Source organism: Pseudomonas sp. FBF18, from assembly GCF_024261405.1.
Classification (GTDB): Bacteria; Pseudomonadota; Gammaproteobacteria; order Pseudomonadales; family Pseudomonadaceae; genus Aquipseudomonas; species Aquipseudomonas palmensis.
The window spans coordinates 284,971-342,641 of sequence record NZ_QKRS01000004.1; the positions used below are offsets into that span (position 1 = coordinate 284,971).

Below are 57,671 nucleotides of genomic sequence, written 5' to 3' on the forward strand. Positions count from 1 at the left end.
CGTATGTCGGTACCTGAAGCAGAAGCCTCCACGCCGCCAACCGCAGACAAGGTAGAGAAGCAACCGCTGCGCACCCTGCTGCGCGATTATCCGCGCGAGACCCTGCGGATCGTGGGCTTTTCGATCCTGAGCACCTTTGCCTTCTACCTGTTCGTCATCTACATCCCGACCTATGCCATCCGTGCGCTGCACGTGGAGTCCTCGACAGCGTTCGCTGCAAACACGGTTGCAATGGTCGCGTTCATGCTCGTGCACCCACTCTTCGGCATGCTCTCTGACAAGTTCGGGCGCAAGCCGCAACTGATCGTGTTCGCCCTGGGCTACCTGGTGTTCTTCTACCCGATCATCACCAGCATGCAGCCGACGTTCTCGTCGATCCTGATGGTGGAGCTGTTCGGCCTTATGCTCTACGCGCTCTATACCTCCATCGCCCCGGCAATCATGTCCGAACAGTTCCCCAGCCGCGTTCGCGCCGTCGGCATTGGTGCTCCCTACAACCTGATGGTGGCGCTGCTGGGCGGTACCACGCCGTATCTGCTGACCTGGCTGCAGAGCAACGGTCAGGAGAGCTGGTTCTTCTACTACGTGCTCGCAGGCGCCGCGCTCACGCTTGTGACCTTCATCAAAATGCCGGAAACAGCCGGAAAGCCACTGAAATAGTCACTGGCTCGAACAACGCCATGCAATCCCCGTCAACGAGTATCGGATACGGGGATTACCGACCCACACCGCTTAGAACCTAGAACCCATGCTCGAACGATCCGAAGCCCTATGTTTCCAGTCTGCCCTGCAGATTGCCCATCTGATCGCTACCCGGCAGATCACCTCGCGTGCCGTCACGCACTACTTTCTGGACCGCATTGCTCGCGGCAGCGAGCTCAATGCCTTTACCGCAGTGTTCGCAGAGCAAGCCCTGGCGGCAGCCGATGCCGCCGACAGTGCGCTCGAGGCAGGCCACCCATTGAGCGCTTTGCATGGCGTACCGGTCGCCATCAAGGACAACATCGAAATCGCCCATACCCCGGCATCGGCAGGTTCGTTGAGCCGCCTGGGCAGTGTCAGTGCCGTGACCAGCACCGTCGCGCAACGATTGCAGGCGGCCGGAATGGTTATCCTGGGCAAGACCCAGATGACCGAATTTGCGTTCGGCCTGTCCGGGCAGAACCCGACCCGAGGCACGCCCTGGAACCCGTGGGACACAACGCTACATCGCGCCCCGGGCGGTTCCTCTTCAGGTGCGGCGGTTGCTGTTGCCGCAGGGCTTGTACCTGTTGCAGTGGGGGGCGATACCGGCGGATCGATCCGAGCCCCCGCATCGCTCAATCATCTGGTCGGCTTCAAACCGTCCAGCGGGGTCATCAGCGTGCACGGTGTGGTTCCGCTTGCGCCCAGCCTCGACGTGCTGGGCCCGATCGCCCGTGATGTCGGCGACGCCCATGCACTCACGGCCATCCTTGCCAGCCCGTCTACCGGCAGTGGGTCGAGCGTTCAGGCCGACCTTGCAGGTGAGCTGGTACCAGCCAAGCCGGGCACGGTGTTCGTACTGGACCAGAGCGCGTTCCCAAGTGCGCTGTCCGTGGGCGCTCGCCAGGTATGGGATCAGGCCCTGCGCACCCTGGAAAAGGCCGGCTGGACGCTCCAGAGCTGGGTTCCAGAGGATGAGTTGAACATCGGTCGGCTGTCCGAGTGCAACTCGATGATCATTGCCTATGAGGGGTATCGCGAGTTCGGCCACCTTGCACATGACCCTGCGCAGCCGCTCTGGGAGGTGGTGCGCAATCGCATCCTGGCCGGCGCGGCCATCAGCCGTGACGACTACGAACACGCCGTTGCACAGCGTGCCCACGCCGCCGAGGCCTTCAGACGAGCGATCGGCTCATCCGGTGTTCTGCTGATGCCGGTCAGCGGTCACGGGGCCCTGCCTCTTGATGACCAGGACGCTGCTCACGTGAGCATCGGCACGTTCAGCCGCGCCAGTAACTACCTCGGCACCCCGGCAATCGCCCTACCCGCCGGATTCGATGAAGCACAGATGCCGATTGGCGTGCAGCTGCTGTCACCGGTATCTACCGACATGCACTTGCTGAACATGGCGAGCGCCATGGCGCCTGCACTGCTGCTTGACGAGCGCAAGCCCGAGCTGGGGCGGTGGGGGCTTTAAGCCCGGAACAACACTCGCGTAGCACCTGGCGCAACGTCTTCAGTGATGTTGCGCAGGTGTCATCCAGGCAGACCATCGCCGTGCGCTGCGATGGTCAGGCCGTTGCAATGCGAAGACTTTTCTACCCATCTCCGGTACTGGCGAGTGCGAAAGGCCATGGCGGCCTGTTGCAGGATCAGCGCGAGCAACGGTGAAACACTCGGGTCGGGATTTTTACTGCGACTGAGTTTACGCAGTTGAAACTTCACTACAGCCATGTTCGCCAAGGCCGCCATGGCTTTGTTTTTCCAGGTGATCGGCGGCAATTGCGGGGCATTGTCGTTGCCCGCCAGCCACTGGCGAGGCAGGTGCGGGTCGATAGCAAGAGCGGTTCCGATGCCCACCATGTCCACACCGCTCTGCACGACGCTGTCGGCCACCGGGCGGCGGCGTATACCGCCAGTGACCATCACCGGCATGTTGGCGACGGTTTGGATATCACGGGCGAACTCGACGAAATAGGCTTCGCGAGCCAGGGTGCGACCATCGCGCGCGTCACCCTGCATGGCGGGTACTTCGTAGCTGCCTCCCGATAACTCCACCATGTCCACGCCCAGGTCGTTGAGCAACTCAACCACCTTTTTCGCGTCATCGGCGGTGAATCCTCCGCGCTGAAAATCGGCGGAGTTCAGCTTGACCGCCACTGCAAAATCCGCAGAAACCACAGCCCTGACCGCCTTGACGATTTCTAGCAACAGGCGCGCCCGGTTTTCCAGAGGGCCACCCCACTCGTCCGTGCGCTGGTTGGTCAACGGCGAAAGGAACTGGCTCAACAAATAGCCATGGGCAGCATGAATTTCCACACCAGTGAATCCGGCCTGCTCGCCGAGGCGTGCGGTATTCGCGAAGCGCTGAACAACCTCTTCGATCACGCCTGGGGTCATCGCATGAGGTGTGGCAAATCGCCTGGACATTTTGCCGAGGTCCAGCGGCACGGCTGACGGGGCCCAGGTCTTTTGCCCAAGATTGGACTGCATCTGGCGACCGGGATGATTGATCTGCAACCAGAACTGCGCACCGCCAGACCGACCTGTACGCGCCCAGTGCTTGAACTTGTGCAGTTGCTGATCGTCTTGCAACACCACGCCACCCGGTCCGGTCATGGCGCGGCCGTCGACCATAACGTTGCCGGTAATGATCAGGCCGGCACCACCGTCGGCCCATGCTTGATAGAGACGCAGCAAGTCCTTGGAAGGCGCCTGATCGGCATCCGCCATGTTCTCCTCCATGGCAGCTTTGGCGATTCGGTTCTTGATGGTTGAACCGTTGGGAAGCATCAGGGTGTCGAACACATTCATGGAGCAGCCCTCAACTGAAGAGGAGGCCACCTTAAGATTAAAGTCAACTTTAAGGTCAATACCCTTTTGCGCAGTGCAGCAATGGAGTTTGACCTTAACGCACCGCACGCTTGCCCGGCGCTTTGCCAATGCCTTCTTCACGCAGGCGATTGATCAGCATTTGCGCATTTTCCGCGCACGCCATGCTTTCGGGCTTATCCTCGATGCCCTTGATGACGAGCAGAAGCTGCGCTTTGTTGTGGGCTAGCCGTTGCTGTAGAACAGCGATTTCCTCAACCTTTTGCTTAAGCCCGCTGAGCAATTCATCGTGCTGCCAACCGCTGGCATTCATCGGCATCAACTGCCGAATTTCTTCCAATGAAAAACCCGCCGCCTGCGCTGCGGTGATGACCTCCAACACCCACTTGGTATCAGGCGCGTAGTCCCTGTAACCATTTGCTTTGCGCTCGACAGATTTGATCAAGCCGCTCGACTCGTAGAACCGGATGCGTGAGGGCGCCAAACCACTGATTTTCGCCAGTTCGCCTATTCGCATAACCCACCCTGAACACTCTGTTGACCTTGAAGTTGACTTTAAACCTAAAGTCATCGGGGCAGCCAACCATCACGCATTGAATTCAGGCTCGATCACTGTCGCTACGCCACTGGCATCAGCGTTTCGTCACGCCACTGTTGATGCAACAGTTCTGGAACGCCAGCCATACGCCAACACCATCAGCAGCCCCAGAGCACCCATCGACGCTCCGGCCAGGGAAATGGCCGGATAACCCAACCCGGCGTTGATCACCGCTCCGCCCAGCGCTGCGCCAATCGCGTTGCCAAAATTGAAGGCGCCAATGTTCACCGCAGAGGCAAGATTGGGCGCGTCCTTCGCTGCTTCCATCACACGCATCTGTAGTGGCGGCACCAGGGCGAAACTGGCGATACCCCATATCAGGATGGCCAGAGCGGCCGGCACCGCCCAACGCATCAGCAGAATGAACGCCAGCAAGACGAGAATCAGAACGCTTAGCGAGACGATCAAGGTGCGATCTATCGAGCGATCGGCGGCCTTGCCGCCCCACAGGTTGCCCAGCGTCAACCCCACCCCGAAAAGAACCAGCATGCCAGTGATATAGGCGGTGGAACCATTGGTTTCGCTGCTGAGGATCGGCGCGATGTAAGTGAAGACAGTAAACATCGCGCTCGACCCGACTACGGTCAGGGCCAACGCGCCCAGCACCGGACCGCGCCCCAGTACTCGAATTTCGGCCATTACACCGACGCTTTGCGACGTCTTCAGGTTAGGCAGGGCGAACCATAATGCGGCCATGGTCACCACGCCGAGGCCGGTAATTCCCCAGAAAGCGGTGCGCCAACCGAACAGTTCACCAAACCAGGTGGCCAGCGGCACACCGCCGATGGTCGCCAAGGTCAGGCCCATGAACATCGCCGCCACCGCCCCGGCACGTTTTTCCGGGGCGACCACGCTGGCGGCGACGATGGAGCCAACGCCAAAAAATGCACCATGGTTCAGTGAGGTCACCACCCTGGCGACCATGAGGCTGTAGTAATCGGTGGCCAGGGCTGACATCAGATTACCCAAGGTGAAAATCCCCATGAGCCCGATCAGCAGATAGCGTCGGGGAATCCTGCCAGTGGTCAGGGTCATCAGCGGTGCGCCGAGCAATACGCCCAGCGCGTAGGCACTGACCAGCAAACCGGCAGCGGGAATCGAAACGCCCAGATCCTGAGCGATACCCGGCAACATGCCCATGGGGGCGAATTCTGTTACGCCGATGCCAAAGGCACCGATGGCAAGTGCGACAAGTGGTGGATTGATACGCATGGAAGGCTCCTTATCTATGCCGCCAATGCTACGATGCAGTTTTTTAACGCGGTAGATAGCATTTTTGGCAATCACCTTTGCGCAGGAGGCACAAGTGGACTTCAACGGCAGGTCAGGTGAAATGAGCGTGTTCACCACCGTGGCGCACGAAGGCAGCCTGTCGGCCGCGGCGCGTGCACTGGGCGTGACACCCTCGGCAGTCAGTCGGGTCATCGCGCGTACCGAGCAACGCCTTGGCACCCGCCTGCTGTTGCGCACCACCCGAGCGATCGCCTTCACTGCCGAGGGCGAAGCGTTCCTGCGCGGCGCCCGGCGTATCCTGGCCGATATGGACGAGGTCGAAGCAGCGATCGCAGACCAGGGCGTGCCCAGGGGGCGATTGCGGGTCAGTGCCGCCCTTGGCCACGGGCGGCTGGCCATCGTCCCGCTGGTGGCAGCATTCAGCGCCCGTTACCCGAACATCGTCGTCGACCTTACCCTCGGCGACGAAGTGGTCGACATTCTCGGCGGGCAGGCCGATGTCGCGATCCGCTTTGGCCATCTGCCCGACAGCCCGCTGACCGCGCGCAGGATCGGCGACACCGGCCAGGTAGTGGTGGCATCGCCCGATTATCTGCAGCGCGAGGGCATCCCCAAGGAGCCGGAAGACTTGTTTCAGCACAATTGCCTGCGCTTCAACTTCCGGCGTGCCGAACCCAACTGGCCGTTCATCCGCGATGGAAAAGAGTTTTCCCTGAAGGTCAGCGGCAACATCGAATGCAGCAGTGGTGAAGCGCTGGCACAACTTGCGCGAGTAGGTGCCGGCATTGCACGTATCGGTGAGTTCAGCGTGCGCGAGGATCTGCAGCGCGGCGCCCTGATTCCGCTGCTGGAAGCCTGGAACCCTGGGGACCAGGAACCGATCCATGCTGTGTTCGTCGGCGGGGCGGCAATGCCGGCGCGGGTGCGATTGTTCGTGGACTTCTTGCTGGAACATCACCGGATGTAAGCGCTTGATCTGAAATTCCGGGTGCTTGTGGTGTTGAAGTCTCCAAAATGTCGTTACCTCACCAGCATCAATGCTGAAACGGTAACCCCTCCAGCTTCCCCACAAGCCAGAACCTTGAATACCCACCCCCACCCCGTTAACCTTCGCCTATCGCTTTTTGTGTCTGCTGTTTCGTGTCATGGCAGCTGTGAATCGCCTCTGATTTCATAGACGGGTTCGAATGTCTGGCTTTTGCCAATTAGCCAGTTCTGAATGACGGTAGCGGGTCGGAAGCTGCCTGACACGACCGGTGGCTTTTGGCCGTTAGCTGCCCATCCTGAAGGGCAGCTATGGGTCGGGAGCGGTCGTCCATAGATATCCGCTTCAGGCCGAAAGCAGCCTTCACCAAAAACCAGGTATCGATCGATAGACCCATAGACAGCCTCAATCAACCCGCCTTGAACATTCCCCAATCCCCGCTAACCTTCGCCTCGCCGCTGTCATTTCAGCGGCCGGGTCTTCTAGACCGCCAAGTAAAAAGCGCACAGCGCCAGCTGAAAGTCATTGGCGCTTTTTTGTGCCCGTGGTTTCGATTTATGGTGGCTAGGTGTGGGAGACCTTCGGGTCTGCCGGGTTCCTTTAGCCCCGGTCTTGCAGACCCGCACGTAGCCGCCACCCTATCAACTGCAAGTGATAGCTGGCGGTTCCACTGCAAAAGGGAGCTGCACAATGACAAAAATCGTCCCCGATCCCCCGCGTGTTAATCACCGCAAAACCACCTACACCGCCTTCGGCTGTAGCAACGGAAACCACCCTCCCCTGTTTTCCGTCTGCGAAGGCATCGAGCTCGAAGATGCGTTGGTCCATCTGTCGCTACAGATCCAATGCGCCAAGGACACCACCGCACAAGCTTGCGAACGCGCCGACGCGCAGTTCAAGCACCTGCTGGTGGCAGCGCAGCAGTCGCTGGAGATGAGCACCGTGTTGATCGAAACGGTGCTGGACGGCATGGAGGCGCAAGCGGTAGACGCGTAACGACGTGACACCCGGGCCGCAGACGCGGCCCACTGATAGGGGTGCCTATGCGCCATGTAGGAGCCGGCTTTGCCGGCGAAGCGACGCGAAGGCAGCGCGCGGCCTAGAGCGCGCCATCAGATTCAAGGCATGCCCCCCAAACCCAGATGCAATTTCAAGACAGGTGACTGGGGATGTCTTCAGAAAGGCAACCAAAGGATCGCGGTGAGGTTATCAGGTGCCAGTCAATGCTGTTGTGCCGGTCACAAGATCGAGCGCCGCGAGCGCGGCGCTTCGCCGGCGAAGCCGGCTCCTACATGGACTGCCACGGGCCAACGCCTGTGAGATTCGAGTTGCCAGCCACCACAACTACACCACCAGAATCGCCTCATGCACATCAATCGTCGGAATCGGCATCACCCCGCGCCGCATGTCGAGCCACTGGCGCATCTTGCAGGCGTCGAAAATCTGGCCCTCGTCCATCATCGTCAGGATGAGCTTTTGAGACATGTGGTAACACCCACATTTCAGGCAACGCCGCCCTTCCCACCCGGCTGGGCAGTCGATGGCCTCGGCGTGGCCGGCGCAGATCAGACAGCTCATGCAACCCCCTGATTGTTTTTCTGGGCGGGAAGGAACGTGCTGGTTACACCACAAAAAACAGCGTTCGAAAAAGGCATGAAAATTCCGTGCCAAGGCACGTATCTCGACAGATGGCAGCTGTTTCGGGCACCCGCCTCACTGGCCCTTGCGAAGGTCGTCGATCAGGGTCTTGTACCCGGCCACCTGCTGCTTGACGTAGGTGCGCAATTGATCACCTGTCAGGGCGAACGGCAGCAGCCTGAAGCCGCTGCGAAGCTGGGCGAACTGTTCCGAGGCCAGTAGCTGGTCGAAGGTGTGCTTCCACCAGGCATAGTCCTCGTCGCTGACCCCGGGCCCCAGATAGAAACCCCTGACCACCGGGCAGACGATGTCGTAGCCCTGTTCCCTGGCGGTGGGTACGTCCTTGAGCTCACCGCCCAGGCGTTCTTCCGAGAGTACGGCCAGCAGGCGCATTTCTCCGCGCTGCAGGTGCGTGATGACCTCGAACGCATCGGTACTGCTGACTTCGATGTAACCGCCCAGCAACGCCGTGGCGCTTTCGCCGCCGCTTTCCAGGGCGATGTAGCGCAATTCGCCAATATCGATACCCGCGGCCTTGGCGAGCAATGCGGCCTGCACCCAGTCCTGCCCGCCGGCAGTGCCGCCGGAGCCGAACAGCACCTTGCGCGGCTGCTGCTTCAGCGCCTTGACCAGGTCGTCGAGGTTCTTGTACGGGGAGTCGCTTCTTACCGCGATGGCGCCATAGCTTTTGCCCAGGGCGGCGACCCAGCGTACCGCGCCCTCGTCGAAGCGCCCGAACTTGCCCTGGGCAAGGTTGAGCAGCGACCCGCTGGACCATGCGATCAGGGTGCCCGGCTCTGCCGGCCGTTGCGCGATGATGGTGTTGTAGGTCACCGCCCCGACCCCACCGGGCATGTAGGTGATCTGCATGGGCTGGTCGAACACCTTGTTCTGGGCCAGGGCTGTCTTTATCAACTGGCACATCAGGTCCCCACCGCCACCCGATGAACCGGGCACGATGCATTCGGGCGACGACGGCGGCGCCGCCAGCAACGAAGTGGCGAACAGGGAGCAAGCAATCGAGCAGATACTGCGCAGGAAAAACGTCATGGCGGTCGCCTGTTATTGTTTTTGGTATGACTTGGCAGTTGCGCACCGGGCGGGTTGTCGCCAGTGCACAACTGCACGTACCAAATCTTAGGCTGTGTAGCTTTCTCCAACCTTGCAGCAAGGCAGCGTACGCTGCCCGCGCCATGACTGCAAAGCCGGCACCACGGCAGTTACGCAGCGCCCGCCTGGCGGCCGACGCTCAGTTGCAACTGGGCAACGCGCCCGATCTGCTCCCAGTCGATCTGCAGGCCCAGGCCCGGTTGCTGCGACACCGTCACCTGCCCTTGCGCGTTGGTGCGGATCGGGTTGGCGGTGGCGAACTCGAACAGCTCCACCTCGCACGCCTGTTCGAAGTAGCTGCACACCGGCTGCCCCAGCATCAGGTGCAGGTTGGCCGCCTGCGCCAGCGAATGCCCCCAGCTCTGCAATTCGACCTTGAGCCCGCTGGCCGCAGCGTGGTGGATGATCTTCAGCGCGGGGGTGATGCCGCCGCAGGTCATCACATCCACCCGCACACGGCTCCAGCACTGCTGGCTGGCGGCAAACGCCACCAGTTGGCTGTCGGTGATGGCGTTGCCGGCGGCCAGCACCGGCACCTGCAGCCGCGTGCTCAAGTGTCGGTACCCGGCCAGGTCGTAGTCGTCCAGCGGCGCCTCGAACCAGGCGTAGCCCAGCTCGCCCAGCACCCGCCCGACCTTGAGCGCGGCGTCCAGGTCGTAGCGCTGCTCCACGTCCAGCATCAGCGCCAGGCCCTTGTCGCCGTGGGCCCGCTGAACCTGCTCGAGCAGTTGCAGGTCGCGCGCCGGGTCGCACCAGCAATGGAACTTGATGGCCGCAAAGCCCGCCTCGACCAGTTGCTGCACGGCGTCCACATAGGCCTGCGGCGTGGCCAGCACCGGCGTGCTGGCGTAGGCGTCGATGCGCTCGCGGTAGCCGCCCAGCAGCCTGAACAGGGGCAGGCCCGCCGCCTGCGCCGCGATGTCCCACAGCGCCACGTCGATCAGCGCCTGGGCCTGGGCCGAGCGCGCATAGGCCCTGGGCTTGAAGTGCATCCACAGCCCTTCGCGCTGCAGTGCCGAGCGCCCGAGCAGGTCGGGGATCATGTCGCGCAGCGTCTCGGCCAGTACCGCGTCGGGGTGGTGCGTGGTGTACGAATCGGTAGCCGCCACGCCGACGATGCCGTCGCAGGTGCTGATGCGGATGAAGGTGTGCGTGGTGCACGGCGCCGGTTGCTCCGGGGTCCAGGTGGAGCCGCGCAGCGGCGGCGCGCACACGAACACCTCGACCCGGTCGATGATCTGGTTGTGCATTGGGGGCCTCCCGCCTCTAGGTGCGAACGCGATAACGCTCGATCATCGCCTCGTCCAGTATCACGCCAAGGCCTGGGCTGTCGGGCACGCGCACATGGCCGTCCTCCAGCGCCAGCAGGTTGCTCACCAGGCCACGGAACAACGGGCTGTCGCTTTGCGAGTATTCGATCAACTCGCCAAACTCGCTGGCCGCCAGAAAGTGCACGGTGGCTGCCAGCAGGATGCCGGTGCTGAAGCCGTGGGGCACCAGTTGCGCGCCGTGCAGTTGCGCCAGTTCATAGATGTGGCGCATCTCGCTGATGCCGCCGCAGCGGGTGATGTCGGGCTGGATGATCGCCGGGCGCGAAGCCTCCAGAAAGTGACGGAACTCGTGCCGCGTGGCCAGCCCCTCGCCGCCGGATACGCGCAGCCCGGAGCGCTCGGCCAGGTACGCCAGGCCGCGGGTGTCGTCCGAAGGCAAGGGTTCCTCGATCCAGTTGAGGTTGAACTGGCGCAGTGCATCGCATTGCACCAGCGCGTGGGAGTAGTTGCGCCAGCGCCCCACCAGGTCGATCTGCAGTTGCACGTCGTCGCCGATCTCCTCGCGCACCAGTTGCAGCAATGCCTTGTCCCTGGGCAGGTCTTCGCCAAAACCTGCGCCGCCGAGCTTGATGCTGCGCAGGCCCTGGGCCAGCAGGCCGCGTACCCGCTCGCGGTTGCCGGCCTCGTCGGGCCGCGGGATGAAGGTGCCGTAGGCGGCGATGCGCTCACGGTACTTGCCGCCGAGCAGGGTGTGCACCGGCACGCCGTAGTGCTGGCCGGCGATGTCCCACAGGGCGATGTCGAGCGCGCTGATGGCATGGATGGCCACGCCACGCCGGCCCATGTATTCGCAGTGGCGGTACATCTTCTTCCACAGCCGGTCGATTTCCAGCGGGTTCTCGCCGACCAGGATGTCGCGCAGCCCCTGGCAGGTTTCATGGGATGCCGGGGTTTCGATCAGGGCCTTGACCACGGCCGGCGAGCTGTCGGTTTCACCGATGCCCAGCAGGCCGCTGTCGGTGTAGATGCGCACGATCAACGCATCCTCACCCCACTCGCAGGGCTGGTCGAGCGCAGGCACGCGCAACCAGATCGCTTCTACATCGACTATTTTCATTGCAGGTTTTCCAGAGTTTTCGGGGCGCCCTGGCAAGCTTGGCGAGGGGCCTGTTCGGCGTCGCACGCAGTGCCCTGGGCCAGGCGGGCGGACTGCGCTTCGATCAGGTGTGCGGGCATTGCCGCGTAGTCTTCGCGCAGCCACTTCAGCAGCCCCCAGATCTTCACCATGAGGATGAAGATGAACGGGATGGCGGTGAGGATCACGGCAGTCTTGAGGGTGTTGAGCGAGGCATTGATGTACAGCATCGCCAGCGGCAGCACGGCCAGCATCAGGCACCAGAACAGGCGCAGGCTCGGCGACGGGTCCTGGCCTTCACGCAGGTTGCGGGTGCTGGTCGCGGCCACGGTGTAGGCCACGGCGTCCAGGTGCGAGGCCAGGAACACCAGCATGAGCAGGAAGTACACCACCGACAGCAGTTTGCCGAACGGCAGGCTGGCGAGCAGCATCGACACCGCCGCTTCGCCGCCGGCACCGCTGAGCATGGCCGGGGCATTGACCACATCGGTGACGAACTGGTGAATGGCAAAGCTCTGCAGGCTGCCGAAGAAGAACCAGCAACCGCCGCAGCCGCCCAGGATCATCGCCAGTACCACCTCGCGAATCGTGCGGCCCTTGGAGACGCGGGTGACGAAAATTGCCACGCCCGGCGTGTAGGTGATCCAGTACAGCCAGTAGAACACGGTCCAGTCACGGGAGAAGCCGCCGTCCCCGGTAGGGTCGGTGAACAGGCTCATGTGGATGAAGTTCTGCAGGGTCAGGCCGATGGCGTTGGCGATGTTGCTGACGCTGAACTGGGTGGGCCCCAGCAGCAGCACGACCAGGGCGAACAGCATGGTCATGCCGCAGGCCAGCTTTGCCAGGCGCTGCATGCCGGAGCTGATGCCGATGTAGGAGCTGAGCGAGAACACCAGTGTCACCAGGATCACCAGCGACGCCTTGAGCATGAAGCCGTCGGCAAGCCCGGTGAGGTCCGACAGCCCCTTGGCCACGGTGGAGGTGGTCAGGGTGGTGGTCAGCACCAGCCCGCCGAAGGTGGCGAACAGGAAGATCAGGTCGATGACCCGCCCGACCGGGCCGTGGGCCTTGTAGCCGGTGATCGACTCGATGATGCCCGCCAGGCTCAAGCCTTTGTTCTTGCGCACATGGAAGTGATACGCCATCGCCAGCGAGGCGATGCCGTAGATGGCCCACGGGGTCACGCCCCAGTGGAAGAACGAGTAGGCGATGCTCATCTCCAGCGCCTGCTTGCTGGCGGCGGTGATGTTCAGGCCCGGGGTGAGGTAGTAGTAGGCCCATTCCATGAACGCCCAGTACATGGTCGCCGAGCCGAGGCCGGCGCAGATGAACATGAAGATCCAGCTGGTGTTCCTGTACTCGGGCTTGCCCTCGCCCAGGCGGATGTTGCCGTACTTGCTCATGCCCAGGCCTATCACCAGCACCACGCAGGCAAAGCCCAGTACCTGGACCAGCACGCCGAAGGTGGTGGTGGCACGGGTGAAGAGCTGATCGGCCAGTACCTTGGCCTGATCGGGGAACATCATCAAACCGATGACCGTCAGCGATATCACCACGATGCTGGTGAAAATCAGCGTCAGGTCTTTCTGGGTGTTCTGCTGCATAGTGAGTCCCAACTGTTGTAATTATTGGTCAGCCCCCCGTATTGGCGGGCTCGGCGGCTAATGTAAGCTGGTGCCCAGCGCCGAGAGAATCGCGATTTGGTAATGGACTAATAACGAAGTCTTATGAATAAATTCGCCCTGACCCGCCTGCCGCACATGACCCTGCTGCTGGCCTTCAAGACCGTTGCCGAGCACGGCAGCTTCACCCGTGCCGCCACCGCGCTGCACCTGTCGCAGTCGGCCATCAGCCAGCAGGTGGTCAAGCTAGAGGAGGCATTGGGGGTGACGCTGTTCGTGCGTTCGACCCGTACCGTGGCCCTGACCAGGGCAGGCGCCGCGCTGCTGGACGATGTTCGCGCCCCCTTCGACCAGCTGGTGGCCGCCTTCGAGAAATGCGCGCGCAAGGCCGCACCGTCGGTGCTGCACATCGAGGCCGAGCCGGTGATGAGCGCGTTCTGGCTGACCCCGCGCCTGAAGCATTTCACCCAGCGCTTCCCCGCGCTGCGCATCCAGCAACTGCTGAGCACCCAGCGCGTCGAGTTTCCCGACGAGGTGGAGCTGGCGATCAAGTGGGGCACGGCCGACTGGCCGGGTTTCGAGACGCAGTTTCTGATGGGCCTGAACTACGTGCCGATCTGCTCGCCCGCATTGCTCGAAGGGCCCGACGCGCTGCGGGTGCCGGCCGACCTGGCGCGTCACCCGCTGCTGCATGACCGGCATCATCACGACTGGGAAGCCTGGCAGGCGCTGTACCCCACGCCAGGGCTGGAGGTGCGCAGCGGGCACGTGGTCACCGACTCCAATGTGCTCGCGCAGCTGGCGATCGAGGGGCATGGTGTCGCCCTGTGTGCGATCGAGCTGACCGAACGGGCGGTGCGCAGCGGCGAACTGGTGATGCCCTTCCCCGAGCTGGTGATGCCGCATCAGCTGGCGTATTACCTGCTGACCAAGCCGCACAAGCAGATCAGCGACATGGCCCGGCAGTTCATTGCGTGGCTGAAGGAAGAGGCAGGCAACGGGGCGTAGTGCGTGACTGGGTGCCCGATCAGCCCATCAGCTCGACATCCGGAATCGCCGCCACCGTGGTTTCGCGCAGCAGCGCCAGGAACTCGACGACATAGGGTTTCTGGCTGTCTGCCGGCAAGGTGGCAGCCCAGATATCCGAGATAAGCCCCTCGCGGGTGATGGGCCTGGCCGTCACGTACTGACGCTGGAGGTAGGTCTGCACGGCCCAGCGTGGTAGCACCGCAATGCCGCGCCGCGCTGCCACCAGCATCAGGATCGCGACAGTCAGCTCGGCGGTGCGGCGCACAGGCTTGATCCCCGCGGGCCGCAACAATGAGCGGACAATGTCCAGCGCGTCTTCCTCGATCGGATAGGTCACCAGGGTTTCGTCGATAAAGTCCTCGGCCGTCAAGAACTCGCGCAGGGCCAAGGGGTGGTCGTTGGCAACCAGTGCCACCAGCGGATAGCGAAACAGCCCGTGAAAATCGACCCCTTCCTCGTCCCTTTCGGAGCAGGACACCAGTGCAAGATCGGCGGTGCGCTGATGCAGCAGGCCAACGGGATCGTCGTGATAACCCGATACCAGGTCCACTTCCACCTCAGGCCAGCGTGCTCTAAAGGCATCGACTGCGGGCATGAGCCAGTCAAAACAGGTGTGGCATTCGACGGCGATACGCAAGGTACCGCCGGTGCCTTCGGCCATCTGCAGCAGGTCACGCGTGGTCTGATTAAGAATGGGCACCACTTTGTCGGCGGCTTCCAGCAGCCGCTTGCCAGCCGGCGTAAAGACCACCGGGGAAGACTTGCGAACGAACAATGGGGTGCCGAAAAACTCCTCCAGCGCCTTGATGTGATGGGACAAGGCGCCTTGGGTCAGTCGCATCCAGGACGCGGCGCGGGAGACGCTGCCACTGTCGCGCAGGGCCACCAGCGTTTGCAGGTGGCGAACATCGATCGGGATTCTGTCCATTAAATTTACTGAGGTTGGGTGACGATATTATTCGTTTGAATAATAGACCTGCAATTTTCATACTTCCAGCCTCGATTTCACCCAGGCAAGACAGAGGCTGCACGCAAGATGAAAAACACACACATGCACAGGCAGGTCGGCATTCTGGCAAGTGCACAGGCCTTGTTCCAGACGGTTTCGGTTCTGGTAATGACCATCGGCGCACTGGCAGGCGCCCAGTTGACCCACCGCGCCGACATGGCCACATTGCCTATCGCCAGCATGTTCCTGGGCACCGCACTGGCGATGTTTCCGGCCTCGTCATTCATGGCAAACGCCGGGCGCAGGGCCGGCTTTGTACTTGGCGCGGCGCTGGGCGTGACCGGCGGCATGGTCGCTGCCGCCGGTATCTGGTTCGGCTCCCTGGCCCTGCTCGCACTGGGCACCTTCCTGGTCGGCACCTATCAGGCCTTTGCCCAGTTCTACCGTTTTGCCGCAAGCGAGGTCGCGGACGAGAGCTTGCGCCCCAAGGCCATCTCGCTGGTGCTGGCAGGTGGCATAGTCGCTGCACTGCTGGGGCCGGCGTTGGCGCGGTTCGGAGGCCAGTGGATAGGCCCGCAGTACTTCGGGTCATTTGTTCTGCTGACCGTCGTCGCCGTGTTGGGGCTGGGCGTGCTGCTGTTTCTGGATATGCCTGCCACCGAACCACCGGCGGCGGGCCTGGACAAGGGCCGGCCATGGGCACGGATCGTCCTGCAGCCGACCTACCTGGTAGCCCTGTTCGGCGCGGTGACCGGCTATGGCGTGATGATACTGGCGATGACGGCGACTCCGCTGGCGATGCTCCACCATCACCATCCGCTGGCCACGGCCGCCACCGTCATCCAGTTGCACGTGATGGGCATGTTCCTGCCCTCGTTCTTCACCGGCGCCCTGATTTCCCGGCTGGGTGCGGCGTGGGTGATGCTGCTGGGCGTGATGCTGCTGGCCTTGCACGTTCTGACCACCTGGTCCGGCACGGGCTTCAATGCCTTTGCCAGTGCTCTGGTTCTGCTGGGTGTGGGCTGGAATTTCCTGTTCATCGGCGGCACGGCCTTGCTGACCACAACCTACAGCCCGGCGGAAAAGAGCCGGGCCCAGGCGACCAACGACATGGCGATCTTTGCGGTGGGATTGACGTGCTCGTTTGGCGCCGGCGGCCTGCTCGACGTGTTTGGCTGGCAGGTGCTGAATGCGCTGCTGCTGCCTTGGCTGGGGCTTGCCGGCCTGATGATCGTATGGCGGCTCGTGGCTGAAAACCGCACCCGAACGCTACCGCAGGGCTAGGGCCGCACGGGGTGTGGCACCCGGGATGATCCGGCAAGCACTCCAGCTCTTGTATAGACTGGGTCTGGACGCGACTCACTCACGGGATTGCACGATGAATCACCGCTACACCCGCCTGGACAGGCTGGCCAGCAGTTCACTGCGCCTGAACATGGGGCTTGCCGTGCTCCTGGGCCTGGCGCTGCTGTTGACTGGCTTGTGCTACTGGGGCGTGAATCGCGTGCTGCAGAAGCAGGAAGACACGGTGAAGTTTCACTTCGCCCGCCTGATGGAAAACATCCGCGAGCAGGAAGCCTTTCTCAGCGCCGTGTCGCGCAAAAGCGCCGAAGGCCAACTGCTGGGCGCCTCCAGTGTGCCGGTGGTGGTGCAACGGTCTTCGTCCGATGCCACCGGTGCGGTCTATGAAGAACTCGAATACGCCTTCTCCCTGCCGTTCAGCGTGAAGATCAACCCGGCCAGGATCGCAGCCTCGCAACACGCCAGCGTCTCTACCCTGGGGGCGAACCTGGCCAACTACTACAGTGCATTCTGGTCGGCTTCGCACTATCAATCGCCCCAGGTGCTGCTGTTCAACCTGCCGGACAACTTCGATATCAGCGTACCGGCCATGGGGCGCCTGCGCGGCACGGGTCGGCCCCGACAAGAGGACTTCGATCGTGTGGTGCGCCAGGTGGGCAAGAGCCTGCACGACCACGCGCCGCAGGACCACCAGGTGCAGTGGGTGCCCTATGACGCAGGCCCCGATGCCCCTGCCACTGTGCTGGGGTATGTCGACATCGACCTGTCGGCAACCCGGCTGCACATTTCAGGGGCCAGCCCCTCGGTGGTGGTGGCGTCCATGTTCACGCTGGATCAGGTCAACAACATCGAACGCATCATGCAATGGTCGATCTACGATCACTTCAGCCTGATCGCCCCCACCCGCGAGGCATTGGTGGGCGAGTTCAAGCCCGATCGGGTGCTGCATGAAGGCCTGAACCTGAACGCTGACGGGCTGGTGTTCCGTGTGACAAGCCCGGGCGAGCAGCCCTGGACCGGCATCTATGTGATCGGTTTCAAAAGCTTTGTGGACTATGCCTTCTGGCCGCTGCTGGGGCTGGTTGCACTGATGCTGGCCGGATTGGGCGGCGGCTGGGCGTTCAATCACTGGTATCGCAAGCATGTGGTGTTGCCTGCCCACCGTGCACTTGAAGACATCGCCGAGAGCGAGGCTTTCAGTCGAGCCGTCATCGACACGGCGCCAGCCGGTCTGTGCGTGCTGCGTTGCAGCGACTACGCGGTGCTGCTGGAAAACCAGCACGCCCAGCAGTCCCACGGCAGCGCCACGCTGATCGGCGCCCTGCGTCGACAGCACGACCTGCCCGAGCGGGGCTCAACCGATCTGCAGGTTGAAGGCCGCCATTGGCACGTGAGCCTTGTGCCTACCCGCTACCACGGCGAAAACGCCTGGCTGTGTGCCTTTCATGACGTTACCCGGCTTGTCGAAGATGCCGCCAGCCTTGAACAGGCGCGCTTGGCCGCCGATTCCGCCAATGAAGCCAAGACACGTTTCCTGGCCACCATGAGCCATGAGATCCGCACACCGCTGTACGGCGTACTGGGCACCCTGGAGCTGATGGGGCTGACCGCGCTCGACCCGCGCCAGCAGCACTACCTGCAGACCATCCAGCGATCATCGGCCACCCTGTTCCAGCTGATCAGCGACGTGCTGGATGTGTCGAAGATCGAATCCGGACAGATGACCATCGACGATCTGGACTTCTGCCCTCTGGAGATGATCGAGGCCACACTCGGCACCTACAGTGCATACGCCCAGGCCAAAGGCTTGCAACTGTATGCCTGCATCGATGCCGACCTGCCCGACCGGCTGCGCGGCGATCCGTTGCGCATTCGCCAGATCCTCAACAACCTGCTGAGCAATGCCATCAAGTTCACCGACAGCGGCCGGGTGGTGCTGCGGGCTCGGGTCGTGGAACAGGACAGCGAATACAGCCAGTTGCAGTGGCAGGTCAGCGATTCGGGACTGGGTATTTCCCAGGCCCAGCAGGTGCATCTGTTCGACCCGTTCTATCAGGTGCGCGACGCCAGCAGCGAGGCCGGCGCAGGCCTGGGCCTGTCCATCTGCCGCCGGCTCTGCGAACTGATGGACGGCCAGCTCGACGTGGTCAGTGCAATCGGGCTGGGCAGCAGTTTCACCCTGCAGCTGAAGCTGCCCCGCGCGCCCGGCGCACTCACCGACTGTCCTGAACTCGAGCCATCCACCGCCCCTGTGTACGTGCGCGCACCCGTCCCGGAACTGGCCCGGCACCTTTGCGCCTGGCTCGTTCGGCTGGGGGTAGACGCCCGTCCGCTGGCCAGCGACATGGGTTCGGGCAACGACGCGACACTGTTGGTGGACATGCTCGCGTCCGGTCAAGCGTGGGCTGGCCCCCGGATCAACGCCGTACCGGGCGGGCCCAACCCACCCGACCACGGCGCTGATGGCTGGGAGGTCGATGCCTACGACGTTCGCGCGATCGCCAGGGCGGTGGGCCTGGCGCACGGCGGTCACGACACGCAGCACAGCGCCTGGCCAGCGGGCACCCGCCAGCCACTGGACCTGCGGATTCTGGTAGCCGAAGACAACCCCATCAATCAGGCGATCATCAAGGAGCAACTCGAAGCCCTGGGCTGCGTGGTCACGGTGGCGTTCAACGGTGAGCAGGCACTGGCACTCTGGGCGCCCGGGGCGTACGACCTGGTGCTCACCGACGTCAACATGCCGGTTATCAATGGCTATGAGCTGACCCAGGCATTGCGCCAGCAGGATGCCGACCTGCCCGTGATCGGCATCACAGCCAACGCCATGCGCGATGAAGGCGAGCGCTGCGCGGCCGTGGGCATGAACGCCTGGATGGTCAAGCCCCTGAACCTGCACACCTTGCGCACTCAGCTGTTGCAGCACTGCGAGCTGGTTCTGCCGCAGCCCTTCACCGAGGTCGACGACGCCGCCACCACACCATCGAGCGACGTCGACACCGTCCACGTTCCGCCTGCGATGCGAAAACTGTTCATCACCTCGATGCGCGACGACCTGCGCAAGATCCACGTCGCATTGGACAACGCCGATGCCGGCGTCCTGGCGCAGGTACTGCACAGCCTGGGCGGCGCCCTGTGCTCGGTTCAGGCGTTCGCCCTGGCCACCTTGTGCGCCGAACTGGAATGCCAGCTTGCGGGGTCGCACATCACGCCGCAGCTGGCCCGGAAAGTACGCCAGGTGCAAACGCGCCTGGAGATCGTGCTGAACACACAGCAGGCCCTGGACGGTTGAAGCCGTCCTGTCTCACGTATTCGAAGAGGATTATTGCGCAACGAAAAAAGGGCCACTTTTCAGTGGCCCTTCTTTCTGACGAATTACAGACCTTTCGATCTGTAGCTCCAAATACTGGAGCGGGAAACGAGACTCGAACTCGCGACCCCGACCTTGGCAAGGTCGTGCTCTACCAACTGAGCTATTCCCGCGTCGTGTTGATGGGGGCCATTCTAGCGATTTTAAAAACGCCGTCAACCCCTTGATTCAAAAAAGTTTATTTTATTTCAGAGCCTTCACGCAGGTGCGGCCAGGCTGCACGCAGGTAGTGCACCATCGACCACAGGGTCAGCCCCGCCGCCACCAGCAGCAGCGCATAACCCAGGCCTACCCAGAACCCCCACACCGGCGGATTGCCCAGCAGGATCACCAGCGCCAGCATCTGCGCCGCGGTCTTCCACTTGCCCAGGTTGGACACCGCCACATGGGCACGTGCGCCCATCTCGGCCATCCATTCACGCAGCGCCGACACCACGATCTCGCGACCGATGATGACCGCTGCCGGCAGCGTGAGCCACAGGTTGGCATGCACCTGCACCAGCAGCACCAGGGCCACGGCCACCATCAGCTTGTCCGCGACCGGGTCGAGGAAGGCGCCAAACGGAGTGCTCTGCTGCCACCGACGAGCCAGGTAACCGTCCAGCCAGTCGGTGGCGGCGGCAACGGCAAACACGCTGCTGGCGGCTATGTAGCTCCAGTGATACGGCACATAGAACAGCAGTATGAAGATCGGTATGAGCAGAACGCGTAGTACGGTAAGCAGATTCGGGATATTCATCGGCACAACTGGCTGCGAGGTGAGCGGGCATTCTACTCGCTATGCAGGCTGTCATAAATCGACTCGGCAAGCTTTTTACTGATTCCGGGTGCTTTGGCGATTTCTTCGACGCTGGCACGGCTCAGTTCCTGCAGTCCGCCAAAGTGTTTTAGCAGGTCGCGCCGGCGCTTGGGCCCTACCCCGGCGACGCCTTCCAGGGTCGAGGTGCGCCGCGTCTTGCCGCGCCGCGCGCGGTGACCGGTGATGGCGAAACGGTGCGCCTCGTCGCGGATCTGCTGGATCAGGTGCAGCGCCGGCGAGTCGCCCTTGAGGGTGAACTCGTGGGCCACGTCGTTGAGGTACAAGGTTTCGAAACCGGCCTTGCGCGTGGTGCCCTTGGCCACGCCCAGCAGAATCAGGTCGGGCACGGCCAGTTCCTGCAGCACGTCGCGGGCCATGTTCAGCTGGCCCTTGCCGCCATCCACCAGCAGCACGTCCGGCAGCTTGCCCTCACCGTCCTTGATCCGCGAGAAGCGCCGGGTCAGGGCCTGGTGCATGGCCGCGTAGTCATCGCCGGCGGTCACGCCCTCGATGTTGTAGCGCCGGTAGTCGGACTTGATCGGGCCTTCGGGGCCGAACACCACGCAGGAGGCCACGGTGGCCTCGCCGCTGGAGTGACTGATGTCGTAGCACTCCAGGCGCTGCGGGGTTTCATCCAGGTCCAGCACCTGGGCCAGCGCATCGAAGCGCGCGGCCATGTGCTGGCGGTTGGCAAGGCGCGCCATCAGCGCCTGCTCGGCGTTGGTCACGGCCAGTTGCTGCCAGCGCGCGCGGGTGCCGCGCACCCGATGGCTGATGGTCAGCTCGCGACCCCGCAGGGCCTCGACGGCGGCGCACAGGGCTTCGAAGTCTTCGTGCACCACGTTGACGATCAGCTCGGCAGGCAGTTCGCGCTCGGCGTTGCCCACGTAGTACTGGGCCAGGAACGCCGACAGCACCTCGGCCACGTCTTCCTCGATGCCCACCTGCGGAAAGAAGTTCTTGCTGCCCAGCACCCGCCCGCCGCGCACGCTGATAAGGTGCACGCACGCCCCGCCCGGGTTGACGAAGGCGGCCACCACATCCACGTCGCCGCTGCCGCCCTCCATGCTCTGCTGATCCTGCACGCGACGCAGCAAGGCGATCTGGTCGCGCAGCTCGGCGGCACGCTCGAACTCCAGGGCCATCGCGGCGCGCTCCATCTCTTCGTTGAGCTCGTTGGTCAACTGGTGGCTGCGCCCCTCCAGGAACATCACCGAGTGGCGCACGTCGGCGGCGTACTCCTGTGGTTCGACCAGGCCGACGCACGGCGCCTTGCAGCGCTTGATCTGGTACTGCAGGCACGGCCGGGTGCGGTTGGCGTAATAGCTGTCTTCGCACTGGCGCACGAAGAAGGTCTTCTGCAGCAGGCTCAGGCTTTCGCGAATGGCACCGGCACTGGGGTAAGGGCCGAAGTACCTGCCCTTGGCCTTCTTGGCCCCGCGATGGATGCCCAGGCGCGGGTAGTCGCCATCACTGAGGAACACATAGGGGTAGGACTTGTCGTCGCGCAACAGGATGTTGTACGGCGGGCGCCATTCCTTGATCAGGGTCTGCTCGAGCAGCAGCGCCTCGGTCTCGTTGGCGGTAATGGTGGTCTCGACCTGGGCGATGCGCGCCACCAGCGCGGCTGTCTTGGGCGCCAGGCCCGCCTTGCGAAAATAGCTCGCCAGGCGCTTCTTGAGGTTTTTGGCCTTGCCTACATACAGCAGGCGCGCGCCTTCATCGAACATCCGGTAGACACCCGGACGTCCGCTGCAGGTCGCCAGAAAGGCACTTGAATCAAACGCTGGGGTCATATCAGAGGTTGGCGTCAACCATACCGTGGCGCACGGCCAGCAACGTCAGTTCCACGTCACTGGTAACGGAAAGTTTCTCGAAGATCCGGTAACGGTACGTATTCACCGTCTTCGGCGACAAGCACAGCTTGTCGGAAATGATCTGCACCTTCTGGCAACCGACGATCATCAGGGCGATCTGGATCTCCCGCTCCGACAGGCTGTCGAACGGCGAGGCATTCTGCGGTTCGAACGACTTGAGTGCCAGCTGCTGGGCTATCTGCGGGCTGATGTAGCGCTGCCCGGCAAACACCAGGCGAATGGCCTGGACCATTTCACCCAGCCCGGCGCCCTTGGTCAGGTAGCCGGCCGCACCGGCCTGCAGCAGGCGGGTGGGAAACGGGTCTTCCTCGCACACGGTCACGGCCACCACCTTGATGTCGGGGTGGCTGCGCAGCAGCTTGCGGGTCGCCTCCAGGCCACCGATGCCGGGCATCTTGACGTCCATCAGGACCACGTCGGGCTTGAGTTCGCGGGTGAGTTTCAGTGCTGCCTCGCCGGAATCGGCTTCCCCTACCACCTGCAGGCCGTCGATGTCGGCCAGCATGCGGGTAATGCCCGTACGCACCAAATCGTGGTCATCGACCACCAGGACCCTGATCAAGCAGACACCTCGCGTTACGGTGTGAATTGTATCCGGCCACCTTAGCAAAAAATCGACCGGGTGAGCTAACTGTAAACGCCATCCGGCTGACGTCAATTTCCCAGCCTTCCTACGTGGCTTCCTACGCGGCTCATCGTCACTGCAGCTGGGCTTCTGCCTGGATGAGCAGACCTGCCTGTACAGGCACAGGCCACGCATGAAACTGAAACTATGCCCGGCTCGCCACGCGGAGCACAAGCGGTGGCGAATGCAAAAAAAAAGCAACGCCAATAAAACAGGCTGTTCACGCTCGCGATGCACTCATCAACACAACTAACCCGTCGCCCGATTGCAACTTTCAAAACATTAAGCTGAAACGGTTCATCTAATTAAATGAAGGCGATTTGCCACTATTAAAAGTTATGTAAAACCCCCGTGGAAGCATTTTTTTGGCGCCATTAAAACGCACACAATACAAATATCAATTTTTTGACGTCGAACTTTACACAAACTATAAGTCATTGTTTTTTAATGGTTTTTTAACTTTCACAAAACAAACTATATTTTTTTCTAGTTAATTTGATATGAAGTGTTGCCGTTCCAAAATTAAACGCTATAGGATGAAAAAAAGAGAGATAAGCCGCCGACGAACATCAACGTTCGCCGCGTTTCAGTTTGCGCCTGCCGCCTGAACATTTATCAACTACACAAGGGTTCGCTCAGGCGAACAGTGCTAAAGGGATCTCTATGAACATCAGTATTTTCGGGCTCGGATATGTAGGTGCCGTGTGCGCCGGGTGCCTCTCGGCACGTGGCCACAATGTGGTGGGGGTGGATATCTCCCCGGCCAAGATCGACATGATCAACCAGGGCAAGTCGCCCATCGTCGAGCCGGGGCTCGAGCAGCTGTTGCAACAGGCCGTGCAGCAAGGGCGCCTGTACGGCACCACCGACGTACAACGCGCCGTGCTCGACACCGAACTGTCGCTGCTGTGCGTGGGCACGCCCAGCAAGAAGAACGGCGACCTCGACCTGGTGTACATGGAGGCCGTATGCCGCCAGATCGGCGAAGCCCTGCGTGACAAGGCTGGCCGTCACACCGTGGTGGTGCGCAGCACCGTGCTGCCAGGCACGGTCAACAACGTGGTCATCCCGCTGCTCGAGCAAGCCTCGGGCAAGAAGGCCGGCGTCGATTTCGGCGTGGCGGTCAACCCCGAGTTCCTGCGTGAAAGCACGGCCATCAAGGACTACGACTTCCCGGCCATGACCGTGATCGGCGAACTCGACACCCAGTCGGGCGACATCTTGCAATCGCTGTACGAGGGCCTGGACGCCCCGGTGATCCGCAAGTCGATCGAAGTGGCCGAGATGATCAAGTACACCTGCAACGTGTGGCACGCCACCAAGGTGAGCTTCGCCAACGAGATCGGCAACATCGCCAAGGCCTCCGGGGTGGACGGACGCGAGGTGATGGACGTGGTGTGCCAGGACCACAAGCTCAATCTGTCGCGCTACTACCTGCGCCCCGGCTTCGCCTTCGGCGGCTCGTGCCTGCCCAAGGACGTGCGCGCCCTCACCTACCGCGCCGGCCAGCTGGACGTCGAGCACCCGCTGCTGGCCTCGATCATGTCCAGCAACCGCAGCCAGGTGCAGAACGCCTTCGACCTGGTCAGCGGTTTCAACAAGCGCCGTATCGGCCTGCTGGGGCTGAGCTTCAAGGCCGGCAGCGACGACCTGCGCGAAAGCCCGCTGGTGGAGCTGGCCGAAATGCTGATCGGCAAGGGCTACGAGCTGCGCATCTTCGACGCCAACGTCGAGTATGCCCGGGTGTTCGGCGCCAACCGCGACTACATCGAGTCGAAGATCCCGCACGTGTCGTCGCTGCTGTGCAACGACCTCGACCAGGTGATCGACGGCGCCGAGATCATCGTGCTGGGCAACAACGACCCGCGTTTCGCCCAGGCCCTGGAAGGCAATGGCGACAAGCAGATCGTCGACCTGGTCGGTTTCATGCCCAACGCCAGCAACGCCACCCAGGAAGGGATCTGCTGGTAAGGCCACAGGCTCCGTCAAGAGAGCCCAAGGCGTTCGACTCCACGCGTCACCCGACTGTTTACCTGCCTGAGTGCCGCCTCCTTCGGAGCGCCGGCGAACCTCATGTGCGTGAACGGCCGGGTGCGCGCTGCCCGTACCAAGGAGAAACGGCACCATGAAACCACAGCAACAGCGGCCCGAGGGCCGACCCGGCTACCTGCAGGCAGGCGCCAGCTTCTGTGCCTGGGCCTGCCTGTTCGGCCTGGTCGCGCTGGCGTCGCAGATGATCGCGCCGCAGTACCTGGACCCCAGCCACCACACGTTCATCTTCATCATCGGTACCCTGGGCATGTGGCGCTACGGCAACGCCATCGTCCACTACATCCGCGGCATGTACTTCCTGCACTGGAAGTTCCCGCGCATCCGCAAGGCGGTCGAGCGCATGGGCGACGATGCCCTGCCCTCGCACATGTTCATGGTGGTGACCAGCTTTCGCATCCCCACCCACACCACCTTCAAGGTGTACCAGTCGGTATTCCAGGAAGTGCAGCGGCTGAACGTGCCGTGCACGGTGATCGCCTCGATCGTGGAAAAAGGCGACGAGCAGTTCATCAAGACCATCATGCGCAACGAGGTGGTCGATCGCGACGACATCAAGCTGGTGATCGTGCGCGCCCGTGGCACCGGCAAGCGTGACGGCCTGGCCCATGCCTTCCGTGCCCTGTCGCGGCAGATGCCGCTGCAGGACGCGGTGGTCGGCGTGGTCGACGGCGACACCATGATGCTGCCCGGCTGCGTCGAGCGCGCGGTCAAGCTGTTCGCCTACCTGCCCAATGTCGGTGGCCTGACCACCAACGAGTTCTGCGAGGTCGAAGGCAGCCCGCTGATGCGCCAGTGGCACTCGATGCGCTTCGTGCAGCGGCACATCAACATGTGCTCGATGGCCCTGTCGCACCGGGTGCTGACCCTGACCGGCCGGCTGTCGTTCTTTCGCGCCAGCGTGATGACCGACCCCGAATTCATCCGCGACGTGGAAGCCGACTTTCTCGAACACTGGCGCCTGGGCCGCTTCCAGTTTCTCACCGGCGACGACAAGTCCTCGTGGCTGAGCCTGATGCGCGCCGGCTGGGACACCTTCTACGTGCCCGACAGCAACACCCTGACCGTGGAGCATCCACCAGACAACAGCTTCTGGCGCGCCACCCGCCAGCTGATGTTCCGCTGGTACGGCAACTCGCTGCGCCAGAACTTTCGCGCCACCCACCTGCTGGGCCGCGCCCGCCTGGGCCTGTTCACCCTGTACGTGCTGCTCGACCAGCGCGTGTCGATGTGGACCTGCCTGATGGGCCTGACCGCCTCGGTAGTGGCCGGCGTGGTGTTCGGCATCGAGTACCTGCTGGTGTACCTGTTCTGGGTACTGCTCTCGCGCAGCCTGGTGACGGTGCTGTTCCTGTTCGCCGGTCACCCGGTCAGCCCGGTGTACCCGTTCGTTCTCTATTACAACCAGATCGTGGGCTCGCTGATGAAGGTGTACGCACTGTTCCACATGGACCAGCAGAGCTGGACCCGGCAAAAAACCACGCTAAGCAACGGCACTGTCGATTTCGACACGGCCCTGAACCGCTGGTCATCGAAGGCGATGCTGTTTTCATCCATCGCGATTTTCTTCGGTGCCATCTCGGTACTTCTCGAACTCACGCAACGTTAAGGAAAGGCGCCTGCCATGAGTAGCTCGAACATCCCAGCAGCCCCCGGCACCACTGCAGCCAATGTGGTCCACGAGGCCATCGACGAACGCCAGTACGTGCGCACCAAGCTCAATGCCCGGGTCAGGCTCAGCGCCCCCGGCCAGGCGCCCATCGACAGCACCCTGCAGGACATCTCCCTGGGCGGCCTGGGCCTGGTGCACAGCGCCCCGCTGAAGATCGGCAGCCTGTACACCGCCTCGATCCAACTGCGCCTGAACCAGGTCGACCTGAACATCGACAGCCAGATCAAGATCGTCTCGCAGCGCGGCGCCGAAGTCGGCGCGCAGTTCGTCGACCTCGACGCCCAGAAGCGCGACATCCTGCGCTACATCATCAGCGCCTACCTGTCGGGCGAAATTGCCGACGTCAACGGCCTGTTCAACGTGATGCAGCGCGAGAACTACATCAAGGAGCGCAAGCACAAGTACGCCAGCGCACGCAATGCAGGCGATCGCCTGCGCGCCATCGGCGGCACCCTGCTGTTCACCGCCGCCGGCATCGCCGCCCTGAGCTTCGTGGCCTACAAGAGCTACTTGCTGTTCTTCCGCATTCCGGCCGTGCAGGCCCAGGTCAGTGCCGATGCGCAGATCATCAGCATGCCCGACAACGGCTACGTGAAGTTCCTGCTGCAGCCTGGGCAGAGCGAGGTCAAGGCCGGCGAGCCGCTGGCCAACATCTCCACCCAACTGGCTACCAGCTTCACCAGCCCGGCCGACATGAAGGCGCTGGCCGACCTCGCGCCCGGCGACCTGCAGACCCTGCTGGGGCGCGCCACCATCGAGACCGTGATCAACAGCCCGTGCGACTGCCAGGTGTACTTCCCCAGCACGCCCATGAACGGCTACGGCTACAAGCAGGCGCCGCTGCTGCACCTGCTGCCCAAGGACCAGCCGCTGTACGTCAGCGCCAACGTGCCGTTCGACAAGCTGAGCGACATCAGCCGGGTCAGATCCGTGGACCTGCAGGTGTTCGGCCTGGACGAACGCTTCGGCGGCACCGTGGTGGACTCGCGGGTCGACGCACTGAACAAGAACCTCGCCCTGACCATCCGGCCGGACCGTCCGCTGCCACTGGCGGCCTACCAGAAACCGGTGGCGGTGGACCTGTACCTGGGCCTGCCGGCCTTGCCGTCGCTGTCGCGCTGAAGGGCCCCCAGATGAAACCAATGACGCCCGCCTGGCTGCTGTTCACCGCCCTCGCCTGCACCGGCCCTGCCCTTGCCGGGCAAAGCCTGGAGCAGATCCGCTACGCGCTGTACAAGGACCCGCAAGCCGATGTGAGCGCCGATTTGCGCGTGCTCGCCGAGCGCGGTGACCTGGCGTCCAAGCAGTTGCTGGGCGATGTGCTGGCCAGCAGCGACAGCGCCAACCGCCAGGAGGCGATCCGCCTGTACCAGGAAGCGTTTGCCGAGGGTCGCGGCCTGGTGCCGGCGCTGGCCTCGCTGGCCCGCCTGCTTGACCGCAGCCCCGGCCTGCGCCAGCAGCAGCGCGCCTGGGTGGCCCAGGCGCTGACCCGCTACCCGGCCACCCTGGACCCGCGCAACACCAATGCCACGCTGGAAGTGTTCCTGACCTACCCTGACCTGGTGCCCACCGCCGAGGCCGCGCAGCTGCTGGCGCTGTACGAGCAGTCCTGCCTGCTCGACTGCCACCCCGAGCTGTACCGCGCGGTGGTCGCCGAGCGCCAGGGCGACCGCGCCGCTGCCGAGCACTGGTACCAGCAGGCGGTACGCGTCGACCCGCGTGGCGTCGACCGCTACTACGCCTTCCTCGGCGAGCGCCAGGACACCGCGTTCCCCGCCTTCGCCCGCACCCTGGAGCCCCGGATGGCGCAGTTGCCGGTGGAGATCGTGCACCGTATCGGCTCGTTGCTCGACACCATCAGCACCGTGCAGCGTGCCGACCAGCAGGCCGAGCAGGATGAACAGCTGGGCAACGCCATGGGTGCCCCAAGGCCCGCGCCCACCCCCGAACAGCAGGCCCGTGCAAAGGCCCTGGCCGATGAATGGGCGGCCGCCATGGCCGAGGTCCAGCGCTGGTTCGACAACGCCGCGCAGCGCGGTTTCGTGCCGGCGCTGGTGTCCAAGGCCAACTTCATGATCTCCAACCCCACCGAGCACAACGCCGACCAGGTACAGGCGCTGATTGCCCAGGTGCAGGCCAAGGACCCGACCCGGGCCAAGGCGCTCAATGCCTCGCTGTACATGGTCACCAACTGGCTGACCCTGGACCCGCAAAAGGCCCAGGTGCTGATCGACGAACTGATCGCCAGCAACTTTCGCGACGCGCACCTGCTGCTGGCCGACCTGTACAGCAAGGGCGGCCTCGACCAGCCCGACCAGGAGCGTGCCCTGGCGATCTACCAGGAACAGGCCGAGCGCGGCGCCACTGCCGCCTGGTACCGCATGGCCACCATCTACGCGAGCGGCCGCGCCATCTGCCACGACCCGGTCAAGGCCTACACCTACGCGCGCCTTGCCCTGGACCTGGGCGAGCGCCGCGCCCGCGGGCTGCTCAAGCGCCTGGACAAAACCCTGAAAACGGCTGACATCGAGCGCGCCATGGCGGCACGCAATGACCTGCTCAAGGAGACCACCCTGTGAAAGCGCATCCGTCCCTGTTTGGCGCCCTGCTCATGCTCGCGCCGCTGTACACCGCGTTCGCCGCCGAAGAAATCACCGGCCCCGAGGCCGACAGCAGCGAGCCGGTGCGGGTAGACGCCGACGCCAGCACGCCGGTGATCACCTCCGAATTCTTCAACAAGCTCACCGTGCAGACCGGCTACGGCCCCGAAGACTCCCAGGTGGGGCGCAGCCGCGAGAGCTTCTACAGCCTGCGCTACGAACCCTCGTTCGCCTGGTATTCGCCGGAAAAACGTTGGGCCAAGTGGATGGTCTACGGTCGCCTGTGGCTCAACTACGACTCCAGCCAGACGGCCAACAGCCAGAACGAAAGCACCAACGCCTTCGACCGCGAGCAGCCCGAAGGCTGGTACGCCGAGCTGCGCGAGCTGTACGTCAAGCGCAACCTGCTGGGCGACGACCCACGCTTCTCGCTGTCGGCCGGACGCCAGCGCTTTGCCGACGACTACGGCATCTGGTGGGACGACAGCATCGAATCGCTGCGTTTCGACTACAAGGACACCTTCGCCAAGGGCTTCTTCGCCGTGGCGCAGAAGTTCTACAACTACAACAGCGACGTCAACCGCCTGGCCGACAGCGAAGAACGCACCACCTACCTGATGGGCGAGTACGCCTACCGCTGGAGCGAGAACAACTGGGCCGGCACGCGCCTGATGTACGAAGACGACCACAGCGGGCACGACCCGCGTGACCGCTACGACTTCACCGGCATGCGCTACGGGCTGTTCTTCAAGGCCGACAACCTGCAGATCAGCCCGCTGTTCAGCGACTACCACCTGGAACTGGCCGCACTCGACGGCAAGGTCGACAACACCGACGGCAACGGCCTGACCACCACCGGCCACAACGCCAGCGGCTGGGCGGCGCTGGGCGAGATCGGCAAACGCTTCGACGACCTGCCCTGGACCCCGCGCCTGGCCTTGCGCGGCGGGCTGACCGACAAGCCGAGCAACGAGAACGACGGCTTTCGTCTCAACACCATCCAGTCCGACCGCATCACCCGCCAGGGCTCCTACAGCACCCGCCTGGCCAGCTCGTTCGTCAGCCTCGACCTGCGCAACCTGAGCTACTACGGCTTTGCCGTGGAAACCCGGCCCACGCCGCGCAGCGCCCTGGATTTTCGCCTCACCGAACTCAAGCTGCGCGATGCCAGTGGCACCCTGCCGATCCGCGTCGACGGCGACCAGCGCAGCGCGCGCAACCAGGCCATCGCCCAGGGCAGCAACGGCAACGGCAAGCACGTGGGGCAGATGCTCGACCTCAACTACTACTGGAAGATGTTTCCGGTCGCCCTCGACGGCAAGCACCTGGACGTCAACACCCTGGTCAGCGCCAGCTACCTCAATGCCGGCAACGCGCTGGATACCGGTGACGACTACCAGCTGACGGTCGGCGTCGTGATCAGTTACTAAGGGCGGGCCCCGCGATGATTTTCGCCTCAAACGTGTTCCTGTTCCTCTACCTGCCGCTGTTCCTGGCGGTGTACTTCCTGGCGCGTGCGCCGTGGCGCTCCACGGTGATCGTCGCCGCCAGCTACATCTTCTATGCCTGGTGGCGCCCGGACTTCCTGCTGCTGTTCGTCGGCATCACCTACTGGAACTACTGGTTCGGCCTGCGCATCAAGGCGCGCCTGGACGCCGGCGACAAGCGCTGGGCGTTCCGCCTGCTGTGGATCGGCATCATCGGCAACCTGTCGACCCTGGGCTATTTCAAGTACGCCAACTTCGGCGCCGAGGTGCTGGGCGCACTGCTGGCGCCGCTGGGCATCAACACCTTCACCCTGGAGACGATCTTCCTGCCGCTGGGCATCTCGTTCTACGTGTTCCATGCCCTGAGCTATATCGTCGACATCTACCGCAAGGACGCCACGCCCACCAACAACTTCATCGACTTCGCCGCATTCGTCGCGCTGTTCCCGCACCTGGTGGCCGGCCCGATCCTGCGCTACAGCCAACTGGCCCCGCAGCTGCGCCAGCGTACCCACTCGCTGGAGATGTTCTCGCTGGGGGTATGCCGGTTCATGCTCGGTTTCATCATGAAGGTGCTGATCGCCGACCAGCTGGCGCCGATCAACGTGCTGTTCATCAGCGAGGGCAGCCTGCAGCTGAGCGATGCCTGGTTCGGCCTGGTGGTGTCGACCCTGCAGCTGTACTTCGACTTCGCCGGCTACAGCCACATGGCCCTGGGCCTGGCGCTGATGATGGGTTTTCGCTTCCCGGAGAACTTCAACCAGCCCTACGTCTCGCAGAGCATCACCGAGTTCTGGAGCCGCTGGCACATGACCCTGGCGCACTTTCTGCGCGACTACGTGTACATGCCGCTGGTGCGCAAGCGCATCGCCGGGGCCATGCCGGCGCTGGTGTACACCATGCTGCTGTCGGGGCTGTGGCACGGCGCAAGCTTCGCCTTCATCTGCTGGGGGCTGTTCTTCGGCCTGGGCATGGTGATCGAGCGCAAGTTCAACCTGGCCACCAAGGTCACCACGCCCTACCGCCTGGGGCGCAACCTGCGCACCGGGTTGCTGATCATCCTGAGCATGCCGCTGTTCTTCACCAACGACCTGCGCCATAGCCTGGACATCTACCAGGCGCTGTTCGGCTTCAACGGCCTGGGCTCGCTGGAGCTCTACGTGCTGGGCGCCTCGAAGATGGCCATGTCGTTCGTGGCGGTGGCGCTGTGCTGGCTGATCCTGGCCGGCAGCAACAACGTGCGCTACTACGCCGGCAACAAGCAGCACTTCTTCATGGCCCATGTCGGCGGGCTCAAGGCCGTGCTGCTGTGGGCCGGCTTCGCGCTGGCGCTGAGCAGCCTGGCTGCGCACTCGTTCTCCCCCTTCCTCTACTTCCAGTTCTAGGAGACTGTCATGTACCCGGTGATGAACTCGGCAAGCAAGGTCAACGGCATTCTGTTCTGCCTGGTGCTGGCGGGGATGTTCGTCTACTCCCTGCCGCCGGTTTTCAGTTTCGCGAAAAACCAGAGTGACGCCTGGAACCTGTTCGTCGACGGCAAGCTGCTGCGCAAGTTCGAGCAGGCCTACGACAAGCGCTTCTTCCTGCGCGAGCCCTCGGTGCAGCTGTGGGCCGACGCGCAGTACCTGCTGTTCAGGGAGGGCACCAAGGGCGTGGTACTGGGCAAGGACGGCTGGCTCTATACCTCCCAGGAATACCGTGTGCCCAATGACCTGGAGGCCAATCTGCAAGGCCAGCTGGCACAGATCGACGCCGTGCAGGCGCAACTGGCGCAGCACGGCAAGCGCCTGGTGCTGCTGCCGTTGCCGATGAAGCTGGACATCTATGCCGCGCATGCCGAGCACCCGTTCGATCCGCGCGCCATCAGCCTGTACGACCGCTTCGTGGCGCAGCTGCAGGCACGCAACGTCACGGTGACGCCGCTGCGCTCGGCGTTTCTGGACAACCTCGGCGGCCCGCCGCTGTTTCTCAAGTCCGACACCCACTGGAGCCCCGATGGCGCACGCCTGGCCGCCTTCGAACTGGCGCGCCAGCACCCGGAGCTGCTGGGCCAGGAGCGCTATGTGTCGCACCAGGTCGCGCAAAAGACCGTCAAGGGCGACCTGATGAACTACATCCAGTTCGACCAGAGCCGGCTGATGCCGGACTTTGGCGCCAACCAGATCGCCGTGTACGAAACCCTGAAGGCCGAACAGAGCAGCGATGAGCTGTTCGCCGACCAGGCCCAAAGCCTGCTGCTGGTAGGTACCAGCTACAGCAAGATCGACGACTGGAACTTCGTCGGTTTTCTCAAGGAAGCCCTCAACCGTGACCTGCTGAGCATTGCCGTGGAGGCCCGCGGGCCGTTCGAGGCAATGAACCAGTTTCTGGCCAGCGATGAGCTGGGCAACCCTGACATCGACACCGTGGTCTGGGAATTCCCGCTGCGCACCCTGCTGGCCCATCGGGTCAGCGGCCAGCGTCAGATGAACCAGACCCAACACTTCTAAGGAGATACACCATGACCCGTTCGCCACGCCAACTGCTCGCCGCCACCGCCCTGCTGCTGGTCAGCACCGCCAGCCTCGCCAACGACGGCAATGCCGACCTCTACGACGCCGTGGCCCCGGCCGACTCGGCCTTCGTGCGCGTGCTCAACCTGAGCGATCGCAGCATCGACGTGACCCTGAGCGGCAAGGTCAACCCACAGAAGGTCGCCCCCGGCCAGCTCAGCGGCTACCGCTTCACCCCTGCCGGCAGCCACAAGATCGCGGTCGACAAACAGGCCATCGAGCCGCAGCTCAAGGCCAACGCCGCCAGCACCGTGGTGTATGACGGCAAGGGCCTGACCCTGATCGCCGACAAATACGTCAACGAACCGAAAAAGGCCCAGATCGCCTTCTACAACCTGACCCCCGCGCAGGCCGCCCTCAAGACCTCCGACGGCAAGACCTCGGTCATCGACCCACTGGGCAAGGACCAGACCGGCAGCCGCCTGGTCAACGAAATCAAGATCGGCTTCGCCGCCTATGTCGATCAGCGCAACGTCGCCCAGTTCGACGACCTGTTCCTCAAGAAAGGCCGCTCGTACAGCTACGTGCTGCTGCCCGCCGCCAATGGCTACAAGAGCATCAGCGTGGCCAACAGCATCGACCCCACGCTGTAACCGCAGGCTGGCCTTGAACACAGGATGATGAACCGCGCATGAAGATCCTTACCTCCCTCGGCCTGATGGCCGTACTCGCTGCCGCCAGCCAGGCCGGCCAGGCCGCCGAGGCGCCCAGCACCGGCTGCACCAGCCTTGAGTGCATGGTCTGCCCGGCCCTGAGCGATCCGCAGAAATACGCCGAAGGGCGGATGAAACTGATGCGCGAGATCGTCCCGGGCAAGGACCGCTGGCTGTTCCGTTCGGCCGTCGACCTGACCAACGACTTCGGCATCCCCGCGCCCATGCGCCCGGAGTTCGCGCGCCTGATGGCCGCGTTCCGCCAGCAGGGTATCCACGTGGCCATGGCCGTGCAGCCCACCCGTGGGCTGATGCACCGCGACAAGCTCTACCCCGGGCAGTTGCACGGGTTCGACTTCGAGCGCGCCAGCAACAACCTGGCCAGCTACCTGCAGCAGCTGCGCAGCGGCGGCGCGGTGGTGCCCGACCTGATGCAACTGGTGCGCACCCCGCCGGCGGGCGAGTACTTCTTTCGCCGCGACCACCACTGGACCCCCAGCGGTGCCGAGGCCACCGCACGCCTGGTGGCCGATGAGGTGCGCCGCCAGCCGTTCTATGCCGACCTGACCAAGAAGCACTACCGCACCGAGCCCGGCGTGATGGTGCCCAAGGACGGCACCATGAACCTGGCGATGAGCAGCATCTGCGGCAACAACTACGGCTTCCAGTACGTGCGCGGCTACCAGACCATCCCGGTGGCCGACGATGCCGACGCACTGTTCGACGAAGCCCCCGACCCGCAGGTGATCCTGGTGGGCGACAGTAACGCCGCAGCCCGTGAGGACGAGAGCAAGCAGTTCAACTTCGACGGCTACCTCAAGCAGTACCTGGATGTCGACATCCTCAACTACGCCCTGCCCGGCGTTGGCCAGGACGGCTCGCTGCTCGAATACCTGCTGTCCGAGAACTACAAGCCCGACGCACCGCCCAGACTGATCATCTGGGAGCTGCCGGCCAACTACCAGCTGGAGTCCGACCAGATGTACCGCCAGCTGATTCCGGCGGTCAAGGGCGGTTGCAGCACCTCCACACCGGTGCTGGGCAACCGCCTGCAGCGCCCGGCGCTGCGCGTCAACGACCGCATCGAACTGCTGAGCAACGCCGGCGAAAGCCGCAAGGCACTGGGCAGCGGCCAGGGCTTTCTGGACATCCGCATCAGCGACAAGAACGTCAAGGACTTCTACGTGATCGTGTATTACGACAACGGTGCCCGCGACAAGGTGTGGTTTCGCCGCGAGGCGGCCGTCAGCGGTGGCCAGTACTACCTGGAGCTGAGCAAGGCCAAGGAGTTCGCCGGGGCCAACCTGCTCTCGGTGTTCCTCGAGCCGACCAAGCCGAGCCTGGCCGCCACCCGGGTGGAAACCCGTCTATGCCTCTGAAGCCCTGGCTGGTCGCCACCCTGGGCCTGTGCGCCGGGTTGCAGCTGGGCAGCAGCCTGGCCGCGCAATCGATCTGGCCGGCGCGGGCCACCGCCCAGTCGGCGATGATCGCCGACTACCGCACCCTGCAGTGCAGCAAGCAGCCGCCGCCACCGTACACCGCCAGCCTGCGCATGCAGAGCAAGTACGACCAGCGCGATGCCAGCAAGTCGACCCTGCGCAGCCGCCCCGATGCCGACACCGAGGCGGCGAGCAAGCAGGTCAAGCAGTTCATCGCCGGGCTGATCTTCGCCAGCAAGCGCTTCCAGCGCGCCAAGACCCCGCAGCAGGCCAACATGGCCCTGGCCTGCCAGGACCAGTGGCTGGAGCACTGGGCGCAGGCCGGTGCCCTGCTCAACCCGGATGCCAGCAGCACCGGCATGGCGGCGCGCAAGTGGGCGGTGGCGGCCATGGCCTCGACGCTGCTGCTGACCCAGGCCGCCAGCAACGGCCAGGTGCAGCTGTCGCCGGCCCAGACGCGCTGGTTCGAACAGCTCGGCGAACTGATCATCCGCGAGTACCAGCCACGCCAGGCCGCCAGCTTCACCTGGTTCAACAACCACGACTACTGGGCCGCCTGGGCCGTGGCCGCCAGCGGCATGCTGGTGCAGCGCGACGACTTCATCCGCTGGGCCGACGGCAATCTGCGTCGCGGCCTGCAGCAGGCGGTGCGCAGCGGGGACGGCAGCTATGCCTACCTGCCGCTGGAAGTGGCGCGTGCCCGGCTTGCCGCCACCTACAGCCAGTACGCGCTGGTGCCGCTGGTGCTGCTGGCCGAGTCGGCGCGGGCCAATGGCCTGCCCTGGAGCGAACACGACCAGCAGACCCTGGAGCTGCTGGGCAACTTCGCCGCACGCACGGTGCTCGACCCCGGCCCGCTGCCCGAACTGATGGGCCAGGCCCAGACCGAGGTAGCGCCCTACAAGCTGGCCTGGCTGATCCCGTTCCTGTACCGCGCGCCCAACAACCGCCTGGCCCGCCAGCTGTACGAAAGCGAGGACGGCAACGTCGACAACTACAGTCAGATCGGCGGCCCGCTCAAGCCCTTCTACCCCCCTTTGCCGTAACCCAAGGACGAATCGCCATGGCCCAGCCTGCCCGCATTTTCCGCTTTACCCGACTGGCCGGCCTGCTGCTGGCCGGCCTCGCCGGCGTGGCCCACGCCGCCACCCAGGGCCTGCCGATGCAGCAGGCACTGCGCGTGGTCAGCCCCAACGACTACCAGGCGCAGGTGCAACAGGTGCAGGCCAGCACCCGCGAAGCAGTGAGCTTCACCCTGCAGGAACGCCCGCGCCCCGGCGGGCGTGCCACTGTCAGCCTGCAACCGATGTTCTCGGCCCAGGGCGGCAGCTGGCCGTTCGAGCCGTTCGTCAACAACGGCCTGTTCCGCGCCGTGGCCGGCTACCAGGCGCACCACCCGCAGGCGGTGCTGATCCAGGGTGGCAGCATCACCCTGGCGCAGTTGGCCGACACCCTGAACAACCCGCAGGTACTCAAGCGCTACAAGGACGGCTACCTGCTCAGCTACCCGCTGATGATCGCCGCCGATGGCGGGCTGGTGCTGGAGGGCACCAGCCTGTACCTCTACAGCTATTCGGGCACGGCCCTGATCAACCAGGGCTGGCTGGGCCTGAACCAGTCGCGCCTGGAAAGCGTGGCCGGCGACAAGGCCGGCAACACCGAGCGCGCCTGGCGCCCGTTCGTGGTGGCCTGGGCCGGCAGCCATACCCAGCTGATCGGCGCCACCCTCAACCGCCTGGGCTACAACGCCAACCTGTCGCGGGGCCTGACTACTGCCCTGAGCAGCCAGCAATCGCCGGCCACCCGGCCGGCCAGCGTGCTGATACGCGACAGCCAGTTCAGCGAGCTGTCGGCGGTGGAGCTGCAGCACAGCCGTGGGGTGATCGAGGGCAGCCGCTTCGAAAGTGCCCAGCAGTATGGCGTGGACGTGCGCGACAGCCAGATGCGCATGGCGCACAACCAGATTCGCGGGGTCGACAACAACAGCGGCATCCGCCTGCGCGGGCAGACCCGCGCCTGGCTCGACGACAACCTGATCCTGGGCACGCACAAGGCCGCCATCGAGGTCAGCGACCAGCAAGGCGCCCTGCTGCTGAGCGGCAACCGCATCGGCGCCAGCCGCGGCAACGGCGTGCTGCTGCGCAACCTCAAGGGCGAGATGCCGGTGCTGATCGAAGGCAACTTCATCGGCAACAGCCAGGGCAGCGCGGTGGACGCCAGCGACGTGGCTGGCGCGGTCATGCTGGAAAACCACATCGGCAACACCCCCGAGTACGCCATAAGCCTGCGCAACACCCAGCCGCTGGCCGGGCCGCTGATTCTGGGCGGCAACACCCTGGGCCGGGTGGGCAAGGCGGTGGTTCGGGTGGAAGGCATGGACCAGGTGCTGCTGGGCAGCAACCGTTTCGAGGGCAAGCCATTGCTGCAGAACCTGCTGATCGGCGACCTGCTGCCGGTGCAGGGCCCCTTGCTCGACGCCACCGTGCGCCAGGGCTGCGTGGTGCAGGTAAGCCGGGTGGCCGCCGGTACCCCGCAGCCGGGGCTGACCTGCGTGCAGAGTGCTAGCCGATAACCCGCTGCATGCGCACGAAGCATTCGTCCTCACCCTGCGCGACGAAGCCGTGGCGCAGGTACAGGGCCTGGGCCGGATTGCTCTTGAACACGGTCAGGCGCAGCAGCGGCAGATGGCGCCTGCCGGCCCATTCGGCCAGTTGCTCCAGCACCCAGCCACCGATACCCTTGCCGCGGGCGGCCTCGACCAGGTGCAGTTCGCGGATGTACAGCGCACGGCTGTCCTGGCTGAGGCTGCAGAAGCCCAGGGGCTGTCCGGCGTCGACAATCAGCCATTGCTCGCGCCAGCCCCAGGCCTGGTCGAAGGCTTCCTCCAGCCAGAGCAGGTCGAATTCGCGGTAGTACGCCAGCATGGCGCGGCGCGTGAGGTCGCGGGCGAAGGTTCGGTGCAGGTCGGTGGCGGGGGTCAGGGTTGGGGTCATTTGGGTGCCCGTCAGGGGATTTTCGGCGCGGCCATCGCAGGTCAAGCCCGCTGCCACAGGTAAGGCGGGGGCCTTGTGGGAGCGGGCTTGACCCGCGATGGCCGTAACGCAGATTCAGAGAGTCACACTTTAGGCCCCAGCTCATCGGCATAGCAAACCGGCGAACTCCCGGGCCCCTGGCGATCCAGCTCATCCTCCAGCCACTGGGCCAGCACCCGCGCATTGTTGTGCTGTTCATCCTTGAACGCGTACACCAGGGTCAGGGTGCCGCCACGGGCCTTGTCCAGCAGCCCCCACCAATGCTGCGGCCGGTCGGCCAGCTCCTGGCGATACCGCTGGCAGAACCCGTCGTAGTCCACCTCACCGCGGTGAAAGGCCTGGCGCAAGGCCGACGACGGCGCCACCTCCGGTAGCCAGGCACTCAGGTGCAACTGATCCTTGCGCCGGTTGCGCGGCCACATCCGATCCACCAGCACCCGCTCGCCATCCTGCGGCGCAGGCGCCTCATAGGCCCGTTTGCACTGAATCATCGGCACGTTCCTCCCACTGCCTGGGTACAAGCGTAGCTGGGCAACCCGCGTTTTTGTTGATCGAAGTCACTATGCCATCACTCAGGGTTTTTATCCTTGATGCGCCAGGCACGACTTCCACCCTACCGGACCCGTCTAATGACAACCCCGATCAGCACCACCCTTGACTCCGCGGGTGGCCGCCCCTCCCTTGCACAACTGGCCACCCGCCCCGGCCGCGCCTCCGTCACCCTGTTCGTCTGCCTGTTGCTGGGGGGCCTGGTGTACACCGCCTGGAGCCTGTTCCGCGACATCGATGCCGCCGGTACCGTGGTCACCACCTGGACGCCCTTCCTGCTGCTGGGCCTGGCACTGCTGATTGCCCTGGGTTTCGAATTCGTCAACGGTTTCCACGACACCGCCAACGCCGTGGCCACCGTGATCTACACCAACTCGCTGCCGGCGCAGTTTGCCGTGGTGTGGTCGGGGTGCTGGAATTTCATCGGGGTGCTGCTGTCCAGCGGCGCGGTGGCCTTCGGCATCATTGCCCTGCTGCCGGTGGAGCTGATCCTGCAGGTGGGTTCGGCCACCGGCTTTGCCATGGTCTTCGCCCTGCTTCTGGCCGCGATCATCTGGAACCTGGGCACCTGGTGGCTGGGGCTGCCGGCCTCCTCCTCGCACACCCTGATCGGCTCGATCATCGGCGTGGGCGTGGCCAATGCGCTGATGAACGGGCGCGACGGCACCAGCGGCGTGGACTGGACCCAGGCCAGCAAGGTGGGCTACGCGCTGCTGTTCTCGCCCCTGGTGGGCTTTGCCTGTGCGGCGCTGCTGCTGGTGGGCCTGCGCATGCTGGTCAAGCGCCGCGAGCTGTACCAGGCGCCGGTCGGCGACGCCCCGCCGCCCTGGTGGATTCGCGGCCTGCTGATCGCCACCTGCACCGGGGTGTCGTTCGCCCACGGCTCCAACGACGGGCAGAAGGGCATGGGCCTGATCATGCTGATTCTGGTGGGTACCCTGCCGATGGCCTACGCGCTTAACCGCACCATGCCGGCCGACCAGTCGCTGCAGTTTGCCGCCGTGGCCCAGGCCACCCAGCAGCAGTTGCTCGGCCAGTCGGCGCAGCCTCATGTCGGCGACCCGCGCGCCACCCTCACCCTGTACCTGCGCGAGCGGCAACCGAGCGCCGAGCTGGTACCGGCCCTGGCGGCACTGGCCGGCCTGATCGGCGAGGAAGTCGCAGGCTACGGCTCGCTGACCCACGTACCGGCCGAGGCCATGGCCAACGTGCGCAACGACATGTACCTGACCAGCGAAGCCATCCGCCTGATGCAAAAGCACCAGCACGGCGGGCTCGACGCGGCCGCCACCGCGCAGGTGCAGTTGTTCAAGAGCCGCATCGACGACGCCACCCGGTTCATTCCGTTGTGGGTCAAGGTGGCGGTGGCGATTGCCCTGGGGCTGGGCACGATGGTCGGCTGGCGGCGCATCGTGGTCACGGTGGGCGAAAAGATCGGCAAGACCCACCTCACCTACGCCCAGGGGGCTTCGGCGGAGCTGGTGGCGATGTGCACCATCGGTGCGGCGGACATGTACGGGCTGCCGGTGTCGACCACCCACGTGCTGTCGTCCGGGGTGGCCGGCACCATGGTGGCCAACGGTTCGGGCCTGCAATTGCGCACCATCGCCAACCTGGCGATGGCCTGGGTACTGACCCTGCCCGCAGCGATCATGCTGTCGGGCGGGCTGTACTGGCTGCTGACCCGGCTGCTGTAGGCCTCAGCGCTGGCCGACGGCAGCATTGCCGTGGGAGATGATCACTTCGACGCGGCGGTTGAGCTGACGCGACTGCGCGTCGGCGTTGGAGGCCACCGGGTACTCCTTGCCATAGCCGGCACTGATGATGCGCCCGGCATCCACCCCGTTGCGGCGCAGGGCGTTGGTCACAGCCGCTGCGCGACGCTCTGACAGCTGCTGGTTGAGGCTGTCGCTGCCGGTCGAGTCGGTGAAGCCCTCGACCCGCACCTTGCGCTCCGGGTTGGCACGCAGGTACTCGGCCAGCTGGTCGATGTTGCGCTGGCTGCCAGCCTTGAGCTCGGCACGCCCGGTGTCGAACAGTACATCGCCGAAGGTCACCACGGTGCCACGCTCGGTCTGCTTGGCCTTGAGCTGCTGCAGGGCCTTGAGCTGCGCGGTACGCACGTCCAGGCGGGTCTGGGTGCGCTGCGCCTCGATGCCCTGCAGGCCGGCTTCGGCCTGGCGCAGGGCAATGGTTTGCTCGGCGACGGCGATCTTCTGGTTGGCCAGGTAGGCCAGCTGCTCGATCTGCGGGGCCTTGCGGTCCTTGATCGAAGCCAGCTCGGCCTTGCCCAGGGCATTGAACGCATCCTTGGTTTCCAGTGCCGCCAGACGGCTGGACTCCGGCTTGCTCTGCAGCACGCTGAAGTGCTCGCGGGCTTGCAGCAGGCCAGGGTTTTCGGCGGTAGTGCTGCAACCGGCGAGCAACAGGCCCATCACGGAAACGGCAGGCAACAGGTATTTGACGGACATGACGGGCATCCTTACGGCGTGATCGTGGGGGTGATGGCGTCGGGCGACTGGAGCATTTCCTGCTTCAGCACTTCAATGCCCTGCTGCGCGCTGCGCAGTTGCTGCTGGGCCTTGGCGGCACGCGCCTTGCGCTCGGCCAGGTTGGCATCGGCCTCGGCCTGCTCGGCCAGGGTGCGGGCCGCGACAAGGTTCCGTTCGCCCAGGGCGCGCTCGACGGCGTACAGCTTGTCCTGGGCGGCCTTCATTTCGGCTGGCGCGTACTGGGTGGCGTCGGCGGTCACGGCGCGGCTGACCGCGTTGCGGGTCAGTTCGACCTGCTCGGTGGGCACGGGCACGCCGGCACAACCGGCCAGCACCATCAGCAGGCTGCTGGCGGCCAGGTAGTTCGTGGTGCGTTTAGCAACCATTGAAAGACTCCATAACATGAGAAAGACAGACCGTTGTTCAAGCCGCGTAAGACTATTCCCGGTCATGCCCCGCCCCTATCAGGGGGCATCCTGCTGTCAGGTAGGAAACTTCTCCGGCATTGCCACGATTCGTGCCTGCCCTTCGTCAGTGCGCAGTGAACCTGACGGGCAAAAAATGGTCTGTGGGTTTCATTTTTTCCGTTTTCAAGAAGATCACCATGCCCCCATCTTTTCAGCTTCGCGCACGGCGCTCTCTTATCCCCGGCCTGCTCGGCAGCCTGGTCATCCTGTGTGGCCCGGCCCACGCCGAGGAAGGCAGCGGCAATGAACGCTGGGTCAGCGACAGCCTCAGCACCTACGTGCGCAGCGGCCCTACCGACGGGCACCGGATCGTCGGCAACCTCAAATCCGGCCAGAAGGTCACCCTGCTGACCAGCCAGGGCAACTACAGCCAGGTACGTGGCGAGTCGGGCGATACCGTGTGGATCAACAGCAGCGACCTGCAGACGGTGCCCGGCCAGGCCGAGCGCGTGCCGCAACTGAGCGAACAGGTGAGCCAGTTGAGCGAGCAGCTCAAGACCATCGACGACAGCTGGAAGACCCGGGTGCAGGGCATGCAGGAGACACTGGATTCACGCAAGGCCCTGATCGACGAACTGGAGGCGCGCAGCACCGCGCTCAATGCCGAGCTGGGCGATGCGCAATCGCAACTGCGCGCTACCCAGGCGCAGCTGGGCGACGAGAACAAGCAGGTGCTGATGCGCTACATGGTGTACGGCGGCGGCATTGCCGGGGCCGGCTTGCTGGCGGGGCTGATCCTGCCGATGCTCAGCCGCGGGCGCAAGCGCAGCGACCGCTGGTTCTGAGGCCCCGGCCTTCGCCCGCAGGGTGCAGGCGCCAGCCTTGCTGGCGAAGGCCGCCCCGCTATTGCCCCGCCCTTCCCCCAGCCAGCGCATAGGGCCCCTGCGCCAGTTGCTCACGCAGAAACGCCACGCAACTGCGCACCTTGGCCGAACTTGACGAGCGCACCGCCGTCACCGCCCAGATGTCCGCCGGCTGGTGATACCCCGGCAGCACCTGCACCAGCGCCCCGCTGGTCAGGCTGGCCGCCACGTCCCAGCGCGAAGCCATGATGATGCCGTGCCCGTCATGGGCCCACTGGCGCACGATGTCGCTGTGGTTGGAGGCCATCGGCCCGGTCACCTTCACCGTCTCGGCGCCATTGGGCCCCACCAGGCGCCATACCCCGAAACGGTCGTCGCGGCTGCGAAACAGCAGGCAGTCATGCTGCGCCAGGTCGGCCGGCACCCGCGGCTGGCCGCGCCGCGCCAGGTAGTCCGGGGCGGCAGCCAGCACCCGCGAGCTGCTGGCGATGCGGTGCGCGATCAGGTGTTTTTCCTGCACCTCGCCCACCCGCACATCGATATCGAAGTTGTCGGCAATCAGGTCCACGCGCCGGTCCAGCAGCTCCACCCACACCTCCAGCGCCGGGTACTGGCGCCGCAGCAGCGACAGGATCGGCGCCACGTGCTCGCGCCCCAGGCGCAGGCTGGTGCACACGCGCAAGGTGCCTTGCGGCTCGCGCTGCCCGCCGGACAACGCATCGAACATCGCGCCCACGTCCTCGAGGATCTTCTGCGCCCACACGAACGTCGCCTCGCCATCGCTGGTGATGTTGACCCGCCGCGTGGTGCGGTTGAACAGCTTGACCCCGAGCATCGTCTCCAGGGTGGCGATGCGCTTGCTCACATGCGCCGGCGACAGCCCGGTCTCGGTGGCTGCCGCGATGAAGCTGGAGCGCCGCGCCACCTCGCAGAACAACTGAAGGTCACGCAGCAACGGCTCATTATTCGCTATCAGCGCATTCTGATTCTTCATCTGGCCCGATTATCTCCTGGCGCTTTTTTATTAGCCTCTCACAAACGCGCTTCGACCCAGAACAAGAAAGTGAGAACCATGACTGCATTACGCCTTGCCGTGGCCGGGGCCGGCCTGATCGGCCGCCGCCATATCGAACTGATCCAGGCCAGCGCCGAGTGCCAGCTGGCCGCCATCGTCGACCCCTCGCCCGCCGCCGCCGAACTGGCCAACGCCTGCGGCGTACCGTTGTACCCGGGGCTGGCCGAACTGTTCGGCGCGCAGCGCCCGGACGGGGTGATCCTGGCCACGCCCAACCACCTGCATGTCGACGGCGCACTGGCCTGCGTGGAGCACGGCATACCGGCACTGATCGAAAAGCCGGTGGCGCATACCCTGGAAGACGGCAAGCGCCTGCTGGCCATCGCCGAGCAGCGTGATGCACGCCTGCTGGTGGGCCACCACCGCGCCCACAGTGCGATCCTGCACAAGGCCCGCGAAGTGATTGCCGAAGGGGTACTGGGCAACCTGGTGGCGGTGATGGGCAGCGCGCTGTTCTACAAGCCCGACGACTACTTCGACGCCGCCCCCTGGCGCCGCGAAGCCGGCGGCGGCCCGGTGCTGATCAACCTGATCCACGAGATCGGCAACCTGCGTTCGCTGTGCGGCGAGATCGTCGCGGTGCAGGCCCAGGCGTCCAACGCCACCCGCGGCTTTGCCGTGGAAGACAGCATCGCCATCAGCCTGCGCTTTGCCAGCGGCGCGCTAGGCACCTTCATGCTCTCCGACACCGCCGCCTGCGCGCGCAGCTGGGAGCAGACCGCCCGCGAGAACCTCGACTACCCAAGCTACGCCGACGAGGACTGCTACGTACTGGCCGGCACCCAGGGCTCGCTGTCGATACCGACCATGCGCCTCAAGTACTACGCCCGCCACGAACAGCGCTCGTGGTGGCGGCCGTTCCAGTGCGCCACCGCCAGCCTCGACGAGGCCGACCCGCTGGCCCGCCAGCTGGCGCACTTCTGCCAGGTGATCCGTGGCCAGGCCCGGCCGCTGGTGAGCGTGCGCGACGGCCTGCGCAACCTGCAGGTCATCGACGCCATTGGCCAAGCCGCCCGCTGCGGCCACACGGTAATGATCGACAGCCTCTGAACATCGGTGCCCCGGCCCTGCGCCGGGACGCCTGCGTGCCCCCAATAAAAACAACAAACGGAGAATTGCGATGGCCACACATGACGCCGCGCACAGTGCGCGCCAAACCCGCAAAGCCACCGCCAGCGGTTGGGTGGGCTCCGCGCTGGAGTACTACGACTTCTTCATCTATGCCCAGGCCGCGGCGCTGATCTTCCCGCAGATCTTCTTCCCCAGCACCGACCCCAAGCTGGCCATCTTCGCCTCCCTGGCCACCTATGGCGTGGGCTACCTGGCGCGCCCGGTCGGGGCCTTCGTGCTCGGCCACTGGGGCGACACCCGCGGGCGCAAGAACGTGTTGCTGCTGTGCATGTTTCTGATGGGCATCGCGACCATGGCCGTGGGCCTGCTGCCGACCTTCGAGCAGATCGGCTACTGGGCGCCGGCGTTGCTGGTGGTGCTGCGCCTGGTGCAGGGCTTTGCGGTGGCCGGCGAGATCGCCGGGGCCAGCTCGATGATTCTCGAACACGCACCGCCCGGGCGCCGCGGCTTCTTTGCCAGCTTCACCCTGCAGGGCGTACAGGCCGGCCAGGTGATGGCAGCGGCGGTGTTCCTGCCGCTGGCGTACTTCATGCCCAGCGACGCCTTCAACAGCTGGGGCTGGCGCATCCCGTTCCTGCTCAGCGCCGCGGTGCTGATCGCCGCCTACATCATTCGCCGCGAGGTCAAGGAGCCCGAGGCCTTCAAGGTGGCCGCCAAGCAGACCGCGCGCTCGCCGATCCGCGATGCCTTCACCTACAGCTGGCGCGGCATGCTGGTGGTGTTCGGCGTGTCGCTGATGAACGTGATCCCGGTGGTGACCACCATCTTCGGCGCCGCCTACGCGGTGCAGCCGGCCTATGGCGTGGGCTTCGACAAGAGCGTGTACCTGTGGATTCCGGTGGTGGGCAACATCGTCGCGGTGCTGGTGATCCCGTTCGTGGGCAACCTCTCCGACCGCATCGGCCGGCGCCCGCTGATCATCGGCAGCGCATTGGGCTGCGGGCTGATGTCGTTCGTCTACCTGTATGCCATCAGCCTGCACAACCTGCCGCTGGCGTTCGGCGCCTCGCTGCTGATGTGGGGCATGGTCTACCAGGGCTACAACGCGATCTTCCCAAGCTTCTTCCCCGAACAGTTCCAGACCCACTACCGCGTGTCGGCCATGGCCATCGCGCAGAACGTCGGCTACATGATCACCGCCCTGCTTCCGGCGCTGTTCACCGCCGTGGCCCCGCCCGGCTCGAACAACGTGCCGCTGCTGATCGGCGCCATCACCTGCGCGGTCACCGCCATTTCGGCCGTGGCTGCCTGGAGCGCTCCGGAAACCTACCGCACGCCCCTCGACCAGCTCGGCAAGCCGGACGCCGTGGCCCTCGACAAACCCGTGTATGACGCGCTGCGGGCCAAGGCCCTGCGCACCACCCCTGCTACGGAAACCGCCCAATGAAGACCCTGCTCGTGCTCAATGGCCCCAACCTCAACATGCTCGGCCTGCGCCAGCCCGAGGTGTACGGCCGCGAAACCCTGGCCGATGTGCAGGCGCTGTGCCACAGCGCCGGCCAACGCCTGGACCTGGACATCGAGTTCCACCAGACCAACCACGAGGGCCAGATGATCGACTGGATTCACCAGGCCCGTGGCCGCGTGGCCGGCATCGTGATCAACCCCGGTGCCTGGACCCATACCTCGGTGGCGATCCACGACGCGCTGATCGCCGCCGAGGTGCCGGTGATCGAGGTGCACATTTCCAACGTGCACAAGCGTGAAGCCTTCCGCCACCACTCCTATGTGTCGCTGGTGGCCCAGGCGGTACTGGCCGGGTTCGGCACCCATGGCTACGTGCTGGCCATCAACCACTTCGCCCACCTGCAGCGCACCGCGCAAGGAGCCGCGCAATGAAAACCGTAGCCAACCCCAGCCAGCGCCTGCGCCTGGGTTTTGTCGGCGGCGGCCTGGAGTCGTCGATCGGCGCTACCCACCGCTACGCCGCGCAACTGGACGGGCACTTCGAACTGGTGGCCGGGGTCTTCGCCCGCGACCCGGCACGCAACCGCGCCGCTGCCCAGGCCTACGGCGTAGCGCCGGAGCGGGTGTACCCGGACTTCCAGCGCATGGCCGTGGCCGAAGCCGCGCGCGCCGATGGCGTGCAGGCGGTGGCGATCATGGCGCCCAACGCGGTGCACGTGCCGGCCAGCCTGGCGTTTCTCGACCAGGGCATCGACGTGATCTGCGACAAGCCGCTGGCCTCGAGCCTGGCCGAGGCGCAGCAACTGCTTGAACGCGCACGCAAGGGCCCGGCGCTGCACCTGCTGACCCACAACTACAGTGGCTACCCATTGGTGCGCGAAGCCCGCGAGCTGATCGCGCGCGGCGCCATCGGCGAGGTGCGCCTGGTGCAGGTGGAACACGCCAGCGCCTTCGGCACCCACCCGCTGGAGCAGCAAGGGGTCAAGGCGCTGGCCTGGCGCACCGACCCGGCCCAGGCCGGGGCCTCATCGGTGCTGGCGGATGTGGGCGTGCATGCCCACCAGTTGCTGCGCTTTGTCACCGGGCAGGAGGTCAGCGAAGTGTCGGCCGAGCTGAGCACCCTGGTGCCGGGGCGCCAGTCGGACGACAACGCACACGTGAAGCTGCGCCTGCAGAATGGCGCGCGCGGCATGCTGTGGGCCAGCTTCGTGGCGGCCGGGCACCGGCATGGCCTGCAGTTGCGCGTGTTCGGCTCCACCGGATCGCTGTACTGGCATCAAGAGGAACCCGACCGGCTGGAGCTGCGTCATCAGGACCAGCCGCACCAGATCCTGCGCCGTGGCGAGGCCTGGCTGAGCGAGTCGGCCAGGTTGTCGACGCGAATCAAGGCGGGCCAGCCGGAGGGGCTGCTGGAGGCGTTCGCCAACATCTACAGCGAGGCGGCCGAGCGGATCATGGCGCGCCGCGAGCACCGTGCGCCGAGCGGGCAGTCGCTGCTGTGCCCGACGGCCGAGGATGGGGTACGCGGCATGCGCTTCATTGATGCCTGCGTGCGCTCGGATGCGGCGGATGGGCGCTGGACGCAGGCCTGAACGCCAGAAGCTGCACTTATGCAGGCCCAGCAGAATTGATTTTGCTGATCAACAATCGGCTGCCAGACTGGCGGCCGATTTCTTTTGCAGGGGCACGATCATGTCGGGTGAAACAAGTCTGGCCGCGCTGTTGCGCAGCATGCGGCCGCAGTTGAATGAAGGCAGCTACGTGTTCTGCACGCTGGCCGACTGGTCGGGGCTGCAGCCTGACGAGGTGATCGGCAGCTTTCGCGAGCAGGAGGGGCTGACGGTGATCGTGTCGCGTGGGCGGGCCGAGGCGCTGAAACTGCCTTTCAGCTACGAGGCCGCGTGGATCACCCTGACGGTGCATTCGTCGCTGGAGGCGGTGGGCCTGACCGCGGCGTTCGCCACGGCGCTGGGCCAGGCCGGCATCAGCTGCAACGTGGTGGCCGCGTTCTACCATGACCATATCTTTGTCGCGCAGGCCGATGCGCAGCGGGCGATGGCGGTGCTGGAAGGGTTGGCGGCGGGGGCCTGATGATAGCGGGGGCCTTGCCGGCGCCAGGGCCATCGGCCACGATGCACCTCCCCCCGCCCTACACGGAACGTCAGCATGGCCCAGATCAAGATCTATGGATTGCGCACCACCCTCGACCAGCACCGCCCTGCCCTTGCCGAAGCCATCCATGGCGCGGTGATGAGCGCCCTGCAGTACCCGCCGGAAAAACGCTTCCAGCGCTACCTGGCCCTGGACCCCGCCGACTTCCTCTACCCCGGCGACCGCAGCGAACACTACCTGATCATCGAGATCAGCCTGTTCGAAGGCCGCTCCAGCGCCGCAAGGAAAGACCTGATCCGCCAACTGTTCCAGCGCATCGGCGAGCACACCGGCATCGGCGCCCAGGACATCGAGATCACCCTGTTCGAGACCCCCCGCGAAAACTGGGGCATACGCGGCCTGCCCGGCGACGAGCTGGGCCTGAACTACACCGTGGAGGTCTGAACACACGCGCCGACCGGTAGCAGCAGCCGTGCATTCTTCTGCTTAACTGGAAGAACCCGGGCCACAGGCTGCCCGCCTTTTGCACAGGTGAACGACCATGGCGCGCACCACCCCCATCGAGCTGTACCGCAATATCGGCATTGTCGCCCACGTCGACGCGGGCAAGACCACCACCACCGAACGCATCCTGTTCTACACCGGGGTCAACCACAAGATGGGCGAAGTGCACGACGGCGCCGCGACCATGGACTGGATGGCCCAGGAACAGGAGCGCGGCATCACCATCACCTCTGCCGCCACCACCGCCTTCTGGCAGGGCTCGACCAAGCAGTTCCCCGAGAAATTCCGCTTCAACATCATCGATACCCCCGGCCACGTCGACTTCACCATCGAGGTGGAGCGCTCGCTGCGCGTGCTCGATGGCGCGGTGGTGGTGTTCAGCGGCGCCGACGGGGTCGAGCCGCAGTCCGAGACGGTGTGGCGCCAGGCCAACAAGTACCATGTGCCGCGCCTGGCCTACGTCAACAAGATGGACCGCCAGGGCGCGGACTTCCTGCGCGTGGTCAAACAGATCGACAAGCGCCTGGGCCACCACCCGGTGCCGATCCAGCTGGCCATCGGCGCCGAGGAACACTTCATCGGCCAGATCGACCTGGTGAAGATGAAGGCCATCTACTGGAACGAGGCCGACAACGGCACCAGCTACCGCGAAGAGGCGATACCGGCCGACATGCTGGAGCTGGCCACCGAGTGGCGTGCACACATGATCGAGGCCGCCGCCGAGGCCAACGACGAGTTCATGGAGCTGTACCTCAACGGCACCGAACTCGACAACGAGCAGATCAAGGCCGGGCTGCGCCAGCGCACCCTCAACAACGAGATCGTGCCGGCCATCTGCGGGTCGTCGTTCAAGAACAAGGGCGTGCCGCTGATGCTCGACGCGGTGATCGACTACCTGCCCGCCCCGTCCGAGATCCCCTCCATCAACGGCACTGACCCGGATCATGAAGACCGGCACCTGGAGCGCCATGCCGACGACAGCGAGCCGTTCTCGGCGCTGGCCTTCAAGATTGCCACCGACCCCTTTGTCGGCACCCTGACCTTCGCCCGGGTGTACTCCGGGGTACTGAACTCGGGCGATGCGGTACTCAACTCGGTCAAGGGCAAGAAGGAGCGCGTGGGCCGCATGGTGCAGATGCACGCCAACCAGCGCGCCGAGATCAAGGCGGTGTGCGCCGGCGACATTGCCGCACTGATCGGCATGAAGGACGTGACCACCGGCGACACTCTGTGCGACATCAACCAGCCGATCATCCTCGAACGCATGGACTTCCCCGACCCGGTGATCTCGGTGGCCGTGGAACCCAGGACCAAGGCCGACCAGGAGAAGATGGGCATCGCCCTGAGCAAGCTGGCCCAGGAAGACCCGTCATTTCGCGTGCGCACCGATGAAGAAACCGCGCAGACGATCATCTCCGGCATGGGCGAGTTGCACCTGGACATCATCGTCGACCGCATGCGCCGCGAATTCGGCGTCGAGGCCAATGTGGGCAAGCCGCAGGTGGCCTACCGCGAGAAAATCCGCAACACCTGCGAGATCGAAGGCAAGTTCGTGCGCCAGTCTGGCGGGCGCGGCCAGTACGGGCACTGCTGGATCCGCTTCGCCCCGGCCGAGGAAGGCAAGGAAGGCCTGGAGTTCGTCAACGAGGTGGTCGGCGGCGTGATACCGCGCGAGTACATCCCGGCGATCCAGAAAGGCATCGAGGAGCAGATGAAGAACGGCGTGCTGGCCGGCTACCCGCTGATCGGCCTGAAGGCCACGGTGTTCGACGGCTCGTACCACGACGTCGACTCCAACGAGATGGCGTTCAAGGTGGCGGCGTCGATGGCCACCAAGCAACTGGCGCAGAAAGGCGGCGCGGTGCTGCTGGAGCCGGTGATGAAGGTCGAGGTGGTGACCCCCGAGGAGTACCAGGGCGACATCCTCGGCGACCTCAGCCGGCGCCGCGGGCTGATCCAGGAAGGCGAGGACACCCCGGCCGGCAAGGTGATCCGCGCCGACGTGCCGCTGGGCGAGATGTTCGGCTATTCGACGCAGATGCGCTCGATGACCCAGGGCCGCGCCAGCTACACCATGGAGTTCACCAGGTATGCCGAGGCGCCGGCGAGCGTGGCCGATGCCATCATCAAAAAGCAGGGCTAGTCAGGCCTGTTGCTCCCCCGCGCGCCTGAGCAGTTGCTTGCAGCGCTCGGTCAGGTGCACCACGCGCAGGTGCTTGCCGGCCTTGGCATAGCGCTCGCGCAGGGTCTTGATGGCAGCGATCGCCGAGTAGTCGACCACCCGCAGGTGGGCGCAGTCCAGGGTCACCTCGGCCGGGTCGTCGGCCGGGGTGAACTGGTTCAGAAAGGTGGTGACCGACGCAAAGAACAGGGTGCCGTGCACGCGGTACAGCTTGCTGCCGTCGGCGTGCACGTCGCTGTCGGCGTACAGCTCGCGGGCCTGCTGCCAGGCAAAGTTCAGGGCGGCGATGATAATGCCGAACATCACGGCAGCCGCCAGGTCGGTGAACACCGTGACCACGGTGACCGCCACGATGGTCAGCACGTCGTTCACCGGCACCTTGTGCAGCACCCGCAGCGATGCCCAGGCGAAGGTCTGCTGCGCCACCACGAACATCACCCCCACCAGTGCCGCCAGCGGAATGCGCTCGATCAGCGGCGCGAGAAACAGCACGAACATCAGGATCATCACCCCGGCCACGACGCCCGACAGCCGACCGCGTCCGCCGGAGCCGAGGTTGATCACGGTCTGCCCGATCATCGCGCAGCCGCCCATGCCGCCGCACAGGCCCGAGACCATGTTGGCCGCGCCCAGCGCCACGCATTCGCGGTCGGGGTGGCCGCGGCTCTCGGTGATTTCGTCGGTGAGGTTGAGGGTGAGCAGGGTTTCGAGCAGGCCGACCATGGCCATCAGTACTGCATATGGCGCGATGATGCGCAGGGTGTCGAGGGTCCATGGCACCTCGGGCAGGGCCAGGCCCGGCAGGCCGCCGGCAATGTGCGCCATGTCGCCCAGGGTGCGGGTGGGCAGGTCGAACAGGTACACCAGCAGGCCCACGCCGAGAATCGCCACCAGCGCCGGCGGCACGGCGCGGGTCAGGCGTGGCAGCACGTAGACGATGGCCATGGTCAGTGCCACCAGGCCGAGCATCAGGTACAGCGCATTGCCGGCAAGCCAGGCCTGGCCGGACTTGAAGTGTTCGAGCTGGGCCAGGGCAATCACGATGGCCAGGCCGTTGACGAAGCCGAGCATCACCGGGTACGGCACCAGGCGCACCAGCTTGCCCAGGCGCAGCAGGCCGAACAGCAGCATCACCAGCCCGCCCAGCAGCACCGTGGCCAGCAGGTATTGCACGCCGTGCTGCACCACCAGCGCGACGATCACCACCGCCATCGAGCCGGCGGCGCCGGAAACCATGCCCGGGCGCCCACCGAACAGTGCGGTCAGGGTGCAGATGATGAAGGCGCCGTACAGGCCCATCAGCGGGTTCAGGTGCGCAACCAGGGCGAAGGCGATGCACTCGGGCACCAGGGCGAAGGCGGTGGTGAGGCCGGCGAGCACGTCGGCGCGCACGGGGGCGAGGCGGAAGGGTTTGCGTGTGGGCTGCATCGGGGTTCCAATCGGCAGGGCATCGCCTGCGGGGGTGACAGGGTATCGAGGGGGTGCAAAAGATTGGCTAGCTTACCTCAAACACAAACGGCGTCGCAGCCATCGCGGGGCAAGCCCGCTCCCACAGGACTGTGCAGAGCGGGCTGGAGCCGCGATGAAGGCGACACCCTCATCGCACCCGGTCGCGGCTCTGCACCGCCAGGTCCAGGGCCTTGTGCATGTCCAGCCGCGCCGAGCGGCCGACGTCCTTGTCATTGAGCTGGTAGTTGCGCTCGGACGGCAGGATCGGCGCGGTAAGGTCTTCGGCGTCCATGGGCTCGAAGTCGCCCTCGCCGCCCAGGGTCATGGCGCTGCGGCGCAGCAACAGGCGCAGTTGCTCGGGCTGCAGGCGCGGGTTGATCGAGAGCATGGCCGCCACCACCCCGGCCACCATCGGCGTGGCATAGGAGGTACCGCAGTGCACCTCGCCGCGCTGGTCGGCCTGCGCAGTGGACGCCTGCACGCAGGCGGCGGCGGTGATGTCCACGCGCGCATCGATGTTGGAGGCGGCGCGCTTGACCACATAGGCCGGATCATCCACCGCCACCGGGCGCTCGCTGCGCTGGTGCCCGCCCACCACCAGCAACTGCTCGGTGACGAATGAGGACGGCAGGCGGTACTCGTCGGTACCCGAGTACGACGCGCCATTGCCCGCCGAGTTGATCACCACCACGTCCGGGTGCTCCTTGCGCAGCCACAGGAAGAACTCCTCCAGCAGCTCTTCATAGCCGCTCATGGCCAGGCCCGAGCGCACCAGCGAGTCGACCTCGTCGCCCTCGACGTTCTTCGCCCCCACCCGGTGGATGCCCCAGCTCCAGTTCAGCACCCGCACGCCATCCTCCACCAGGTTGACCGAGGCGGCGATGTTGGCGGTGATGCCGGCGTCGGAATTGCGCTCCACGATCACCTCGAAGCCGGGGCTGGCCGGGTCGAGCCCGCGCAGAAAACCGGTATTGCCGCCCTGCTCCCAGCGCGCGGCGAGCACCCCGGCCACCGTGCTGCCATGCCCGTCGGGCTTGTCGGCGTCACGCGCGTACAGGCAGGTGCGTGGTCGCTCGCCGCGGCACGGGCCCAGGTAATCGGCGAAATCGGGGGCGTCGAAATCCACGTCGCGCTCGATCACGCCGATGCGAACCGGGCTGACCGGTACCGCCGCATCGCGGGCAGGGATGCGCCGCTGGTAGAAGTTGACCGCGTCCATGAAACGGTTGGCGGCCCACTCCTCGCCGCCGGGCCGGGCCTGCGCATCTGCGGGTTCGCGCTCCTCGCCCTTTTCCGGCGCGGACTCCTCGATCACCACGGCGTCCACGCTGACCTCGCTGCCCAGGCGCAGCACCATGGCATCGCGCTGCACCAGGTCACTGACCGGCAGGCGCAGCTGGTAGACGTTCAGCGGCGCGATCGCCCCCACCACTTTGGCGCCGTACTTGTCGGCCAGGCGCCGGGCCTCCTGCAGACCGTCGTGGCGCTCTTCGATCAGCAGGCTGACCAGGTCGACATAGGTGGTCAGGCCGTCCATGTTCTTCGCCACCTCGCCCGGCCCGGCGGGCACCACATGGCTGGCCTTGAGCGACAGCCACACCGGGTTGCTGGCCTGGCCGCCCGCGTCCTGCAGCCACAACGGGCCGCTGTCCAACCGCGCCGTATCGAGGTTCAGCCGCAGCGTATCGCCATCGCGGGTGACACGGGCGGCGGGCAGCACGTGCCCGTCCAGATGCACCCCGGGCGTGCCCTGCGCCAGGCCGCGGGTGCTCACGCACCACTGCTGCTGAACCGCGCTCAGCACATCGCCACAGCGCTGCAGGCCGGTGATGCGCAAGGGCTCGGCGGCGATGGCCAGGGTGCTGGCCAGGGCCAGCAGGGCGAAACCGGGTGCAATCAGGTGGGGCAGCATGGGCGACTCCGTTGCAGGGTGGCAGGCAATGACCATCCGACCGGCTGGCGCAGGTCATCGTTCAGCGGGGCAAGGCTTGACCCCGCGTTTGCGCCCCGCGCATGCTTCGGCCTCCACGACTTTCAAGGAACGACTGCATCATGAAGCTGGAAACCTTGGCGATCCATGCGGGCTTCAGCCCCGATCCGACCACCAAAGCGGTTGCGGTGCCGATCTACCAGACCACCTCGTTCGCCTTCGATGACACCCAGCATGGTGCCGACCTGTTCGACCTCAAGGTGGCCGGCAACATCTACAGCCGCATCATGAACCCCACCAACGATGTGCTGGAACAGCGCATGGCCGCGCTGGAAGGCGGCGTGGGCGCACTGGCGGTGGCCTCGGGCATGGCGGCGATCACCTACGCCATCCAGACCGTGGCAGAGGCCGGCGACAACATCGTCTCGGTGGCCAAGCTGTATGGCGGCACCTACAACCTGCTGGCCCATACCCTGCCGCGCTTCGGCATCCAGACCCGCTTCGCCGCCCATGACGACATCGCCGCCCTCGAGGCGCTGATCGACGACAAGACCAAGGCGGTGTTCTGCGAGTCGATCGGCAACCCGGCCGGCAACATCGTCGACCTGCGCGCGCTGGCCGATGCCGCGCACCGCCATGGCGTGCCGCTGATCGTCGACAACACCGTGGCCACGCCGATCCTGTGCCGCCCGTTCGAGCACGGCGCCGACGTGGTGGTGCACTCGCTGACCAAGTACATCGGCGGCCACGGCACCAGCATCGGCGGCATCGTGATCGACTCGGGCAACTTCCCGTGGGCCGACCACAAGCAGCGCTTCGCCCTGCTCAACACCCCCGACCCGTCCTACCACGGCGTGACCTACACCGAGGCCTTCGGCCCGGCGGCGTTCATCGGGCGCTGCCGCGTGGTGCCGCTGCGCAACACCGGCGCGGCGCTGTCGCCGTTCAACGCCTTCCTGATCCTGCAGGGGCTGGAGACCCTGGCCCTGCGCATGGAGCGTCACACCGAGAACGCCCTGAAGGTGGCCCACTACCTGCAGGGTCACGAGCAGGTGGCGTGGGTCAAGTACGCCGGCCTGCCGGACCACCCCGAGCACGCGCTGGCGCTGCGCTACACCGAGGGCAAGCCGGCGTCGATCCTGTCGTTCGGGATCAAGGGCGGCCAGGAGGCCGGTGCACGCTTCATCGACGCACTCAAGCTGGTGGTGCGCCTGGTGAACATCGGCGATGCCAAGTCGCTGGCCTGCCACCCGGCCTCCACCACCCATCGCCAGTTGAACGACGAAGAGCTGGAAAAGGCCGGCGTGCCGCGTGACATGGTGCGCCTGTCGATCGGCATCGAACACAGCGACGACATCCTGGCCGACCTGGCCCAGGCACTGGAAGCGTCGCGCGGCTGAGGCATCGGCGGGCAGGCAAGCGCTACACATTCATCTGTATATCCATACAGATAAACCTTGCCTGCATCGCCAATCCTGCGCATTCTAGGGCCCATCACAGCCCGACCAAGAGCTCACTCGGCCATGCGCCTGTACCTCTGCGAAAAACCCTCCCAGGCCAAGGACATCGCCAAGGTCCTTGGCGCCAGCCGCCGCGGCGACGGTTGCTGGGTCGGCACGGGCGTCACGGTGACCTGGTGCATCGGCCACCTGCTCGAAACCGCCCCGCCCGACGCCTACGATGCCCGCTACAAGCGCTGGTCGCTGGCCGACCTGCCGATCATCCCGGCGCAATGGAAAATGCTGGTAAAACCCAGGACGGCCGCCCAGTTCAAGGCGGTCAAGCGCCTGCTCGGCGAGGCGGCCGAACTGGTGATTGCCACCGACGCCGACCGCGAGGGCGAAATGATCGCCCGCGAGCTGGTGGAGCACTGCCGCTATCGCGGGCCGATCCAGCGCCTGTGGCTGTCGGCGCTGGACGACGCCTCGATCCGCAAGGCCCTGGCCGCCCTCAGGCCCGGCGCCGCCACCTTCAACCTGTACCACTCGGCCCTGGGCCGCTCGCGTGCCGACTGGCTGATCGGCATGAACATGAGCCGGCTGTTCACCCTGCTCGGCCGCCAGTCCGGCTATCAGGGCGTGTTGCCGGTGGGCCGGGTGCAAACCCCGACACTGCGCCTGGTGGTGGACCGCGACCGCAGCATCGCCGATTTCGTGCCGGTGCCGTTCTGGGCCATCGATGTGCAGTTGCGCAGCGCCGGCGAGGTGTTCAATGCCCAGTGGCGTGCGCCCGACGAGCTGTGCGACGACCAGGGCCGCTGCCTGAACCAGGCGTTCGCGCAGCAGGCGGCTGCGGCCATCCAGGCGGCGCCCACGGCGCGCCTTTTGACGCTGACCACCGAGCGCGTGCGCGAGGCAGCGCCGCTGCCCTTCGACCTGGGCACCCTGCAGGAGCTGTGCTCGAAGAAATTCGGCCTGGGCGCACAGGAAACCCTCGACATCGCCCAGGCGCTGTACGAAACCCACAAGGTCATCACCTACCCGCGCAGCGACTGTGGCTACCTGCCCCTGAGCCAGCACGCCGAGGCGCCGGCGATTCTTGCCGCGCTGGGGCGCGCCGACCCGAGCCTGGCGCCCTTGCAGCCGCACCTGCAGGCGCAACGCCGCTCACGCGCGTGGAACGACGCCAAGGTCAGCGCCCACCACGGCATCATCCCCACCGCCGCCGCGCTCGACCCGGCGCGCCTGCCGCCCAAGCACAAGTCGGTGTACGTGCTGATTCGGGCACGTTACCTGGCGCAGTTTCTGCCCAACCATGAATACGACCGCACCCAGGCCGACTTCGATTGCGCCGGGCAGGCGCTGCGTGCGGTGGGCAAGCAGATCGTCGAGCCGGGCTGGCGGCGCGCGCTGCCCGAAGCCCTGACCCCGCCCAAGGGCCGCGAGGCGCCGGTGGCGCAAGTGCTGCCGGCATTGCACGAGGGTCAGATGTGCGAGGTGGCCGGGGTCAACCTCAAGGACCTGTGGACCCAACCGCCCAAGCCCTTCACCGAAGGCGACCTGATCAAGGCGATGAAGAACGTCGCCA

At 65.0% G+C, this 57,671-nt stretch carries 48 protein-coding genes and 1 tRNA gene (2 of these 49 only partly in view); 29 read left to right on the forward strand and 20 right to left on the reverse strand.

Features of this window, described 5'->3' with window-relative positions; all coding sequences use genetic code 11:
- A protein-coding gene (locus tag DN387_RS09325) for an MFS transporter (RefSeq protein WP_043861683.1) crosses the window boundary here: on the forward strand, positions 1 to 660 show its 3' portion. It extends 633 nt beyond the left edge of the window; the window shows 660 of its 1,293 coding nt (coding positions 634-1,293); the start codon falls outside the window, past its left edge; the stop codon is at positions 658 to 660.
- 88 nt (positions 661 to 748) lie between these two features.
- Positions 749 to 2,161, forward strand: coding sequence for an amidase (locus DN387_RS09330; protein WP_054914268.1), 1,413 nt, complete (start codon positions 749 to 751; stop codon positions 2,159 to 2,161).
- Positions 2,162 to 2,220: 59 nt separating this feature from the next.
- On the opposite strand, the gene DN387_RS09335 is transcribed toward DN387_RS09330, so the two are convergent.
- From DN387_RS09335 to DN387_RS09345, 3 genes are all read right to left on the reverse strand, one after another.
- Complete coding sequence (locus DN387_RS09335) at positions 2,221 to 3,498, reverse strand: NADH:flavin oxidoreductase/NADH oxidase family protein (protein WP_054914267.1); 1,278 nt, start codon at positions 3,496 to 3,498, stop codon at positions 2,221 to 2,223.
- A gap of 94 nt (positions 3,499 to 3,592) precedes the next feature.
- The gene (locus DN387_RS09340) at positions 3,593 to 4,033 is read right to left on the reverse strand and encodes a MerR family transcriptional regulator (RefSeq protein WP_043861680.1); all 441 of its coding nucleotides are present in this window, start codon (positions 4,031 to 4,033) and stop codon (positions 3,593 to 3,595) included.
- A gap of 126 nt (positions 4,034 to 4,159) precedes the next feature.
- Positions 4,160 to 5,326 (reverse strand): MFS transporter, encoded by a 1,167-nt coding sequence (locus DN387_RS09345; RefSeq protein ID WP_054914266.1) that lies wholly within the window; start codon positions 5,324 to 5,326, stop codon positions 4,160 to 4,162.
- A 94-nt stretch (positions 5,327 to 5,420) separates the two neighbouring features.
- Here DN387_RS09345 and DN387_RS09350 point away from each other — a divergent pair, with 94 nt between their 5' ends.
- Positions 5,421 to 6,314: a LysR family transcriptional regulator gene (locus tag DN387_RS09350; protein WP_054914265.1), complete on the forward strand. Its 894-nt coding sequence runs from the start codon at positions 5,421 to 5,423 to the stop codon at positions 6,312 to 6,314.
- Positions 6,315 to 7,022: 708 nt separating this feature from the next.
- On the forward strand, positions 7,023 to 7,328 hold the full coding sequence (locus DN387_RS09355; protein ID WP_236171844.1) for a DUF3077 domain-containing protein: 306 nt from the start codon (positions 7,023 to 7,025) through the stop codon (positions 7,326 to 7,328).
- Between the two features lie 348 nt (positions 7,329 to 7,676).
- Here DN387_RS09355 and DN387_RS09360 read toward each other — a convergent pair whose 3' ends face one another.
- From DN387_RS09360 to DN387_RS09380, 5 genes are all read right to left on the reverse strand, one after another.
- The gene (locus tag DN387_RS09360; RefSeq protein ID WP_177333018.1) at positions 7,677 to 7,817 is read right to left on the reverse strand and encodes a hypothetical protein; all 141 of its coding nucleotides are present in this window, start codon (positions 7,815 to 7,817) and stop codon (positions 7,677 to 7,679) included.
- A gap of 228 nt (positions 7,818 to 8,045) precedes the next feature.
- The gene (locus tag DN387_RS09365; protein WP_054916482.1) at positions 8,046 to 9,020 is read right to left on the reverse strand and encodes a tripartite tricarboxylate transporter substrate binding protein; all 975 of its coding nucleotides are present in this window, start codon (positions 9,018 to 9,020) and stop codon (positions 8,046 to 8,048) included.
- Between the two features lie 170 nt (positions 9,021 to 9,190).
- On the reverse strand, positions 9,191 to 10,330 hold the full coding sequence (locus DN387_RS09370; protein ID WP_054916483.1) for a mandelate racemase/muconate lactonizing enzyme family protein: 1,140 nt from the start codon (positions 10,328 to 10,330) through the stop codon (positions 9,191 to 9,193).
- 16 nt (positions 10,331 to 10,346) lie between these two features.
- Complete coding sequence (locus DN387_RS09375) at positions 10,347 to 11,468, reverse strand: mandelate racemase/muconate lactonizing enzyme family protein (RefSeq protein ID WP_043860271.1); 1,122 nt, start codon at positions 11,466 to 11,468, stop codon at positions 10,347 to 10,349.
- Positions 11,465 to 13,090, reverse strand: coding sequence for a BCCT family transporter (locus DN387_RS09380; RefSeq protein ID WP_054916484.1), 1,626 nt, complete (start codon positions 13,088 to 13,090; stop codon positions 11,465 to 11,467). Before DN387_RS09380 ends, DN387_RS09375 begins: the two co-directional genes overlap by 4 nt.
- A gap of 123 nt (positions 13,091 to 13,213) precedes the next feature.
- Between DN387_RS09380 and DN387_RS09385 the strand changes: the two genes are divergently transcribed.
- On the forward strand, positions 13,214 to 14,116 hold the full coding sequence (locus DN387_RS09385; protein WP_054916485.1) for a LysR substrate-binding domain-containing protein: 903 nt from the start codon (positions 13,214 to 13,216) through the stop codon (positions 14,114 to 14,116).
- Between the two features lie 19 nt (positions 14,117 to 14,135).
- Here the strand turns inward: DN387_RS09385 and DN387_RS09390 are convergent, their stop codons facing one another.
- Positions 14,136 to 15,065, reverse strand: coding sequence for a LysR family transcriptional regulator (locus DN387_RS09390; protein ID WP_054916486.1), 930 nt, complete (start codon positions 15,063 to 15,065; stop codon positions 14,136 to 14,138).
- Positions 15,066 to 15,173: 108 nt separating this feature from the next.
- Between DN387_RS09390 and DN387_RS09395 the strand changes: the two genes are divergently transcribed.
- Positions 15,174 to 16,370, forward strand: a complete 1,197-nt coding sequence (locus DN387_RS09395) for an MFS transporter (protein WP_054916487.1) — start codon at positions 15,174 to 15,176, stop codon at positions 16,368 to 16,370.
- A 94-nt stretch (positions 16,371 to 16,464) separates the two neighbouring features.
- A complete protein-coding gene (locus DN387_RS09400) occupies positions 16,465 to 19,680 on the forward strand; it encodes a hybrid sensor histidine kinase/response regulator (protein WP_054916488.1) in 3,216 nt (1,071 codons plus the stop codon).
- Positions 19,681 to 19,795: 115 nt separating this feature from the next.
- On the opposite strand, the gene DN387_RS09405 is transcribed toward DN387_RS09400, so the two are convergent.
- The 4 genes from DN387_RS09405 to uvrY all read right to left on the reverse strand — a co-directional run bounded on the left by DN387_RS09405 (position 19,796) and on the right by uvrY (position 22,996).
- Positions 19,796 to 19,871 (reverse strand) — tRNA-Gly (locus DN387_RS09405).
- A 65-nt stretch (positions 19,872 to 19,936) separates the two neighbouring features.
- Entirely contained in the window at positions 19,937 to 20,497 is a 561-nt protein-coding gene (gene pgsA, locus DN387_RS09410) for a CDP-diacylglycerol--glycerol-3-phosphate 3-phosphatidyltransferase (RefSeq protein WP_043860267.1), read from the reverse strand.
- 32 nt (positions 20,498 to 20,529) lie between these two features.
- Positions 20,530 to 22,353 (reverse strand): excinuclease ABC subunit UvrC, encoded by a 1,824-nt coding sequence (uvrC, locus tag DN387_RS09415; RefSeq protein WP_043860266.1) that lies wholly within the window; start codon positions 22,351 to 22,353, stop codon positions 20,530 to 20,532.
- A 1-nt stretch (position 22,354) separates the two neighbouring features.
- Entirely contained in the window at positions 22,355 to 22,996 is a 642-nt protein-coding gene (gene uvrY / locus DN387_RS09420) for a UvrY/SirA/GacA family response regulator transcription factor (RefSeq protein ID WP_043860265.1), read from the reverse strand.
- A gap of 726 nt (positions 22,997 to 23,722) precedes the next feature.
- Between uvrY and DN387_RS09425 the strand changes: the two genes are divergently transcribed.
- The 11 genes from DN387_RS09425 to DN387_RS09475 all read left to right on the forward strand — a co-directional run bounded on the left by DN387_RS09425 (position 23,723) and on the right by DN387_RS09475 (position 38,083).
- Positions 23,723 to 25,030 carry a nucleotide sugar dehydrogenase gene (locus DN387_RS09425; protein WP_043860264.1) on the forward strand — a complete coding sequence of 436 codons (1,308 nt, stop codon included), beginning with the start codon at positions 23,723 to 23,725 and terminating at the stop codon, positions 25,028 to 25,030.
- 154 nt (positions 25,031 to 25,184) lie between these two features.
- Entirely contained in the window at positions 25,185 to 26,717 is a 1,533-nt protein-coding gene (locus DN387_RS09430) for a glycosyltransferase (RefSeq protein ID WP_173925053.1), read from the forward strand.
- Between the two features lie 15 nt (positions 26,718 to 26,732).
- Entirely contained in the window at positions 26,733 to 27,902 is a 1,170-nt protein-coding gene (locus tag DN387_RS09435) for a PilZ domain-containing protein (protein WP_054916489.1), read from the forward strand.
- An 11-nt stretch (positions 27,903 to 27,913) separates the two neighbouring features.
- Positions 27,914 to 29,359, forward strand: coding sequence for a sel1 repeat family protein (locus tag DN387_RS09440; RefSeq protein WP_052504205.1), 1,446 nt, complete (start codon positions 27,914 to 27,916; stop codon positions 29,357 to 29,359).
- On the forward strand, positions 29,356 to 30,810 hold the full coding sequence (locus DN387_RS09445; RefSeq protein ID WP_054916490.1) for an alginate export family protein: 1,455 nt from the start codon (positions 29,356 to 29,358) through the stop codon (positions 30,808 to 30,810). Before DN387_RS09440 ends, DN387_RS09445 begins: the two co-directional genes overlap by 4 nt.
- A gap of 14 nt (positions 30,811 to 30,824) precedes the next feature.
- Positions 30,825 to 32,252: an MBOAT family protein gene (locus tag DN387_RS09450; protein WP_043860260.1), complete on the forward strand. Its 1,428-nt coding sequence runs from the start codon at positions 30,825 to 30,827 to the stop codon at positions 32,250 to 32,252.
- Positions 32,253 to 32,261: 9 nt separating this feature from the next.
- Positions 32,262 to 33,356: an alginate O-acetyltransferase gene (locus DN387_RS09455; RefSeq protein WP_043860259.1), complete on the forward strand. Its 1,095-nt coding sequence runs from the start codon at positions 32,262 to 32,264 to the stop codon at positions 33,354 to 33,356.
- An 11-nt stretch (positions 33,357 to 33,367) separates the two neighbouring features.
- The gene (locus DN387_RS09460; protein ID WP_043860258.1) at positions 33,368 to 34,012 is read left to right on the forward strand and encodes an alginate O-acetyltransferase AlgF; all 645 of its coding nucleotides are present in this window, start codon (positions 33,368 to 33,370) and stop codon (positions 34,010 to 34,012) included.
- Between the two features lie 38 nt (positions 34,013 to 34,050).
- Positions 34,051 to 35,451, forward strand: coding sequence for an alginate biosynthesis protein AlgX (locus tag DN387_RS09465; protein WP_254506049.1), 1,401 nt, complete (start codon positions 34,051 to 34,053; stop codon positions 35,449 to 35,451).
- Positions 35,442 to 36,557 (forward strand): polysaccharide lyase, encoded by a 1,116-nt coding sequence (locus DN387_RS09470; RefSeq protein WP_043860256.1) that lies wholly within the window; start codon positions 35,442 to 35,444, stop codon positions 36,555 to 36,557. The genes DN387_RS09465 and DN387_RS09470 overlap by 10 nt, the downstream gene beginning before the upstream one ends.
- Positions 36,558 to 36,574: 17 nt before the next feature.
- The gene (locus DN387_RS09475) at positions 36,575 to 38,083 is read left to right on the forward strand and encodes a right-handed parallel beta-helix repeat-containing protein (RefSeq protein ID WP_054916492.1); all 1,509 of its coding nucleotides are present in this window, start codon (positions 36,575 to 36,577) and stop codon (positions 38,081 to 38,083) included.
- Here the strand turns inward: DN387_RS09475 and DN387_RS09480 are convergent.
- Positions 38,073 to 38,504: a GNAT family N-acetyltransferase gene (locus tag DN387_RS09480; RefSeq protein WP_054916520.1), complete on the reverse strand. Its 432-nt coding sequence runs from the start codon at positions 38,502 to 38,504 to the stop codon at positions 38,073 to 38,075. The genes DN387_RS09475 and DN387_RS09480 overlap by 11 nt on opposite strands.
- A 122-nt stretch (positions 38,505 to 38,626) precedes the next feature.
- Positions 38,627 to 39,034 carry a DUF488 domain-containing protein gene (locus DN387_RS09485; RefSeq protein WP_054916493.1) on the reverse strand — a complete coding sequence of 136 codons (408 nt, stop codon included), beginning with the start codon at positions 39,032 to 39,034 and terminating at the stop codon, positions 38,627 to 38,629.
- Between the two features lie 138 nt (positions 39,035 to 39,172).
- Here DN387_RS09485 and DN387_RS09490 point away from each other — a divergent pair, with 138 nt between their 5' ends.
- Positions 39,173 to 40,789: an inorganic phosphate transporter gene (locus tag DN387_RS09490; RefSeq protein ID WP_054916494.1), complete on the forward strand. Its 1,617-nt coding sequence runs from the start codon at positions 39,173 to 39,175 to the stop codon at positions 40,787 to 40,789.
- 3 nt (positions 40,790 to 40,792) lie between these two features.
- Here the strand turns inward: DN387_RS09490 and DN387_RS09495 are convergent, their stop codons facing one another.
- Both DN387_RS09495 and DN387_RS09500 read right to left on the reverse strand, forming a co-directional pair.
- Positions 40,793 to 41,563 carry an OmpA family protein gene (locus tag DN387_RS09495; protein ID WP_054916495.1) on the reverse strand — a complete coding sequence of 257 codons (771 nt, stop codon included), beginning with the start codon at positions 41,561 to 41,563 and terminating at the stop codon, positions 40,793 to 40,795.
- 11 nt (positions 41,564 to 41,574) lie between these two features.
- Complete coding sequence (locus DN387_RS09500) at positions 41,575 to 41,970, reverse strand: DUF4398 domain-containing protein (protein ID WP_052504235.1); 396 nt, start codon at positions 41,968 to 41,970, stop codon at positions 41,575 to 41,577.
- Between the two features lie 218 nt (positions 41,971 to 42,188).
- On the opposite strand from DN387_RS09500, the gene DN387_RS09505 reads away from it, so the two are divergent.
- Positions 42,189 to 42,836: a TIGR04211 family SH3 domain-containing protein gene (locus tag DN387_RS09505; RefSeq protein WP_054916521.1), complete on the forward strand. Its 648-nt coding sequence runs from the start codon at positions 42,189 to 42,191 to the stop codon at positions 42,834 to 42,836.
- Positions 42,837 to 42,894: 58 nt separating this feature from the next.
- Here DN387_RS09505 and DN387_RS09510 read toward each other — a convergent pair whose 3' ends face one another.
- Positions 42,895 to 43,848 carry a LysR family transcriptional regulator gene (locus DN387_RS09510; protein WP_043861094.1) on the reverse strand — a complete coding sequence of 318 codons (954 nt, stop codon included), beginning with the start codon at positions 43,846 to 43,848 and terminating at the stop codon, positions 42,895 to 42,897.
- A gap of 78 nt (positions 43,849 to 43,926) precedes the next feature.
- Here DN387_RS09510 and DN387_RS09515 point away from each other — a divergent pair, with 78 nt between their 5' ends.
- The 7 genes from DN387_RS09515 (at position 43,927) to fusA (ending at position 51,226) form a co-directional block, all read left to right on the forward strand.
- Positions 43,927 to 44,979, forward strand: coding sequence for a Gfo/Idh/MocA family protein (locus tag DN387_RS09515; protein ID WP_054916496.1), 1,053 nt, complete (start codon positions 43,927 to 43,929; stop codon positions 44,977 to 44,979).
- A gap of 70 nt (positions 44,980 to 45,049) precedes the next feature.
- Positions 45,050 to 46,447 carry an MFS transporter gene (locus DN387_RS09520; RefSeq protein ID WP_043861096.1) on the forward strand — a complete coding sequence of 466 codons (1,398 nt, stop codon included), beginning with the start codon at positions 45,050 to 45,052 and terminating at the stop codon, positions 46,445 to 46,447.
- Positions 46,444 to 46,899 carry a type II 3-dehydroquinate dehydratase gene (gene aroQ, locus DN387_RS09525; protein WP_043861097.1) on the forward strand — a complete coding sequence of 152 codons (456 nt, stop codon included), beginning with the start codon at positions 46,444 to 46,446 and terminating at the stop codon, positions 46,897 to 46,899. The genes DN387_RS09520 and aroQ overlap by 4 nt, the downstream gene beginning before the upstream one ends.
- The gene (locus DN387_RS09530) at positions 46,896 to 48,059 is read left to right on the forward strand and encodes a Gfo/Idh/MocA family protein (protein WP_054916497.1); all 1,164 of its coding nucleotides are present in this window, start codon (positions 46,896 to 46,898) and stop codon (positions 48,057 to 48,059) included. The genes aroQ and DN387_RS09530 overlap by 4 nt, the downstream gene beginning before the upstream one ends.
- Before the next feature lie 100 nt (positions 48,060 to 48,159).
- On the forward strand, positions 48,160 to 48,558 hold the full coding sequence (locus DN387_RS09535) for an ACT domain-containing protein (RefSeq protein WP_054916498.1): 399 nt from the start codon (positions 48,160 to 48,162) through the stop codon (positions 48,556 to 48,558).
- A gap of 75 nt (positions 48,559 to 48,633) precedes the next feature.
- Complete coding sequence (locus tag DN387_RS09540; RefSeq protein ID WP_054916499.1) at positions 48,634 to 49,023, forward strand: tautomerase family protein; 390 nt, start codon at positions 48,634 to 48,636, stop codon at positions 49,021 to 49,023.
- A 97-nt stretch (positions 49,024 to 49,120) separates the two neighbouring features.
- Positions 49,121 to 51,226 (forward strand): elongation factor G, encoded by a 2,106-nt coding sequence (gene fusA / locus DN387_RS09545; RefSeq protein WP_054916500.1) that lies wholly within the window; start codon positions 49,121 to 49,123, stop codon positions 51,224 to 51,226.
- On the opposite strand, the gene DN387_RS09550 is transcribed toward fusA, so the two are convergent.
- Together DN387_RS09550 and DN387_RS09555 are read right to left on the reverse strand one after the other, a co-directional pair.
- Positions 51,227 to 52,693, reverse strand: coding sequence for a SulP family inorganic anion transporter (locus DN387_RS09550; protein WP_054916501.1), 1,467 nt, complete (start codon positions 52,691 to 52,693; stop codon positions 51,227 to 51,229).
- Positions 52,694 to 52,862: 169 nt separating this feature from the next.
- On the reverse strand, positions 52,863 to 54,626 hold the full coding sequence (locus DN387_RS09555) for a S8/S53 family peptidase (protein ID WP_043861107.1): 1,764 nt from the start codon (positions 54,624 to 54,626) through the stop codon (positions 52,863 to 52,865).
- Positions 54,627 to 54,766: 140 nt separating this feature from the next.
- Here DN387_RS09555 and DN387_RS09560 point away from each other — a divergent pair, with 140 nt between their 5' ends.
- Together DN387_RS09560 and DN387_RS09565 are read left to right on the forward strand one after the other, a co-directional pair.
- Positions 54,767 to 56,044: a bifunctional O-acetylhomoserine aminocarboxypropyltransferase/cysteine synthase gene (locus tag DN387_RS09560; RefSeq protein WP_054916502.1), complete on the forward strand. Its 1,278-nt coding sequence runs from the start codon at positions 54,767 to 54,769 to the stop codon at positions 56,042 to 56,044.
- Positions 56,045 to 56,167: 123 nt separating this feature from the next.
- Positions 56,168 to 57,671, forward strand: the 5' portion of a protein-coding gene (locus tag DN387_RS09565) for a DNA topoisomerase III (RefSeq protein ID WP_054916503.1). Its footprint extends 443 nt past the window's final position; the window shows 1,504 of its 1,947 coding nt (coding positions 1-1,504); the start codon lies at positions 56,168 to 56,170; its stop codon lies off the right edge, out of view.

Coding starts and splice junctions, on each gene's coding strand:
- DN387_RS09330 (WP_054914268.1), top strand. CDS start 749: ATGCTCGAACGATCCGAAGCCCTATGTTTCCAGTCTGCCCTGCAGATT.
- DN387_RS09335 (WP_054914267.1), bottom strand. CDS start 3,498: ATGAATGTGTTCGACACCCTGATGCTTCCCAACGGTTCAACCATCAAG.
- DN387_RS09340 (WP_043861680.1), bottom strand. CDS start 4,033: ATGCGAATAGGCGAACTGGCGAAAATCAGTGGTTTGGCGCCCTCACGC.
- DN387_RS09345 (WP_054914266.1), bottom strand. CDS start 5,326: ATGCGTATCAATCCACCACTTGTCGCACTTGCCATCGGTGCCTTTGGC.
- DN387_RS09355 (WP_236171844.1), top strand. CDS start 7,023: ATGACAAAAATCGTCCCCGATCCCCCGCGTGTTAATCACCGCAAAACC.
- DN387_RS09360 (WP_177333018.1), bottom strand. CDS start 7,817: ATGTCTCAAAAGCTCATCCTGACGATGATGGACGAGGGCCAGATTTTC.
- DN387_RS09365 (WP_054916482.1), bottom strand. CDS start 9,020: ATGACGTTTTTCCTGCGCAGTATCTGCTCGATTGCTTGCTCCCTGTTC.
- DN387_RS09370 (WP_054916483.1), bottom strand. CDS start 10,330: ATGCACAACCAGATCATCGACCGGGTCGAGGTGTTCGTGTGCGCGCCG.
- DN387_RS09375 (WP_043860271.1), bottom strand. CDS start 11,468: ATGAAAATAGTCGATGTAGAAGCGATCTGGTTGCGCGTGCCTGCGCTC.
- DN387_RS09380 (WP_054916484.1), bottom strand. CDS start 13,090: ATGCAGCAGAACACCCAGAAAGACCTGACGCTGATTTTCACCAGCATC.
- DN387_RS09385 (WP_054916485.1), top strand. CDS start 13,214: ATGAATAAATTCGCCCTGACCCGCCTGCCGCACATGACCCTGCTGCTG.
- DN387_RS09390 (WP_054916486.1), bottom strand. CDS start 15,065: ATGGACAGAATCCCGATCGATGTTCGCCACCTGCAAACGCTGGTGGCC.
- DN387_RS09395 (WP_054916487.1), top strand. CDS start 15,174: ATGAAAAACACACACATGCACAGGCAGGTCGGCATTCTGGCAAGTGCA.
- DN387_RS09400 (WP_054916488.1), top strand. CDS start 16,465: ATGAATCACCGCTACACCCGCCTGGACAGGCTGGCCAGCAGTTCACTG.
- pgsA (WP_043860267.1), bottom strand. CDS start 20,497: ATGAATATCCCGAATCTGCTTACCGTACTACGCGTTCTGCTCATACCG.
- uvrC (WP_043860266.1), bottom strand. CDS start 22,353: ATGACCCCAGCGTTTGATTCAAGTGCCTTTCTGGCGACCTGCAGCGGA.
- DN387_RS09425 (WP_043860264.1), top strand. CDS start 23,723: ATGAACATCAGTATTTTCGGGCTCGGATATGTAGGTGCCGTGTGCGCC.
- DN387_RS09430 (WP_173925053.1), top strand. CDS start 25,185: ATGAAACCACAGCAACAGCGGCCCGAGGGCCGACCCGGCTACCTGCAG.
- DN387_RS09435 (WP_054916489.1), top strand. CDS start 26,733: ATGAGTAGCTCGAACATCCCAGCAGCCCCCGGCACCACTGCAGCCAAT.
- DN387_RS09440 (WP_052504205.1), top strand. CDS start 27,914: ATGAAACCAATGACGCCCGCCTGGCTGCTGTTCACCGCCCTCGCCTGC.
- DN387_RS09450 (WP_043860260.1), top strand. CDS start 30,825: ATGATTTTCGCCTCAAACGTGTTCCTGTTCCTCTACCTGCCGCTGTTC.
- DN387_RS09455 (WP_043860259.1), top strand. CDS start 32,262: ATGTACCCGGTGATGAACTCGGCAAGCAAGGTCAACGGCATTCTGTTC.
- DN387_RS09460 (WP_043860258.1), top strand. CDS start 33,368: ATGACCCGTTCGCCACGCCAACTGCTCGCCGCCACCGCCCTGCTGCTG.
- DN387_RS09465 (WP_254506049.1), top strand. CDS start 34,051: ATGAAGATCCTTACCTCCCTCGGCCTGATGGCCGTACTCGCTGCCGCC.
- DN387_RS09470 (WP_043860256.1), top strand. CDS start 35,442: ATGCCTCTGAAGCCCTGGCTGGTCGCCACCCTGGGCCTGTGCGCCGGG.
- DN387_RS09475 (WP_054916492.1), top strand. CDS start 36,575: ATGGCCCAGCCTGCCCGCATTTTCCGCTTTACCCGACTGGCCGGCCTG.
- DN387_RS09480 (WP_054916520.1), bottom strand. CDS start 38,504: ATGACCCCAACCCTGACCCCCGCCACCGACCTGCACCGAACCTTCGCC.
- DN387_RS09485 (WP_054916493.1), bottom strand. CDS start 39,034: ATGATTCAGTGCAAACGGGCCTATGAGGCGCCTGCGCCGCAGGATGGC.
- DN387_RS09490 (WP_054916494.1), top strand. CDS start 39,173: ATGACAACCCCGATCAGCACCACCCTTGACTCCGCGGGTGGCCGCCCC.
- DN387_RS09495 (WP_054916495.1), bottom strand. CDS start 41,563: ATGTCCGTCAAATACCTGTTGCCTGCCGTTTCCGTGATGGGCCTGTTG.
- DN387_RS09500 (WP_052504235.1), bottom strand. CDS start 41,970: ATGGTTGCTAAACGCACCACGAACTACCTGGCCGCCAGCAGCCTGCTG.
- DN387_RS09505 (WP_054916521.1), top strand. CDS start 42,189: ATGCCCCCATCTTTTCAGCTTCGCGCACGGCGCTCTCTTATCCCCGGC.
- DN387_RS09510 (WP_043861094.1), bottom strand. CDS start 43,848: ATGAAGAATCAGAATGCGCTGATAGCGAATAATGAGCCGTTGCTGCGT.
- DN387_RS09515 (WP_054916496.1), top strand. CDS start 43,927: ATGACTGCATTACGCCTTGCCGTGGCCGGGGCCGGCCTGATCGGCCGC.
- DN387_RS09520 (WP_043861096.1), top strand. CDS start 45,050: ATGGCCACACATGACGCCGCGCACAGTGCGCGCCAAACCCGCAAAGCC.
- aroQ (WP_043861097.1), top strand. CDS start 46,444: ATGAAGACCCTGCTCGTGCTCAATGGCCCCAACCTCAACATGCTCGGC.
- DN387_RS09530 (WP_054916497.1), top strand. CDS start 46,896: ATGAAAACCGTAGCCAACCCCAGCCAGCGCCTGCGCCTGGGTTTTGTC.
- DN387_RS09535 (WP_054916498.1), top strand. CDS start 48,160: ATGTCGGGTGAAACAAGTCTGGCCGCGCTGTTGCGCAGCATGCGGCCG.
- DN387_RS09540 (WP_054916499.1), top strand. CDS start 48,634: ATGGCCCAGATCAAGATCTATGGATTGCGCACCACCCTCGACCAGCAC.
- fusA (WP_054916500.1), top strand. CDS start 49,121: ATGGCGCGCACCACCCCCATCGAGCTGTACCGCAATATCGGCATTGTC.
- DN387_RS09550 (WP_054916501.1), bottom strand. CDS start 52,693: ATGCAGCCCACACGCAAACCCTTCCGCCTCGCCCCCGTGCGCGCCGAC.
- DN387_RS09555 (WP_043861107.1), bottom strand. CDS start 54,626: ATGCTGCCCCACCTGATTGCACCCGGTTTCGCCCTGCTGGCCCTGGCC.
- DN387_RS09560 (WP_054916502.1), top strand. CDS start 54,767: ATGAAGCTGGAAACCTTGGCGATCCATGCGGGCTTCAGCCCCGATCCG.